43 protein-coding genes (1 of these 43 only partly in view) are annotated in these 57,671 nt (G+C 59.2%); 32 read left to right on the top strand and 11 right to left on the bottom strand.

Annotated features, from left to right (window positions below; translation table 11 throughout):
* The 6 genes from C1719_RS13885 to C1719_RS13860 all read left to right on the top strand — a co-directional run.
* Positions 1-1,824, top strand: partial view of a molybdopterin-containing oxidoreductase family protein gene (locus tag C1719_RS13885; protein ID WP_102375649.1) — the 3' portion only. 450 nt of this gene lie to the left of the window's left edge; only the last 1,824 of its 2,274 coding nucleotides appear in the window; its start codon lies beyond the left edge, outside the window; its stop codon occupies positions 1,822-1,824.
* Positions 1,817-2,167: a 4Fe-4S dicluster domain-containing protein gene (locus C1719_RS13880; protein ID WP_102375648.1), complete on the top strand. Its 351-nt coding sequence runs from the start codon at positions 1,817-1,819 to the stop codon at positions 2,165-2,167. Before C1719_RS13885 ends, C1719_RS13880 begins: the two co-directional genes overlap by 8 nt.
* Positions 2,168-2,169: 2 nt before the next feature.
* Positions 2,170-3,321 (top strand): YkvI family membrane protein, encoded by a 1,152-nt coding sequence (locus C1719_RS13875; RefSeq protein ID WP_102375647.1) that lies wholly within the window; start codon positions 2,170-2,172, stop codon positions 3,319-3,321.
* Positions 3,322-3,407: 86 nt separating this feature from the next.
* Positions 3,408-3,662, top strand: a complete 255-nt coding sequence (locus tag C1719_RS13870) for a hypothetical protein (protein ID WP_102375646.1) — start codon at positions 3,408-3,410, stop codon at positions 3,660-3,662.
* A gap of 201 nt (positions 3,663-3,863) precedes the next feature.
* Positions 3,864-5,363, top strand: a complete 1,500-nt coding sequence (locus C1719_RS13865; RefSeq protein WP_102375645.1) for a helix-turn-helix transcriptional regulator — start codon at positions 3,864-3,866, stop codon at positions 5,361-5,363.
* Between the two features lie 482 nt (positions 5,364-5,845).
* Positions 5,846-6,904, top strand: a complete 1,059-nt coding sequence (locus C1719_RS13860) for a lactonase family protein (protein ID WP_180963628.1) — start codon at positions 5,846-5,848, stop codon at positions 6,902-6,904.
* Positions 6,905-6,971: 67 nt separating this feature from the next.
* Here C1719_RS13860 and C1719_RS13855 read toward each other — a convergent pair whose 3' ends face one another.
* A complete protein-coding gene (locus tag C1719_RS13855) occupies positions 6,972-7,667 on the bottom strand; it encodes a putative ABC transporter permease (RefSeq protein ID WP_102375643.1) in 696 nt (231 codons plus the stop codon).
* A 237-nt stretch (positions 7,668-7,904) separates the two neighbouring features.
* Here C1719_RS13855 and rarD point away from each other — a divergent pair, with 237 nt between their 5' ends.
* From rarD to C1719_RS13805, 10 genes are all read left to right on the top strand, one after another.
* Entirely contained in the window at positions 7,905-8,843 is a 939-nt protein-coding gene (rarD, locus tag C1719_RS13850; protein ID WP_180963627.1) for an EamA family transporter RarD, read from the top strand.
* Between the two features lie 116 nt (positions 8,844-8,959).
* Entirely contained in the window at positions 8,960-10,147 is a 1,188-nt protein-coding gene (locus C1719_RS13845; protein ID WP_245874544.1) for an aldo/keto reductase, read from the top strand.
* 9 nt (positions 10,148-10,156) lie between these two features.
* On the top strand, positions 10,157-10,897 hold the full coding sequence (larE, locus tag C1719_RS13840) for an ATP-dependent sacrificial sulfur transferase LarE (protein WP_245874542.1): 741 nt from the start codon (positions 10,157-10,159) through the stop codon (positions 10,895-10,897).
* A gap of 3 nt (positions 10,898-10,900) precedes the next feature.
* The gene (gene larB, locus C1719_RS13835; RefSeq protein WP_102375640.1) at positions 10,901-11,683 is read left to right on the top strand and encodes a nickel pincer cofactor biosynthesis protein LarB; all 783 of its coding nucleotides are present in this window, start codon (positions 10,901-10,903) and stop codon (positions 11,681-11,683) included.
* A complete protein-coding gene (gene larC, locus C1719_RS13830) occupies positions 11,684-12,235 on the top strand; it encodes a nickel pincer cofactor biosynthesis protein LarC (protein ID WP_102375639.1) in 552 nt (183 codons plus the stop codon).
* Positions 12,236-12,410: 175 nt separating this feature from the next.
* Positions 12,411-13,283, top strand: a complete 873-nt coding sequence (locus tag C1719_RS13825) for a DUF2797 domain-containing protein (RefSeq protein WP_245874583.1) — start codon at positions 12,411-12,413, stop codon at positions 13,281-13,283.
* A gap of 156 nt (positions 13,284-13,439) precedes the next feature.
* Positions 13,440-13,937, top strand: coding sequence for a MarR family winged helix-turn-helix transcriptional regulator (locus C1719_RS13820; protein WP_219717869.1), 498 nt, complete (start codon positions 13,440-13,442; stop codon positions 13,935-13,937).
* Positions 13,930-14,631: a pirin family protein gene (locus C1719_RS13815; RefSeq protein ID WP_102375637.1), complete on the top strand. Its 702-nt coding sequence runs from the start codon at positions 13,930-13,932 to the stop codon at positions 14,629-14,631. Before C1719_RS13820 ends, C1719_RS13815 begins: the two co-directional genes overlap by 8 nt.
* A 447-nt stretch (positions 14,632-15,078) precedes the next feature.
* Positions 15,079-16,875 carry an FAD-binding protein gene (locus C1719_RS13810; RefSeq protein WP_102375636.1) on the top strand — a complete coding sequence of 599 codons (1,797 nt, stop codon included), beginning with the start codon at positions 15,079-15,081 and terminating at the stop codon, positions 16,873-16,875.
* Between the two features lie 84 nt (positions 16,876-16,959).
* Positions 16,960-18,396, top strand: a complete 1,437-nt coding sequence (locus C1719_RS13805; RefSeq protein WP_102375635.1) for a helix-turn-helix transcriptional regulator — start codon at positions 16,960-16,962, stop codon at positions 18,394-18,396.
* A gap of 133 nt (positions 18,397-18,529) precedes the next feature.
* Here C1719_RS13805 and C1719_RS13800 read toward each other — a convergent pair whose 3' ends face one another.
* Positions 18,530-20,053 carry a polysaccharide deacetylase family protein gene (locus C1719_RS13800; protein ID WP_102375634.1) on the bottom strand — a complete coding sequence of 508 codons (1,524 nt, stop codon included), beginning with the start codon at positions 20,051-20,053 and terminating at the stop codon, positions 18,530-18,532.
* Positions 20,054-20,226: 173 nt separating this feature from the next.
* On the opposite strand from C1719_RS13800, the gene C1719_RS13795 reads away from it, so the two are divergent.
* From C1719_RS13795 to C1719_RS13780, 4 genes are all read left to right on the top strand, one after another.
* Complete coding sequence (locus C1719_RS13795) at positions 20,227-21,726, top strand: Mur ligase family protein (protein WP_102375633.1); 1,500 nt, start codon at positions 20,227-20,229, stop codon at positions 21,724-21,726.
* 4 nt (positions 21,727-21,730) lie between these two features.
* Positions 21,731-22,486, top strand: coding sequence for a type 1 glutamine amidotransferase (locus tag C1719_RS13790; RefSeq protein WP_245874541.1), 756 nt, complete (start codon positions 21,731-21,733; stop codon positions 22,484-22,486).
* A 244-nt stretch (positions 22,487-22,730) separates the two neighbouring features.
* Complete coding sequence (locus tag C1719_RS13785; RefSeq protein WP_245874539.1) at positions 22,731-24,299, top strand: LCP family protein; 1,569 nt, start codon at positions 22,731-22,733, stop codon at positions 24,297-24,299.
* A 115-nt stretch (positions 24,300-24,414) separates the two neighbouring features.
* Positions 24,415-25,743 carry an MFS transporter gene (locus C1719_RS13780; RefSeq protein ID WP_102375631.1) on the top strand — a complete coding sequence of 443 codons (1,329 nt, stop codon included), beginning with the start codon at positions 24,415-24,417 and terminating at the stop codon, positions 25,741-25,743.
* On the opposite strand, the gene C1719_RS13775 is transcribed toward C1719_RS13780, so the two are convergent.
* Together C1719_RS13775 and C1719_RS13770 are read right to left on the bottom strand one after the other, a co-directional pair.
* The gene (locus C1719_RS13775) at positions 25,736-28,477 is read right to left on the bottom strand and encodes a winged helix-turn-helix domain-containing protein (RefSeq protein WP_102375630.1); all 2,742 of its coding nucleotides are present in this window, start codon (positions 28,475-28,477) and stop codon (positions 25,736-25,738) included. The two genes, C1719_RS13780 and C1719_RS13775, sit on opposite strands and share 8 nt — an antisense overlap.
* Before the next feature lie 245 nt (positions 28,478-28,722).
* Positions 28,723-30,519: an FAD-dependent oxidoreductase gene (locus C1719_RS13770; protein ID WP_102375629.1), complete on the bottom strand. Its 1,797-nt coding sequence runs from the start codon at positions 30,517-30,519 to the stop codon at positions 28,723-28,725.
* Between the two features lie 287 nt (positions 30,520-30,806).
* Here C1719_RS13770 and C1719_RS13765 point away from each other — a divergent pair, with 287 nt between their 5' ends.
* Both C1719_RS13765 and rlmH read left to right on the top strand, forming a co-directional pair.
* Positions 30,807-32,246, top strand: coding sequence for a helix-turn-helix transcriptional regulator (locus tag C1719_RS13765; RefSeq protein ID WP_102375628.1), 1,440 nt, complete (start codon positions 30,807-30,809; stop codon positions 32,244-32,246).
* Positions 32,246-32,716 carry a 23S rRNA (pseudouridine(1915)-N(3))-methyltransferase RlmH gene (gene rlmH / locus C1719_RS13760; protein WP_102376094.1) on the top strand — a complete coding sequence of 157 codons (471 nt, stop codon included), beginning with the start codon at positions 32,246-32,248 and terminating at the stop codon, positions 32,714-32,716. Before C1719_RS13765 ends, rlmH begins: the two co-directional genes overlap by 1 nt.
* Positions 32,717-33,336: 620 nt before the next feature.
* Here the strand turns inward: rlmH and C1719_RS13755 are convergent.
* Positions 33,337-35,298, bottom strand: a complete 1,962-nt coding sequence (locus C1719_RS13755; RefSeq protein ID WP_102375627.1) for an FAD-dependent oxidoreductase — start codon at positions 35,296-35,298, stop codon at positions 33,337-33,339.
* A gap of 223 nt (positions 35,299-35,521) precedes the next feature.
* Between C1719_RS13755 and C1719_RS13750 the strand changes: the two genes are divergently transcribed.
* Positions 35,522-36,940, top strand: coding sequence for a helix-turn-helix domain-containing protein (locus C1719_RS13750; protein ID WP_180963625.1), 1,419 nt, complete (start codon positions 35,522-35,524; stop codon positions 36,938-36,940).
* A 71-nt stretch (positions 36,941-37,011) separates the two neighbouring features.
* On the opposite strand, the gene C1719_RS13745 is transcribed toward C1719_RS13750, so the two are convergent.
* The 4 genes from C1719_RS13745 to C1719_RS13725 all read right to left on the bottom strand — a co-directional run bounded on the left by C1719_RS13745 (position 37,012) and on the right by C1719_RS13725 (position 43,108).
* The gene (locus C1719_RS13745) at positions 37,012-38,424 is read right to left on the bottom strand and encodes an SLC13 family permease (protein WP_102375625.1); all 1,413 of its coding nucleotides are present in this window, start codon (positions 38,422-38,424) and stop codon (positions 37,012-37,014) included.
* Between the two features lie 375 nt (positions 38,425-38,799).
* Entirely contained in the window at positions 38,800-39,144 is a 345-nt protein-coding gene (locus C1719_RS13735; RefSeq protein WP_102375623.1) for an oxidoreductase, read from the bottom strand.
* A 3-nt stretch (positions 39,145-39,147) separates the two neighbouring features.
* A complete protein-coding gene (locus tag C1719_RS13730) occupies positions 39,148-41,418 on the bottom strand; it encodes a molybdopterin-dependent oxidoreductase (protein WP_102375622.1) in 2,271 nt (756 codons plus the stop codon).
* A gap of 334 nt (positions 41,419-41,752) precedes the next feature.
* Positions 41,753-43,108, bottom strand: a complete 1,356-nt coding sequence (locus tag C1719_RS13725) for a GntP family permease (protein WP_180963624.1) — start codon at positions 43,106-43,108, stop codon at positions 41,753-41,755.
* A gap of 165 nt (positions 43,109-43,273) precedes the next feature.
* Between C1719_RS13725 and C1719_RS13720 the strand changes: the two genes are divergently transcribed.
* Positions 43,274-44,158 carry a LysR family transcriptional regulator gene (locus C1719_RS13720; RefSeq protein WP_180963623.1) on the top strand — a complete coding sequence of 295 codons (885 nt, stop codon included), beginning with the start codon at positions 43,274-43,276 and terminating at the stop codon, positions 44,156-44,158.
* Positions 44,159-44,422: 264 nt separating this feature from the next.
* Here C1719_RS13720 and C1719_RS13715 read toward each other — a convergent pair whose 3' ends face one another.
* Positions 44,423-45,409, bottom strand: coding sequence for a LysR family transcriptional regulator (locus C1719_RS13715; RefSeq protein WP_180963622.1), 987 nt, complete (start codon positions 45,407-45,409; stop codon positions 44,423-44,425).
* Positions 45,410-45,866: 457 nt separating this feature from the next.
* On the opposite strand from C1719_RS13715, the gene C1719_RS13710 reads away from it, so the two are divergent.
* The 8 genes from C1719_RS13710 (at position 45,867) to C1719_RS13675 (ending at position 56,493) form a co-directional block, all read left to right on the top strand.
* Positions 45,867-47,168, top strand: coding sequence for an OFA family MFS transporter (locus C1719_RS13710; RefSeq protein WP_102375618.1), 1,302 nt, complete (start codon positions 45,867-45,869; stop codon positions 47,166-47,168).
* Positions 47,169-47,252: 84 nt separating this feature from the next.
* Complete coding sequence (locus tag C1719_RS15590) at positions 47,253-47,471, top strand: hypothetical protein (protein WP_146007909.1); 219 nt, start codon at positions 47,253-47,255, stop codon at positions 47,469-47,471.
* A gap of 80 nt (positions 47,472-47,551) precedes the next feature.
* Positions 47,552-48,976 (top strand): SLC13 family permease, encoded by a 1,425-nt coding sequence (locus tag C1719_RS13700; RefSeq protein WP_102375616.1) that lies wholly within the window; start codon positions 47,552-47,554, stop codon positions 48,974-48,976.
* Between the two features lie 107 nt (positions 48,977-49,083).
* Positions 49,084-51,519, top strand: coding sequence for a molybdopterin-containing oxidoreductase family protein (locus tag C1719_RS13695; RefSeq protein WP_102375615.1), 2,436 nt, complete (start codon positions 49,084-49,086; stop codon positions 51,517-51,519).
* Between the two features lie 39 nt (positions 51,520-51,558).
* Positions 51,559-51,891, top strand: a complete 333-nt coding sequence (locus C1719_RS13690) for a 4Fe-4S dicluster domain-containing protein (protein ID WP_102375614.1) — start codon at positions 51,559-51,561, stop codon at positions 51,889-51,891.
* A gap of 104 nt (positions 51,892-51,995) precedes the next feature.
* Positions 51,996-52,277, top strand: a complete 282-nt coding sequence (locus C1719_RS13685) for a hypothetical protein (protein ID WP_102375613.1) — start codon at positions 51,996-51,998, stop codon at positions 52,275-52,277.
* Entirely contained in the window at positions 52,274-55,288 is a 3,015-nt protein-coding gene (locus tag C1719_RS13680) for an acyl-CoA dehydratase activase-related protein (RefSeq protein ID WP_102375612.1), read from the top strand. The genes C1719_RS13685 and C1719_RS13680 overlap by 4 nt, the downstream gene beginning before the upstream one ends.
* Positions 55,285-56,493 (top strand): hypothetical protein, encoded by a 1,209-nt coding sequence (locus C1719_RS13675; RefSeq protein WP_102375611.1) that lies wholly within the window; start codon positions 55,285-55,287, stop codon positions 56,491-56,493. Before C1719_RS13680 ends, C1719_RS13675 begins: the two co-directional genes overlap by 4 nt.
* 102 nt (positions 56,494-56,595) lie before the next feature.
* On the opposite strand, the gene C1719_RS13670 is transcribed toward C1719_RS13675, so the two are convergent.
* Positions 56,596-56,991, bottom strand: coding sequence for a molybdenum cofactor biosynthesis protein MoaE (locus C1719_RS13670; RefSeq protein WP_102375610.1), 396 nt, complete (start codon positions 56,989-56,991; stop codon positions 56,596-56,598).
* Between the last annotated feature and the right edge of the window lie 680 nt (positions 56,992-57,671).

Raw genomic sequence — 57,671 nt, 5'->3', positions numbered from 1 at the left:
TTGGCGCCCCTGCACGTCTGTCTGAGCCCCGTCATCATTCCGAATGCGCTTTCTTTCGGCGTGGGGCAGGACACGGGCGCCGATTTGATGGCTCGTTTTAGAAGCGACCCCTTCGCAACGAACTGCTACGTGCTGTGGGGAATATCGCCTCATTGCCTGATCGAGCAGTTTCACGTGATGAGGGAGAACCAGAAGAAGCATGGGGCGAAGATCATATCCATCGACCCGCGTTTCAACGAGCTGTCGAACATTGCCGATATCGTGCTTCGCCCGCGGCCCGGCACCGATGGTGCGTTGGCTATGGCCTTCATGAACGTAATCATACGCGAGGGGCTCTACGATGCCGAATGGATCGAGCATTGGACCTACGGTTTCGATGAGCTGGCGCAGCGGGTGAGCGAATTCACTCCCGAATACGCCGAAAAGATCACAACCGTTCCCGCCGATGACATCGCAGAGGCAGCTCGCACGATGGCAAAGTACGCTCCGTCGCAGTTCTACAACTACCTCGGGCCGAACTGCATGCATTCCAACGCCATTCAGAACGGGCGTGCCATTACCTGTCTGATCGGGCTGCTCGGGCCCGTCGATCAGCCTGGCGGCTATGTGCTCAATCCAGGCATGGGTGTAGCGTCGGAAGTCGAGCTCACGCTGAACCCGTTCGTCGACTTGCTGGCTCCCGAGTCGAAGATGATCGGAGCCGAAGATTATCCGGCGCTCCCGGTGCTCGGCGGAACGCATTGGCCTTACGGAGTATGGAACGCCATCCTGACTGAAAAGCCCTTCCCGGTGAAGATGCTCGTGTTCATCGCGAGCGATGCGCTCATGTGCTACGAGAACCCGCAGAAAATCGAGGAAGCGCTGCTTTCTCCCAATCTGGAACTCTTGGTTGTCAAAGATTTTTACTTTTCAGAGACGGCGAAGCTTGCCGATATCGTCTTGCCCACCTCCACGTGGTCCGAGATCGAGACCACTGAAGACGAGCGGACGGAAGGGTATTTCATTCCCGCACGCGCAGCGGTCGAAGCGCCGGGCGAATGCTGGGACGATTGGGATTTCATCCTGCAATACGGCAAGGGCATCAACCCTGAACAGTGGCCGTGGGAGTCGCATCGCGAGATGCTTCTCTGGAAACTCAAGATCATGTATGGGATTGAGATGACGTGGGATGAGTACATAGCGAGCGATCTGATCGAGATCCGTCCTCATCTTCTTGCTGAAAACCGCGATTACTACAAGCACGAAAAAGGCATGCTCCGCGCCGATGGGCAGCCGGGCTTTGAAACCGCTACGGGTCGTTTCGAGTTCTGGTCGGGCGCCACAGCCGAGTTCGGATACGATCCGCTGCCCGATTATACCGAACCCGCCGAATCGCCGGTAAGCGCACCGGCTCTCTCGCAGCGCTACCCGCTCGTGTTCGATTCCGGCCACCGCCTGTACATGTTCTTCCATTCCGCGTGGACGAACGTCCCCCAGCAACGAGAACTGTATCCCGATCCGTTCGCCGTGGTGCATCCCGACGATGCGAAGGATCGCGGGATCGGGGACGGCGATTGGATCGAAGTGGAGTCTCCCCGCGGTTCGATCACGGTCAGGGCGGTTGTTTCAGACGAGGCGAAGAAGGGCGTTGTGTTCACGCCGCGCCCCGGTTGGAAGATGGATTGCAAGGAGCTCGGCTTGCCGGGGCACGGCTGGAAGGGATCGAACTCGAACATCCTGGTTCCCGCTGAGCCCTGCGATCCGCATTATGGAAATTCGCCCATGCGTTCGACGCTCTGCGATATCAGGAAGAGCTCGGAAAGGAGCGCTGATTGCCGTGGCTGAGAGGATAGGATTTTTTGTCAACACCGACTACTGCAACGGGTGCCAGGCCTGCCAGGTAGCCTGCAGGGAGATCAACCGCGTACCCTTCGGCGAAACGTGGCTCACGGTCATTCGGGACAAGCCGAAGATGAGGGGAAAAGAGAAGCTGCAAATGCGCTTTGCGCATATTCCCGAGTTGGATAAATGCGCGTTGTGTCTCAAGGAAGAGGAGGAGCCGTATTGTCAGGCGATCTGTCCGTCTCGATGCCTTAAAGTAGGCTATTACCGAGATATGGCTCCCGTATTGGCAGATTCGGACGATCGTTGGTCTGTTTCAGTGGCAACAGCCGAAAGCGAGGGGTAAACATGGAAGACGGTACCACTACGAACATCGCTCAGTCCGAAAGCGGTTCCGACCAGGGGACCGGAAAGGTTAAGGGTAAAAACGTATTCAAAATCGCGGGTGCGATCATCGGGTTCATGATCGGCGCCGGGTTCGCAACCGGGCAGGAAACGCTGCAGTATTATACATCGGAAGGATTCTGGGGCTTGGCGGGCGTGCTCGTTGCTTACGGATTCGTATTCTGGCTGTTCTACTGCTTCATGGTTACGGGTTCTCGCACGAAAATGCGCCATTCTCGAGAGGTGTTCCAGTATTACTGCGGAAAATATCTCGGCTGGGTGTACGAGATCCTTGCCATCTCGATGCTGTTCCTTGTAACGGTAACGATGGTTTCGAGCGTCGGGTCGATCGTGTCCCAATACTTCGGGGTAAACGAGATCGTCGGCCGCCTCGTCATGATTGCGCTCGTGCTGGCCTCCGTCCTGCTCGGGCTCAAGAAGCTCCTCGACGTGCTCGGGCCGCTCGGCCCCGTCATCATTGCGGGTTTGATCATCATCGCGGTCGTTGCGATCGCGTCCAACCCCGGCGGCTTGGCGACGGCCCCCGAATTCATTGCCAGCGCCGATCCGCCCATGCTGAAGGCGTCTGGTTTCTGGCTGCTTTCCGGCATCTTGTACGGCATCATGAACATCTATCCGCTGGCCTCGTTCGGGTCGGCCATGGGCGCCGATGCCACCTCTAAGAAGGAGGCTATCATTGCGGCTTTGGTCGGCGCCGTTGCTCTGGCTCTCGGTGCGATCTGCATCACGCTCTCGCAGCTGGCGAACATCGACATCGTGTACAACCAGGAGATTCCGACGCTCGCGCTTGCGGCGCACTATATGCCCGCCGTCGCCGGCGTGTTCTCCATCATCTTGCTGCTGGGCATCTACACGACTGTTACGCCGAACCTCTGGGCGGTTTCGCAGGCGTTCGGCAAGGACGGCTCGAAGAGGTACATAATCGCCACTATTGTGGCGGGCGTGCTCGTTTTCGCGATATCGTTTTTGCCGTACGGCGAGCTGATGAACATGATCTATCCGTTTGCCGGATATGCCGCATATTTGATGATCATCTGCATGGCCGTCAAACATATCAGGTTGTTCGTTGCGAAGCGGCGTGCGGCAAAGGACTAGGACGAAGAGCCGCTTGCAGCCGAAGACCCCCGATTGCGATGGGGCCGGCGCAGGCGGAGATGATCTGAAAGGGAATGCGAGGTGATATGAAAATGCGCTTGGAGATCAATACCTTTGCTCGAAAGGGAGACGTTCTGGATGATGAAAACAGGCTCGTCGAGCGCGTGGGCATTGCCCGGGGCTTATCCGAGAGCAATTCGGCGAGCGAATGGATCGCTTCGCTCGACGAATCGCTGTGTAATGCGGGCTACGCAATCGTTGAGTATCCGGAGGTGGCGTTGCCGCTGACCGTCGAAACGGCCGTCGATCGGTTTGCCATCCAGCTGAAGCCCGTTTCCTAAGGCACGGGATTCGGCAGGGCCTCGTACGAGGATGGATTCGTTCGGGGGACGGCAGGCTAGAAGGCTTCGCGCAATGCGGCGCAGGTGCTCGGTGCGGGCACCTGCGCTTGCCGTTTCGGGCATGCGAGCGAGTGTGGTACGCTTGTCGCGGGGTCTCGCAATGAATGGCAGCACCCGTGCTGCCGCTAGGGGGATAGCATCATGGCTTCGAAGCTCGGATTGCACGTGAAGGGTAAAACGGTGTTTTCGATTCGATGGCTCGGCGCTGCGTTCGCATTTGCTTGGGCGTGGCTTGCCGTGTTCGGCAATCAAAGCGTGTTCTATCCTCCCGGCGCAAAGCTTTCGCTTTTTATCGGGTTCGCTCTGGCTCTGCTGGCGCTGCGCTTTGCGCCGGGTGCCATGCAATCGCTTTCGGACAAGGTGGTCGTACCCCTTGCGTGTTCGGTGCTCACGCTTGTGACGTTCGTGCTGTGCGCTGCAACCGTCTGGTCGTTGATCGATGTCGATTGGATCACGCTGTCTCTCTCCATGGGCTTGGCGGGGTTCTGCCTGGCTTTGATCGTGCGATGCTGGATGGGCCTGTACGCTACGCGCAAAACCGATGCCATGACCATTGCGATTCTCATGGCGCTTATCTTCTCTGCTGTTCTTTACTATGTGCTCTGGATTGTGAAGCCGCTGTATTGGGGCATCGGGTGGATGGCGTTTCCCCCTTGCTGCCTGGTGGCGTTCTACCTTTGCACGCCGCGCGATTCGTGCGAGGTGAGTTCTCGCATCGTGGTGGAGGCGCTCGTTATGCAGAGGCGCGGGCTACGCGCTCGCATCGTGCTGCTTGGGTCGGTGTTTCTGGCCGCGGGCTTTTGCTATGGGGTCCTCGATGCAACTTCGGAGGCGAGCTTCGCCTTCAGCCCGATCGGAATGGGGTTGGTCAACCTGGCCGCGGTTTTCGTTTTGTGGATGATCTTCTCGCGCAAGTCAGGATCGACGATCATCCAGTACGTTTGCTTGGGTTTGCTGGCGATTTTCGCCGTTTTGTTCGTGGTCGGGGGTGCTGGAACCGATATCGCCATGTCCATTATCATGGGGGCGGTGATATCGCTCGCCCTGTTTTTGGCGATGGTTTTGTGCATCGACGTATCGGTGACATTTGGCGCCGATCTGGGGGTCATGTGCGGTAGGGTAGGGCTTTCTTCGGTTGTCTGCCTTGTCGGGGGATGCGGCATCGCCTTTGCGGCCTCGGTTCAATCCGTTGTTTCCCTGCCGCTTTTCGTGCTCGTGTTCATCTTCGTCGTCACGCTGTTCGCTCTCGGTGCGATTCTTCTGTGCTCGCCGACATGGATAGCATACGAACTCTCGGACGGTGCGAGTGACGAACTCGAATCAACGATCATCGAAGATATAAAGCGCGGGTTCTCGGCCAGTATCGAACCAGGCATCGAACAGGATATCCCTGTTGCAGGCGGCGATGAGGTGGATGTGCGGCAGCTGAGCAATCGGGTCGAAGAGATCGCCCGACTTTACGATTTCTCCCCTCGGCAGACAGAGATATTCACATATCTGACGCGTGGCCACAAAGCCGATTTCATAGCCAACAAGCTGTTCATTTCTCCTAATACGGTAAGGACGCATACAGCGAACATTTATCGGAAACTCGAGATTCACACCCACCAAGAGCTGCTGAATTTCTTCTATGGCGAATAGGGCGGCAGGCGTTTCGGATCCGTCGCCGGTAAAACGGATGGCGTCGGGCGACGATGCAGCACGAGGCTTCTGCGGAAGGCGGAACGCTTTGCTGAAAGGAGCGAAATGTGCGTAGTGTGCAACCCGGCATGCGGTAAGTGCAGGCCGATTCGGAGAAGAGCCGTAACGTGCGTCGAATGCGGTACCGTGGCCATGGTCGATGGGAAGTGCGTGCTCGCCGGCCAGGCGACATCATGCCCGAAGTGCAAAGCTTCGCTGCCGATGCCGAATGTGCCGAAGCTTTCGGCAGCAGGGAGACTGGCGATGCCCGAAGCGAATATACGTGGGAATTCGGCGGCCAGATAGGCGCAACACGTTACTTGCAGGTGTCCGAACGGCAAGGGTTTCGAATCGGTTTTCGCTTACGAGCTCGTCACGCGCGTATCCTTTTAAGCCGTAGGCGGATGCGGCGTTGCCGCGGGCGAGCAAAGCGAGGATGCATCATGGAAACGTTCGGCGGGTATCGGTTGTACGTTGGGTCGTATACGGCCCACCCAGGTGATGCGGGCGTCTATCTTGTTGATGTCGATCCCGTGCGCCGCGCGTGCACCGTTGCGCAAACCAACGACGAGACGGAGAACCCTTCGTTTCTGCTGCTGTCGAACGGCCGTCTCTTTGCTGCAAACGAGCAAGGGGATTGCGCTCGATTTTCCTCGTTTGCCATCGAGGGCGGAGGCGCTTTGCGCCTCGTCGATTCGTTTCGGGCCGCTGGAGCCGGCACCTGCCAGATCGCCCTCGATCCGACGGGTGCGCGCATTTACGGAGCGAACTACGAGAGCGGCTCGATAGTCGGATGCCGCGTGCGCGCCGACGGTACGTTCGAGCCGGGCTTTCGGCCTGTTGCGCATAGGGGATCGGGCGTCGTTGCCGAAAGGCAGGACGGGCCTCATGTCCATATGGTCGGTTTCGCTCCGCATGCTTCTTCGTTGCTGGCCGTTGATCTGGGTATCGATGCGCTCGTTTCGTATGCCGTGCTGCCTGACGGGTCGCTTGAAGAAGCCTCTGGCTTCGTGCTGCCCGTTGCCGCAGGCGAAGGACCGCGCATGTTGGCCCATCATCCTGTGCTGCCGCTCACCGTGCTGGTAACAGAGCTCGGCAACCGCGTGGTGCTTTTTCGGCGCGAAGGAGCCGGGCTGCCCTCGTGGCGTTTTCTTGCATCGCATTCGGTCAAGCCGACCGGCTTTTCGGATGGCGAATGCCTTGCGGCCCATGCGCTGTTCTCTCCCGACGGCCGCTACCTTTACGTTTCGGTGCGGGGTCCAAACGAGATCAGGGTTTTTTCCGTCGGGCAACGCGAGGCGCTCGAATTGCGCTCGCGCCACTCGAGCGGGGGGTCTTGGCCGCGTCATATGGCGCTCTCTGACGATGGATCCATGCTTGCCGTTGCCAACGAGCGCAGCGACGAGGTGGTCGTCTTCGCAATCGATCGGGCAAGCGGGGCTCTTGGCAACAAGATTGCCCGATGCCCCATCACGCGGCCTTCGTGCGTGGTGTGGGCCTGAGGGTTCTTGCAGCGCGCTTCGATCGGATCGGATCCGAAGATGCGAGGGGATCGCGAGAGGCGAATCGCTACCGCGGCCGAAGGCCCGATCCGCAGATGCTCATGTTCTCGAAGTGCTCCTGCATCCACGTCGAGGGAAACTGCTGATCGAGAAAATGATCTATCGGAGATGCCGCGGGCAGGTCGTCGGCCCGTGCGCTTTCTCGTGCGAAGGCCTGGATGGTGATGGCGATGTTGACCACCATGAAAACGGCACCCAGGATGCTCGCCGCGCGAACCGCCGTGCTTCTCCAATCGATCCTGCAAGAAGCGCGGGCGATGCGCGGGGTGACGATGCGAGTCCAAATAAGGCCGAGTGCGCCCCACATGAGCGCGAATGCGAGGTTGACCCTTCCGTCGATGTTGCCGAGCGTGCCGCTGTAATCCCATGCGATGGCGCCGAACAGGGCTTCCATCAACCAGCTTGTTGCGAATTCGACGGCCGAGCCGACGAGCGCGGAGATGAGGAACACCGCTATGGCGTTCGAGTTCGAAAATCGGTTGGCAACGATGGTGAGGATGACGGCGCCGGTTCCGTAGATGGGGGAGAACGGTCCCCAGACAAGCCCCGCACGGCTTTCGTATCCGCCGAAGACGATGGCGTGGTATACGGTTTCTACAAGGAGCCCCGCAATCGATCCGATGACGAAAAGCCAGAACAGCAACGGAGCGTTGATCGATGCCGAAGACGTTTCGTTTCGTTGTGTCGTCGCGACGGTTTCCATGGCGGGCTCCTTTTGGCGTGGTTTGTTTTTCGTGCTGCAACCATGATCCGAAATCGAGATTCGGAAATCGTCAAGGCAGTGTTAGGAAATCATTAAGCTTTTCGCGCGCCGCGCGCCGCTGTTCCGATGCGCTCCGAGGCTCGCCTCCGTTCGGCCCTTGCGGCAAGCTCCTCTGCAAGGCGCGGGATTCGCCTCCCTGAAAAACGGGTATCATATTCTTGGACGAAGGGGATTGCTTTGCCAGACGAAGAACAGCACACCGATAAGAAGGGCTTCCTCGAAGCCCTTTTCTGCCATATCATCTGGGGGCTCATGCCCATCTACTGGAAGCTGGTTTCGGGGGTGCCCGCGTTTCAGGTGCTTGCATGGCGCATGGTGTGGGCGGCGGTGTTCGTCATCGCGTTGTGCGTGCTCGTGAAGCGCGTTCGGTTTCTGTATCTCGCACGCGATGCCCGCGCTTTGAGGACGTTTTTCGCATCGGGGCTCATCGTTTCGCTGAACTGGGGAATCTATGTGTGGGCGGTTAACAGCGGGCATGTGCTCGAAACGAGCATTGGCTATTACTTGTGCCCTTTGGCGAACATTTTCTGCGGCATCGTCGTGTTCAAGGAACGCTTGACGCCGGGGCAGAAGCTCGCGACGGCCCTTGCGGCGATAGGCGTTGCGTTTTTCATCGCGGCGCACGGCGGAGCGATATGGATATCGTTTGCTTTGGCGATCACGTTCTCGATATACGGAACGGTGAAGAAGCGCGGCGGGTATCCTGCGCTGCCAGGAATGGCGCTCGAATCGCTTCTCACGGGCGTTATAGGCGTCGCCATCCTGGCGATCGGAGCTGCGTTTCCTGCGATATGGCAGTTCACGCCTGCAATGCCTTCGGCCACGGCGGTTTCCGACCCCGGCCTGCTCGCCGCCCTGCTTGCGGGTGCCGGCGTGTTGACGGCAGTTCCGCTGCTGCTCTTTTCGGCTGCGGCCAACCGCGTTTCGATGACGATCCTCGGGTTCATGCAGTACATCGGTCCAACGCTCGCATTGCTTTCCGCCGTTTTTCTGTTCGGCGAAGAATTCACGTTCGCGCATGCGGTTTGCTTTGCGTTCGTGTGGGCGGGCATCGCCATCGCGAGCATCGAGCCGCTCGTCCGCAGGGCAAGGCGAGATCGCGCGGGAAGCGCGTAGCGCGCGGCAAGGTTGCTGCGGGCGCGCTGGCTGCGTATGGCGTACGGCGTGCCGGAGCCGTCGTTTGTGGGTATTTCGTTGTTGCCGTTGACTTGGAGTGCGCTCCAGGGGTTTCAATGGGTCAAACGAAATCACTGAAGGCGAAAGACGAGGACATGGAAAAACGAGCATTGGGTAGAACCGGCATCGAGGTGAGCGTTGTCGGCATTGGAGGCGAGGGCTTCGAGGGCAAACCCCTCTCTGCGTGCGAGGAGATCATCGATCGGGCGTTTGCCGGCGGTATCAACTTCATCGACGTGTACAATTCGAACCCAATCATGCGCAGCAACGTCGGGCGGGCGCTTTCGCACTATCCGCGCGAAAGCTTCGTCGTCGAAGGGCACATCGGCTCGGCGTGGAAGGACGGGCAATACTTCCGGACGCGCGATATGGACGTGTGCCGCGCGTCGTTTCAAGATCTTCTCGAACGCATGCAGCTCGATTACGTCGATGTCGGCATGATCCACTACGTCGACGAGCGCGAAGACTTCGATGCAGTTTTCAACGGAGATCTGCTCGAGTACGCTCAAGAGCTCAAAGCGTCGGGGGCCATCCGTTGCATCGGCCTTTCAACGCACAACACCGACATCGCGATTGCGGCCGCCCGAACGGGCATTGTCGATGTGATCCTCTTCAGCGTCAACCCTGCCTACGATATGATTCCCGCCACCGATGATGTGAACTCCCTCTTCTCCGAAGAAACGTACGATCGCGATTTCACGGGAATCGATGCCAGGCGCGAAGAGCTGTATCGTCTATGCGAAACCGAGGGGGTGGCGATTACGGTTATGAAAGCGCTCGGCGCAGGCATGTTGCTCGATGAGGCGCGCTCGCCATTCGGCGCGGCTCTGACGCCCGCGCAGTGCATCCACTACTGCCTGACGCGGCCCGCGGTTGCTTCCGTGCCGGTGGGTTTGGCCTCGATCGAGCAGGTTGACGCGGCACTCGCCTATGCGGATGCCACCGATGAGGAGAGGGACTACAGCGAAGTGATCGCGGGCGGACCCCGAAGCTCGATCGAAGGCGATTGCATGTATTGCGGCCATTGCGCGCCGTGCACGAGCGGAATCGATATCGCTCAAGTAAACAAGTTCGTCGACCTCGCTCTTCCGCAGGGCTTCGTTCCCGATACGCTGCGCGATCATTACCTGCTGCTCGACCATCGGGCAAGCGAGTGCGTCGAATGCGGCGCCTGCGAGCCGAATTGTCCGTTTGGCGTGGGCATCATCGATAAGATGCGCGTCGCAGCCGACCTGTTCGAATAGGAGGCGGATATGGAAGGTGCGAACACGGCGCAATCGCTCGCTCAGCGCGCCGCATTGCATCACGGAAGCGACTTCGTAATAATGGCATGCATGGATAACCATCGGACAGAAGCGGGGCCGAGCGCTCTTTCCTTCGATGCGCATGTGCGCTACGGGCTTGCGTTTTCAGGCGGCTGCGATTCGTCGTATCTTCTTGCCGAGATGACGAGGGCGGGAGTCGACGTGAAGGCGTACATGGTCAAAACGGCATTCCAGGCGGCGTTCGAGGTCGATGATGCCCGCCGCGTCGTCGACGAGCTTGGCGCCGATTTCGAGTTGATAGAAGCCGACGTGCTGTCGCGCGATGAGATATGCTCGAATCCGTGGGATCGCTGCTACCGATGCAAGCGTTTCATCTTCGGCACCGTGCTTGACCGCATGGCGCGCGACGGTCGGACGGTGCTTGTCGACGGGACGAATGCGAGCGATGATCCCGCGCGCCGTCCAGGGTTCAGGGCGCTTGAGGAACTCGGCGTGATCTCCCCGCTTCGCGAAGCGGGTTTGACCAAAGACGACATCCGTGCCCGTTCGCGGACGATCGGGCTGTCAACCGCCGACAAGCCGAATTTTTCGTGCTATGCGACCAGGGTTTCCGAAGGCACGCGGATAACGCAGGACGAGCTCGATCGCGTAGCGCTGAAATTGGGACATCGAATGGATTCGGCAGGGCTTGGCGACACCGCAGATTCCCGCGAGAAAGAAGGGCGATAGCTCATGGAGCAAAAAGATTTGAGGCACCTGCTTGCGCAGGTTGCCGAAGGAAGCGTGTCGCCCGACGAGGCGGCTCATGCGCTTAAGGTTGCTCCGGTAACCGAGCTCGGATATGCCGCCGTCGACAATCATCGGGGCATACGGCAGGGCGTTTCCGAAGTCATTTACGGCGAGGGAAAGACGGCCGAGCAGATTGCGGGCATCTGCCAGGCGATGCTCGAAGCGGGCCAGGAGCGGATTCTTATCACGCGCCTCGACGAAGACAAGGCCGTTGCGGTGGCCGACCGCCTGCATTCCCAGGGCGACGATGCCCCCTCGCTCGACTACCGCGCGATCGCCCGAATAGGCATCGTGGGTGCGGCTCCCGAAGCGGATGGGAACGGGACCGTGGTCGTTGCGGCGGCGGGCACGAGCGATTTGTTCGTCGCGGAAGAGGCGGCGATCACGGCGGAGATGCTCGGCAACGATGTTGTGCGTCTCTACGACGTGGGCGTTGCAGGCATCCACCGTCTGCTTTCCCATGCCGACGAGATCGCCGATGCGAACGTCGTCGTGGCGGTTGCCGGCATGGAGGGCGCTCTTGCGAGCGTTGTCGGAGGCATGGCGTCGTGCCCGGTTATCGCCGTTCCGACAAGCGTCGGCTACGGTGCGAGCTTCGGGGGAGTGGCGGCGCTGCTCGCCATGCTCAACTCGTGCGCGAGCGGCGTGTCGGTGGTGAACATCGACAACGGCTTCGGTGCCGGGTACCAGGCGCATATGATCAATCACGTGAAAGCGGGCAAATAGATGGAACAGCTGCATTTCGACTTTACCAAAACAGCGCGCAGGCAGGCGATTCTCGACGAGCTGTTCGCGCTCTTGCCGTCCGATCGCAGGACCGTGATCGCGAAGCGCGCAACGCAGGCGGGCGTTCCCGATCGCCATCATCACGATCTGGGCGAGGTGCTTTCGACGATAGACGCGCTTGCGGTAAGCGAGCGCGTCAAGCGGGATATGCGCGCGATCTACCGGATCCTTGCCGAAGCCGAGGCAACGGCGCACGGTTGCGCCGTCGATGAGACCCATTTCCATGAGGTCGGCAATGGCGAAGCGATAGAGAACGTTCTCGGCATAGCGCTTGCGATCGAAGCGCTCGATCCCGATGAGATCACGGCGACTCCCGTGCAGGTAGGCAGTGGAACGGTGCGGTGCGCCCACGGGGAGCTTGCCATTCCCGCTCCTGCCACGGCGGCGATCATCGCGCGCGGCATTCCCGTGTGCGAGGAAAAGCTCGACGGAGAGCTTTGCACGCCCACTTCGGCGGCCGTGATCTGCCATTTCGTCGATCGGTTCGAGTAGGCGGGAAGCCCGCGATGCAATCTGCGGGGATTTTGTTTCCTTGGCGATTTGCTTTTCGTATGGATGCTTCTCAGGTATCATATGCAGCGAAAAAAAGTAACCCGCATATTACTTAATGCATGCATCGAACAGCGCGACCAGAGCGGCGCGCTGCTGGAAAGGAACCATTGTGGGAATGCAGATGCTTTCGCTGCTCGGTGTGAACTTCGACGGGCCGTACCTCGCAATCGACGATTTAGAGGCGGGGACGCGCACTGTTTTCGCCATCGAGGGGCAGACGTTTACGATCTCGAAGCATCCGGAGCGATATTGCGTGGGAGCCTACGACCTCATGACGCAGGAGCGCACGATGTGCGAAAACCGCCAAGAGCTTCCCTCGGATTACAAGGAAACGTCGTGTCCGGCGTGCGCCGATAAGACCGGCTTCAACCCCTCGTTCTACAACGGGGGAGGAATCTCCGCGCAGCAGCGCGCCTACAACGATACGCCGCACATCGTGTACCTGGCGTATTTTTCGCCTCGGCACCTGAAAGTCGGGATCACTTCCGCTGCGCGCGGCGAGCTCAGATTGCTCGAGCAGGGCGCCCGATCGGCGATGATCCTCAAAGAATGCGAGACCGCTTATGCCGCTCGCGAATGGGAGGCGAAGCTCTGCTCGATTCCCGGCATTTACGAAAGCCTGCGCGCAAGCGAAAAGTACCGGTTGCTCACCTCGGAGGCGCATGATCCCGCCGAGGCGGCGGCGCTCATGAGAAGGACGGTGCGGGAAACGTTTTCCATGGATCCGACGGAGCCGATCAACCTCGATCGCTACTACAGTCGCGATGCGTCGGTGCTCTCCTGCGCGATCAACGAGCCGGACAATCCTTCGGATGCGATGGTTGCAGGCACGTGCGTTGGCATGGTGGGCACGATTGCGCTTATGGAGCAACAAGGAAGGGTGTACGCCGTCTCGCTTAAAGATTACGTGGCGCATCGCATCGATTATCGGCCCGATGAGGTTCTTTACGAGTATTCAGCGCCTCCCGAGCAGGGCTCCCTTTTCTAAACTCCGTTCGCGCACCAGCATATATGTGCTGCCTGTGATGCCTTTATGACGCAAATGCAACGGCATTGGTATCATAATGGACAATTAGTACTAATTAGTGATAAATTAGCAGCAGAGCAAAAGGAAGGTATCGGAAGACACCGGAAGGCGGAATCGATGGAAGAGGCGAAACATCAGCACGGCGCGCCGATGCGGAACCTATCTGCCCGGCGCGAGCGGCTCGACGGCATGTTGGTCATCGCCTTGAGCAGAAGCTACGAGACTGCGCATCGGAAGAGCAAAAGGCTGGTTGCAGAATACGGGCTCACGTTCTCCCAATTCGAGGTTATGGAAGCCCTTCTGCACAAAGGTCCGCTTACCGTGAATGCGATTGTCGAGGCGGTCCTTTCAACGGGGGGAAACATCACGGTTGTGGTGCGAAACCTCGAAAAGCGAGGATACGTTCGGCGCTCGACGAATCCTGAAGACGGAAGATCGTTCATCGTCGATCTTACCGACGAAGGACGTGCGGTCATAGAAGAGCTGTTCCCGCGCCATATGGAGTTGCTCGACGAAGCGCTGGCGGCATTGAGCGATGGCGATATCGAAACGGTCGTAGGCTTGCTCAGAAAAGTCGGGCATGCAGACGACGAAAGGAAGGCACATCATGATTAAGGTGATAGATCATAACAAAATGGGCAAGAGCGAGCGCGGATGGCTGCACAGCTTGTTTCACTTCTCGTTTGCCGAGTACTACAATCCCAACAACATCCAATTCGGCGCACTGCGCGTAGTGAACGACGACGTGTTCGATCCCCAAGGCGGATTTCCGACCCATCCTCACAGCGACATGGAGATTATCAGCTACGTCGTAGACGGGGAACTGACGCACAAAGACAGCCTGGGCAATGGCCGCACGCTGACCAAGGGTCAGGTTCAGTACATGAGCGCAGGCAAGGGCATTCTTCACAGCGAATTCAACTATGCGGAAAAGCCCTCGCGCTTCTTGCAGATATGGATTCTTCCCGATGCAGCAGGATACGAGCCCGCATACGGCGATTACGATTTCAAGTGGGAGGATCGCGAGAATATCTGGCTCCAGATTGCCTCGGGGAAAAAGGGTTCCGCCCCAGTGAAGATCAACCAGGATATGAACGTTTCGGTTATCAGTCTCGATGCCGGGAAGGAAGCTGCGTATGAACTGCCGCCGGGCCGTCAGGCCTACCTCATCCAGATAGAGGGCCTGGGCTCGGTGAGCGGGCATGCGCTTCAGGAGCGAGATGCGGCCGAGATCACCGGAGAGAGCCAGATAGTTCTCTCCGCAACGAGGAACTCGCACTACATCCTGTTCGATATGAAACAGGAATAAGGGCCTCGCCGCTGCCGGCCCCCGAGTCGGCAGCGCGCCACGGCGGCGCAAGCTGGCTGCCCCAAGCCCAGTTTCGCACCGCCATGGCGCGCTCGAAGCGCGCGAGAAGCTTATCCGATCGGCGTCTCTGCTCTTTTGGGTTCTTACGTCACTGTTGCTATCCTCCTCTGTACGGGCGGGCATGGCGCCGATAACGAGGGCCTCGACCCCTATCCGGATCGAGGCCCTATTTCGTTTCCAAACCCTTTAGGAGCCAAATTCCCAGTTCAACGATATCACCGTAAAACGGTGATATTGGATGGGCGATGCCTTTCAGGCGATTGCGGTGATGCTGCGGCGCCTCGTTCTTCCCACAATCGAGCTATCCGAAACGTTTCGGATTTCAGGAGTCGTGCAGGGTGCTGGCATTCTGCACGAGCGGAAGAGATCGACTAGAGGGAGTTGTCAATGAGCAAAGAGGGAATGAGCCGTCGAGGATTCTTACGCGGTGCTGCGCTGACGGGAGCGGGCGTGCTGATGGCGGGCGCTGCGGTTGGTTGCAGCCCGAAGGCGGCAGAATCGGGAGCCGCAAATGCCGAGACGGTGTCGGGAGGCGGTGCTTCTCCCGCCCATCGCTGGCAAAGCGAAGCTGCGGCGGCGTGGCGCACGCCGATCGATCCGATTGCGGACGACCAGATCGCCGACGGCGGAACATTCGATGTCGTGGTCGTCGGCGGCGGCCAGTCGGGCACCTGGTGCGCGCGTTCTGCTTCGATGAACGGTGCAAGCGTTGCGGTGCTCGAAACCCAGTCAGAGGCTGACTTCCTGTACGTTGGCGGGGAGGTCGGCACGGTTAACTGCCAATGGGCGCTCGAGCACGGTGCAACGGAGATCGATAGGGAAGACTTCATGAATGAACTGTTCCGCCGCAATGCGGGACGCTCCAACCAGCGGTTGATCCGCGACTACGTATACCATTCGGGCGAATATCTCGACTGGGCGCTTGAAGACCTCGACGACCCCGACTGGCTTAACGATCCGGCGAACGTCCATGTTTTCAGCGCCGATCATTCCGAGAACATGGTAATGGATCCGTCTGGCTACAAATACTATCTTGGAACCGTCAACTTCAGGCCCGCCGCCGAAACAGGAGCTCCAACATGGAACTGGGGCGAAAAGGTTATGAAGCATCACAGGGACAAGGCGATCGAGGACGGAACCCAGTGGAACTGGGCATACAGGGCTTTGTACCTCGAGAAGGACGATTCGGGCAGGATAGCCGCCGTCATCGCCCAGAAGCTCGATGATGAGACCTACCATCGGTTCACGGCGAACAAAGGCGTTGTTTTGGCTGCCGGCGATTTTTCGGCCGATGAGGACATGCTGCGGGACATCAACGACGAGTACCGCCATCTTGCCGAGTCGTACGGCAGCATCGAAGCGGCGGCTGCGGGCTCGATGTTCGGCGTTCGCAACGGCGATGGCTTGAAGATGGGCGTGTGGGCAGGCGGCCATGTTGAAGTGGGTCCGCGTGCGGGAATGAATACGGGGCAGGTTGGAACCGGCGCTCCGTGGGGCCCCGGTTTTGTTATCTTGAACCAAAGCGGCAGGCGCTTTTGCGACGAATGCGCGGGAGGGGCCGAGGGGGCTGGCTACATGATTCCCCGTCAGCCAAGAGGATACGTCGTGTCCATTGCGGATGCGAATTGGCGCGAGGTCGTAGAGAAGATGCCTCCATGCCACGGCGGCATCGACCAGACAAACGGCGTTTCTTACAACAGCCTCGAGTCGAATGCGGCGAAAATCGATGCAGCGCAGCCGAGCAGCGAAGCTGACGAAAACGGGCTGTTCTGCGCAAACACGCTTGAAGAGCTTCTGGATGCGATCGGGATCTACGATGATGATCAGAAGGCGACGGCGTTGGCCGAACTCGAACGTTTCAACGGGTTCGCCGCAAACGGGAAAGATGAAGACTTCGCCATGGATCCCCGTATTCTCAAGGCGCTCGATACGCCGCCTTTCTACGCGACGGTGGCCGCGTCGGATGCGATCAGCATGGGGTTGTGCCAGACGGCTGGCTTGGATATCAGCTCCGAACACGAGGTTCTTGACGAAATGCTGGCGCCGATGCCCGGCCTCTATTCGATCGGCAATAACTCCGGCAACCGATACATTGTGAACTACGCGACGCCGCTTAGCGGTATGAGCCTGGGTTTTTGCCTAACCGAGGGCATGACGCTTGGAAAGAAGCTTGCCGAGGCCTGATGCCGCTGCAGCGCTTTGCAAGGTTGACGGAAATCGGCGGCGGGACGTTCTCGCCGCCGATCGTTTTACCTGTATAATGGCCGCATGAAACAGATAGCACGGAATATCGGATATTCCTTTATAGCGGCGTGGGTATACATTCTCTTTAACGGGGTGCTGCTTTTCCCAGCGATCGAGCCGACCGCGTTTGTATCGAGCACCCATATCGTCTCAAGCCTTTCAACGGGGCTGGCCGGTCTCGTTTTGGCGTTGCTGTCCGTGAAGCTCTTTTCTCTGGAGCGTCATCGGGAAATCGTTTACCTTGCCGGTATCGTCGGTGCGGCGGGGACGTGCTGCATCGCACTTGCGGGTTCTGGGTTTTTGGCGGCCGAGTGGATGTCGATCGGATATTTGCTTGTCGGCATCGGCATGGCTGGCTTGAAATGCGCGTGGCAGGAAAGACTGATCTGCCAAGGACGGCAGGCGACCGTGTTCAGCCTTGCGGTATTCACCTGTCTCGGCGCCGGGTTGTGCCTCGTCATCAGCGTGTTGCCTTTCGAAATCGCTTTGCCGATCGCTTCCGTTCTTCCCGTTCTTGCGGCTTTCTTTCTGCTGGTGAAGCCCGTGCAGCAAGAAGATGGAGCGCATGGTTCAAGGGGCGTCGAGTCGATGGGGTCCGATGACGCGCAGGTCATAACGATCGGTGATTCGTTTCTTCATGCGCCGGTGAGGCTGTTTGCTGTTATCGCCCTCATGTCGTTTGCCTACGGTTCGGTTCGAACTTTGGGGATTCTCGACGGCGCCCTCGTGCAGTTCGGCAATGATTTTCTGCTCTCAGTGGGTTGTCCGGTGATTGCCACCGTCTCCGCTACGCTCGTTGTTTTCTATGCCCGCAAATTCGATACGGCTGTCGTGTTCTATATCGCGCTGCCCATCATGGCGGCCGTGTCGTTGATTCCGCTTGCGGGCAATCCTGTGCTTGGAGCCGCAGCTCATGGAATCGCGTCGTTCGGATTCGAGCTGATTCTGACGCTTGCGCTGTTCCTTATCATGGACAGCGTTGCAGCCAAGAGAATCCACGCTTTGTTCGGAGTGGGTTTGTTGTGGTTCAGCCATATGATCGGTACAGCATTGGGCCAGATCGTGAGCGAATCGATTTCCGATCAGACGATGATAACCATCCTGACTCTGGTTCTGCTCCTTTTCGCGGCACTCGTCGTCATGGGAGGTGCGCCTCGTTTCACCATCGCGCCGTCTTCTTCGGGGGAGCGCGACCCCGACCGTTCCGGCTCTGCGGGAAGAGCCGGAGACGGGCGGCTGGGAAGCATCGCTCTTTTGGCCGAAAAATACGGATTGTCTGCTCGCGAAACCGAGATCCTCGAACTGTGGGGGACGGGGCATACGAGCGCTTTTATCGAAGAGAAGCTGTTCATCTCGAAGAACACGGTGAAGACGCACTTAAGTCATATTTATGCGAAGGTCGGAGTGTCGAGCAAAGAGGATCTTCTTCAGATGGTTGAAGGCCACGACGAGGATCGGTGAGCGCGCATCGCCGTCCCGTTGACTCGATGCCGCCGACGCGTTCGAATAGTGCGGATGCCGGCGTTTTCCCTGATCGCAGATTTCGAGACGTCGCGATACGCAGCGAATTTTTTCGCACGAAGCCTGTGCGCGCTTACGATTGCATCGGCTTTGCGGGGTATTCCATCATCTCGTCGATCGTGACGAACGTGTAGCCCTGCTCTTTCAAGTAGGGGATCGCCTCTCTGATTGCGGCGATCGTCTGCGAACGGTCGCCGCCTCCATCGTGGCAGAGGATCACGGCTCCGGGCCATGCACCCTCGATCTGCGCGGCGATCGAATCGGCACCGGGCAAGCGCCAATCGCTGCTGTCGATGTTCCACCCGATCTCTGCGGAGATGTAAGGCGCAAGGTTCTTCTGCACATCGGCGTTGAAGTTTCCGCCTGGTGTGCGGATGACCGTGCTCGGCTTTTCGCCGATGGCCGCTTCGATGGCATCGTAGCCTTTGGTAACCTCTTCGATCTGCTGCTCTGCCGACATGAGTCCGAGGTCGACGCCGTTTCCGTCGCCGCTTGCGTGATCGAACGTATGGGTGCATATCTGGTGGCCTTCTTCATGGGCGCGCTTGACGAGGGCCTTGCCGTTGTCGTCGATTCTATTGCCGACGGTGAAGAAGGTGGCTTTCACATCGTTTTCTGCGAGGATGTCGAGCACCTCTCCGGTGGAGTCGGGCCAGGGGCCGTCGTCGAACGTGAGGGCGACCACCTTGTCGTCGCCGGTATCGGGGTAGTATTGGCGGCAGACCGGATTTTGCGGTGCAATATCCTCGACGAAGGTCTTGCCCGAGATATCGCCGATCTTTGTGGTTTTGCTTCCGTCGACGCCCTTCCCCTCGATTACGTGCAAGGGGCCGTTTCCTTCCTGGATCACTTCGTAGGGAACCGTTTCGACGGTGTCTTGCGATGGTTCGACCGCGTTTGCCCCATCGGCGACGATTACCACGTCGCCTGCTTTCAAATTCGTTTTGGGGTCGTTGGTCTTCTTGCTGTTGACGTAGGCGGTGAACGCCTCGCCCTTGCCCGCTTCAAGGACCTCGCCGTCAACGGCGACGAAATCGCCGGTTTTCGGAGAGGCGTAGCCCGCCTCGATGATCGCGGCGATATCCTTGCTTCCGCCCAGCTCGAGCTGCTCTCCGTTGACGATCACCGAGATGGGTCTGCTCTGAACGAAGATGACGATTCCGATTACGATGCAGGCAAGAACGGCGATGCCGATAAGGGCGGGCTTCACGGGAAGCGATGTGCTGCGGTTGGCCTTTTTGAGATACCGATCGTCGTTGGCATAGCGGGCGTTCGCGCGCGGCGCATGCTGCTGGCGCGTCGGCCCCGGCTGGCGCTCGTTTCGTCCGGTGACGCCTGAATGGGCAGGACGGGAAGCCCGATCGGCCTGAACGCGCTTTCTGTATGCATCGGCATCTCTGCCGTAAGGCGTTGCTTCGGGTTGGGGGCGGTATGATCCTGTTTGCCGTGACGCGTGGGCCGAGCGGTCGGCAGCGCTGCCGCTTCTTCGCTCGGGGCGTCCGTCAACGGTGAACCGGGCTGTAGCGGGGGAGCGATACTCCTGCCCGCGCCCTGATGGGGCGTGGCCTTGGGGGCGATTCTGCGGCGTTTCTGGCATCGTTCGGCTCGATCCTGACGAACAGCTCGGCGAGCTTTTCTTTTCCTGCAATAAGTATAGACGATGGTTTCGCATGCATCCACATCAGCCATTCTACCTGAAAATTGTATGAAGGTCGCGAGGGGAACAACGAACCGTTTATACTTGTTGCTTCGAATGAGAAAGGAACCGGTATGGGGTTACAGCTTACGGTCGCGCGTGGAATAAGCGCTTTGAGCACCTGGGGGCTCAAAAACGTGTTCAGGCGACCGGCGGCGAACTTTCCGGGAAAGATCGCTCTCTACGTCGATCCCCATCTTATTGCAGATCTGTCGGGGAAGCTCGGCGAAGGCTCGATCGTCGTCGTTGGAACGAATGGGAAAACGACCGTCACCAATCTGATTGCCGACGCTCTTGAGGCAGCGGGCATGTCGGTGATCTGCAACCGCACGGGCGCCAATCTCGATAGTGGCGTGGCGACGGCGCTGCTGCACGGAAAGCGATCCGATTGGGGCGTTTTCGAGAGCGATGAGCTGTGGCTCGCCAAGGTGCTTCCGCAGCTTCAGGCGAATTACCTGGTGCTTCTGAACCTTTTCCGCGATCAGCTTGATCGCGTTGGCGAAATCGACCGCATTCAAGACAGCATCGTTCAAACGCTGGGCAAATCTCCGAACACCGTGCTCGTGTACAACGCCGACGACCCGTTGTGCGAGGCTATAGCCTTGCAAGCGGCCGCCTTACCGGGGCGCGAGGCAACCGAGCAGATTTCGTTCGGGCTCGTCGAGGACATGGGCCTTCCCCAAAACACCGTCGCCGACGCGCAGATGTGCCAGCAGTGCTCGTCGATGCTCGAATACGGCTATCGGCAATACGGGCAGCTGGGGGCGTATCGGTGCCCTGCCTGCGGATTCGAGCGTCCTGCGCTCGACTATGCGGCAGACGATATCGAGCTGGACGCCGACCGCTTGTCGTTTCGCTTGCGCGGGCCGCTCCTTTCGGGGCCTGGCTTCGCGTCCGAATCAGCCCGTGTATCGGCATCGCGGCAATCCGAATCGGCGCTTGGCGCCCGATCGGACTCTTCGAGCCAGCAGCCATCCGAAGCGGCGTGCGCACGCGAGCGCATAGTGCATGCTCCGCTGAGCGGCGCATACATGGTGTACAACCTTGCGGCGGTTGCGGTGGCAGCCGGGCTTGCCGGCTGTTCCGGCGAAGCGCTTCAACGGGCGATCGATGCGTTCGACCCGCAGAACGGAAGGCTCGAAAGGCTTGGGGCGGGCGGGCGGCCCATCCTTTTGAATCTGGCGAAGAACCCAACCGGCTTCAATCAGAACCTGCGAATCATCGCTCAGGACGAAGGTCCCCGCGCGGTGGCGTTCTTCGTGAACGACAAGGAAGGCGACGGAAGGGACGTCTCGTGGATTTGGGATATCGACTTCGAAGAGCTCGCCGATGCCGATGATCTTGTCGTCTTCGCAGGCGGCATCCGTAAAAACGATTTGCAGGTGCGCCTCAAATACGCGGGAATCGAATCGGAGCTGATTGACGGCCCTGCCGACATGCTCGATCGCACGAAGGGGCTTTCCCGCGAATACAGCTACTATCTGATTGCAAACTATACGGCCCTGCCCGTCGTGCGCGGCGAACTCATGCGCATGATCGAGCAGGATGGCGGCACCGAAGAGAGGAAGGCGTGAGACCGTGGACGCTTTGAGGATCGCGCACCTGTTCCCCGATTTGCTCAATCTGTACGGCGACGGCGGCAACGTGAAGTGCCTGGCAAAGCGTGCCGAGTGGCGGGGTCTGCCCGTCGAGGTCGTCTCGGTCAATCACGGTGAAGAAATCGACTTGGCGACGATCGATATCGTTTTCCTTGGCGGCGGGCCCGATCGCGAACAGCGGCTCGCTTCCAAGCAGCTGCTGCGCATGCGCGATGCGCTCAAACAATACGTCGAAGCAGATGGCGTTTTGCTTGCCATCTGCGGCGGCTACCAGATTCTCGGCAACGAATGGCTTCTCGGCGATGAGAGCGTCGAGGGATTGGGCATCGTCGACATGGTTACGAAACGCGTCGAAGCCGGTCCCGATCGTCTCATCGACAACATCGTGTTGCGCTCGCCGTTGGCTGACCGGCCTGTGGTGGGCTACGAGAACCATGCGGGCAGAACGTTTCTCGGGCAGGGCCTCGCGCCGTTCGGCACGGTTGTCTCCCCGATGGGCCACGGCAACAACGATGCCGACAAGGTCGATGGCGTGCGGTACCGCAATGTCGTGGGCACGTATCTTCACGGCCCTCTGCTGGGCAAGAACCCCGAGGTTGCCGATTGGCTGATCGGCCGGGCGTTCGAAACGAGGGCATCTTGCACGGGGGCGCCCATCGAGCCGCTCGGTGCGCTTGACGATTCGGTGGAGATTGCAGCGAACGAATACATGGCTAAAAGGCTGGGCACGCGATAGGAAACGGCTCGGTTACGGGTTCTGCGCAGGGGTGGATGTTGTGCGCATTTCATGTACCGCTAATGCTTCTGTAAAAGAAGCATTAGATCTTCTCCCAAGCGTGCATCGTTTCTCGTACCTGCTGATGAAAGCCTTGTTTGCAGCAATGTAAACCGCGGTTTCGGTGAAATCATCCTATGGCGTTTTCCTAAAAACGGGCAATTCGTCTTGCGTTGAAAGCGAAGTGTCGGGCACAATGTTTGGCATGATGGATAGAAAAAGCAACGCACGGCGCCGAAGCGCCCCCGTTGATGCTGATCGTCAAAGGAAGGCCCGCCGCGGTGCAAGCGACGGACCGTCCCGCTACGATAGTTTCGACCCCTCTGCTTACGGAAGGCAGCCTTCCTACAGCCACTATTCCCGCACACCCGAAACCGGAGACGGCGACGCAGGCTCTGCCGAAAGCGGTTACAGCCGCCGCGTCTCCCAAGCCGAATATACCCGCCAGCGCAAGAAGCGCAAGCGCCGCAAGATAGTTGCCGTGGTGGCAGCGGTCGTTCTCGTAGTATGCCTGGGGGGAGCGGGCGTTGCGTTCGCCTACCTCCATACGGTGTCCGCGAATCTGAGCGATGGCATCGATGGAGACCTGCGCGCTCAGCTTGTGGAGACCGATCTCGCGAACGAGCCGTTCTACATGTTGCTCATGGGGACCGACGGTTCGGCCGAGCGCGAAGCGTCGGACGAATACGCAAACGATCCAACCCGCTCCGATAGCATCATCCTTGCGCGCATCGACGCGCCCAACCATAAGGTCACCCTCGTTTCGATCCACCGCGATACGCTCATCGACATGGGGGAGTACGGCCAAAACAAGCTCAATGCCGCTTACGCCATCGGCGGGCCGGCCATGGCGGTCGAGACCGTCTCGAAGCTTGCAGGGGTTCCCATCTCCCACTATGCCGAAATCAACTTCGATGGCTTCCGCGATATCGTGAACGCGCTGGGCGGCGTTGAGGTCGAGGTGCCCATGGAGATCGACGACTACGATGCGGGCGGCCATCTGGACCAGGGCCTGCAAACCCTGAACGGCGATCAGGCGCTGATTCTGTGCCGCGCGCGGCACGCCTACGACGATTACGGCGACGGCGATTCGTACAGGGCGGCCAACCAGCGCCTTGTGCTTGGCGCCATCGCGAAGAAGATCCTTGCATCCGATATCGGCACCATGGCCGATACCGTGAGCGCGCTTTCCGAGTACGTGACCACCGACCTCAGCGTATTCGACATCATCGGACTTGCGCAGGCCATGCAGGGCCTCGATCCTTCGACCGATCTCTATTCCGCAATGGAGCCGACGACTTCGGCCTACGTGGATGGCGGTTGGTACGAGTACACGAACATGACGGCGTGGAAGGAAATGATGAGCCGTGTGGATCAGGGCCTTCCTCCGACGACCGAAGATGTGGTCGATGAGCTGTCGGGAACGGTGCTCGCCAGCACGGGCAGCGGGGATACGGGTGCGACCGGCTCGACGGATGGGCAGACCATCACGGAGCCGAAGACCGGCTTCGTGGCCATCAGGAACGGCAACGGCATCGAGGGAGCCGCAAACGAGGCGGCCGAAAAGCTCGAAGATGTCGGCTATACGATAGAAACGGGCAACGCCGACGGCTTCGACTACTCGCAGACCATCGTCATCTACAACTACGCGAACCAGGCTAACGAGGCCAAAGAAATCGCCACGACCATCGGTGTCGGCAAGGCGCAGCTCAACGACGGGACGTATTCGTTCTCAGGCGATTTCCTCGTTGTTTTGGGCGCTGACTGGGGGTAACCGTTCGAGCATAGCGGCCTCACCCGCCTTCCTCACCTGTTCTAGATGAGAGAAATCCCGGGCAATCGACCTATAGTAGCGATCGCATTCTAGGTCGTTCTCAAGGAGGTCCGCCGTGGGGGAAGCAAAGCGGGGCGGCAAGTTTTTTGCCCGTGGATGGTTTATGGTGCTGGTCGTTTTCATCACGGTTATCGTGACGCAAGGGTTCAGCCTTTATTCGTTCAGCATGATCAAGGTTCCCTTGACCGAGATGCTCGGAGCCGATCCGACGCAGGTGGCCATGGGCTTTTCCATGTATGTGCTCGTCGTGGGGTTCGCAAGCCTGATCGTCGGCGACATCATCGACAAGATCGGTCTCAAGCGGACGCTTATCCTTTCGGCCGTCATCTATTCGAGCGGTTACTTCATCATCGGCACGCTCGATTCGCTGTGGATGCTTTACGTCGCGTATTTCATCATGGGCTTCGGGAACGCCCTCGGCGGCATGGTTATCGATTCGGGCATACCTTCGAACTGGTTCGTGAAAAGCCGTGGGCTTGCCGTGGGCATCATCATGAGCGCGATGTTCCCCGGTTCTCTTGTGGCGACCAACCTCGTGTCCTTCTTCGCGTCGAGCGGCAATTGGCAGATGGCGTGCATCGTCATGGGCGTGCTCTCGTTCGTGGTTCTGTTCGTTTCGGCGTTTATCCTCAAATGGCGCCCGCAGGATGTGGGGCTTCTTCCCGACGGCATGACCGAGGAAGAAGCGGCGCAGACCGCCGACCAGGCGGCTGCGGCGAAGCTGATCGGCCTCAACCGCAAGCAGGCGTTCCGCACGGGAACGTTCTGGCTGCTGTTCGCCGCCTTCGCGCTCATCGGCATCGGAGAGCAGGGGCCGTTCCAGAATATGCCGACGTACCTCATGGCCAACGGGCTCGATCTTGCGGCGGCGGGCTCGTTTATGTCGTTCCTTGCATTTGCAGGCGTGTGCGGCAAGCTTACCTCGGGTGTCGTCGTCGATAAGATCGGACCGCGGCTCGCCTACCCCTTCATCAACTTCCTTGCCGCAGCGGGGCTCGTGATCATACTCGTGGGCGGCGGCAACATGGTTGCGCTTTACGTGGGCGGGTTCTGCTTCGGTGCGGCGCTCAGCTCTTCGACCGTGTGCTTTTCGACGGCCACGGCAAAGTACCTCGGACCGAAATTTTACGCGCAGCTCTACGGGATCATCTACATGGGCAAGCCCGTTATGGATGCGGTGGGCGTTCCTCTGGTTGCCAACGTATCGGAAAGCGCCCTGGGCTGGACGGGGGCGTTCGCCATCGCGATCTTCTTCATCGTCGCATCGGCCGTTTGCATGCTGCTGGCCAAGAAGAACAAGCAGCTGGTGGCTATGGAGAGGGAAGCGACGAGGCAGCTTGTCGAAGACAGGGAGGAGACGCGCGAGCCTGCTTCCCTCACGTGAGCAGGAGCTTGCCGGCAGCCTCTACGAGGCCTTTCCGGTTGCTGACGCCGAGTTTGGCGTAGATGCTGCTTCGATGGGTGTGCGCGGTGTTTTCGGATATGCCGAGCGATCGGGCGACTTCCTTGTTGCTGTAGCCTGCGACGAGAAGCTTGCATACATCGGATTCCCTTTCGGTGAGAGGGGAAACCGCTTTGGCCGACAGCCATTGCGGATCGGGGGCTTGCGCGTTTCGTACGCGGTCGGCGATGGTTCGCGCGAGTTCGCGCTCCTGCTCGGGCAGAGCGCTGCTCTTTGGAAAGCGTTCAAGCAAAGGAATGATCGGGGATCCCTCGTCGAGAAACGGTTGAATGATGCGTTCTTCCGAAGCGAGTTCGAGTGCGGTGCGCATGGACGCGAGCGCGCTGTCTTTGCGCCCCGATGCTCCGAGGATCATGGCCCGGTAGACAAGTGCGGAAAGAAGCGTTCCGTTTTTTCGGGTTTCGGAGGAGTCGGCTATCAGGCTGTTCAGATCGGCGAGAGCCTCATCGGTTTTTCCGTACGCATGCTTGACCCGCGCTCGCGCGAGCACCACAAGGTCTGCAAGGGTGCCGTCTTCGTCGTCTGCGGAAACATCGCAGTCGATCATCCACCGGTAAGCGGAGGCCTTCTGCCCCGCATCGAGCTGAATGCGGGCGAGGTATGCGCTGGCAACGAGCACGGAACGCTTCGCCTGCTTTTCTCCGCCGGAGCCGATCGCCTCATGCAAAGTCGCCTGGCTGGCGGTGTACTCGCCGCGCGATCTTTGAACCAGGGCGAGCGCGATAGCTGCATCGATGTAGAATTCGGTCCCTTTGCTGCGCGAAAGGATGCGCCTGCTCTCGTCGAGTACCTCGACGGCGCGGTCGAAATCGCCGCGCTTGTAGAAGATCATGCCGATGATCACGTTGCCGAGCTGCGTTAAGATGTTTTGCTTGGTGTCGAAGGCGCCCCGGTGGGACGCCGCTTTCAGCCCGACCTCTTCGGCAAGCGCAAGGGCGCCGATGTCGATGTAGTGCCGTGCGAGAAAGTAAAGGTTGATCAAGTACGACGTGACGTTGCCGGCGCTCTTTGCAACCGTCACGCATTCCCGCAGTATGGATATGGCTTCGCCGGGGTTTTTCGCACGCGCTGCCGAGGCCCCTGCAGCGGTGTATACCCAGCTCCTGAGAAACCGATCGTCGCCGATGCCCTCTTTCGGCAGCTTGTCGATGATGCTTTTTCCCTCGACCACTTTGCCGCTCTGTCCGGCGCAGGTCGCTTTCAGGGCAAGGCATTCAGCGCGGAGCCGATCGCGGTCCGAATCGCGGTAGGCCGACCCGTTGACGGACAGCAGTCGTTCGGCAACGTGCACGTAATAGAGCGCCTCCTGCGGGCTGTCCGAGCCGATCAGCGCAAAAGCTTGCGCGAGATTGATGCGGGGACTCGAGCTGAAATGAGACCTCGGCAGGTTTTGCAGCGCCTTTGACAGGAGCTTGAATCTGCTCTGGTTCGCGAATGCCATGTAATTCTTCTCGATAAGCCAGGCGACGCGATCCCATTCTTTCGATGCGCAGGCGTGAGCAAGCGCGTCGCCTGGCATGTTGTACCGTTCGAACCAGTTGCTCGCGCGGGCATGGAACCGCTTCTGTTCGGATAGATCGCATCGGGAAAAGGCTTTTCTAAGGGCTTCCGCCCAGGGGGATCGATAGGCGAACCAGCCGTTGCCGCGCGCAAGGGGCTCGAGAACGAGGTTCTCTCTCTGCAGCGCTTCGATTACGGTTTCGCTGTCGGAGCGCTCGAGCACGTAGTCGCACAGCGGCGCGCACATCTTGCGCAAAAACGATGTGCTGACAAGGAAATCCCTGCTCGGCGAAGGCAGCGCTGCAAGCAGGTCGTCTACCAGGAACGCGACCGGAGAGCTGTGGAAGGCGCTGGGATCGGGCAGGATGCCGATCGGGTTTTCGTGGGCTTTGAGAGCTGCCGATGCAAGCCGAACGCCGGCAGGCCATCCGTTGACGGTCTCGTAGAGGCGCTCGAACTCGTCTCTGAACCCGGGCGAGTTTTTCTCCTGATCGCTCGGAGAAAAAAGAAGCTCGGCCTCGTCTTTGTCGAATCGCAGGTCGTTGTGGTCGATCGCGAGGATTTGGCCGCGTGCGATAAGCGATTCGGTGGAGAGGGGCGGGATGGTTCTGCTGCTGATCGCAATGCGCAGGCTGCGAGGCGCGTTGCGCAGGAAGTACTTGAACGAAGCGTGTATCTCGGGGTTGTCGATGACGTGATAGTCATCGATGATCAGCACCCATGAGGCCTCGTTCGCTTTGCGATGTGCGGCTGCGAGGCCGTTTATTATCGCATCGACGAAGTAGTCGTCACCCTTGTCGGCGTTCGAAGAGAGCGCATTTGCCGTAAGGCTCCTGAAGCCGGGGGCGAAAGGTTCGAGGGCGGCAACGAGATAGTTCCAGAAGCGGGCGGGGTCGTTGTCTATCTCGTCGAGGGTCAGCCAGGATACGCTCGGTTGGCCGGCTTGCGATTCGATGATTGATTTCCACGATGAAAGCAGCGTTGTTTTCCCGAATCCGCTCGGAGCGATCGCCATGATGGCCTTTTTGTCCGCGTAATCGGACAATCGCTCGATCAGGGAGGTGCGAGCAACCAGGTCGCTCGGAACCGGTGGAGCCTCGAATTTGGTTGCAGCCAATGTGCGACCGTCGATGATGGTTGTATTCGCGCAGCCCATGGCGGCCTTCTCCCTGCTTTCAAGAAAACAGCACGCTCGTTTCGTATGGGAACCATACTACCACGATCGCCTGTCGGGTGAATGCAGCGAAGGGCTTGCCCGGCGGAGGCCGCGAGGGCAAACGGAAAGCTCCGGCGCAACCCGATCGGCGATCGGCGCCGGAGCTTCGAGGGAGAGCCGAAGCCTCAGATATCGGCTTCGGCTCTTGCGTTTTCGGATTGCGATCCGAAGCGTGCCAGCGGGCTTTACGCCTGGGTGGTCGCTTCGATGTCCTTTCCGGCGGCGTTCATGCCGGCAAGGCGTCCGAAGGAAAGCGCGGTGCCGAGCGAGATGCCCGCAACGGTGACGGGATACTCGACGAGGTAGCGGCCGCCCTGGACGTTGCCGGTTGCGTAGAGGCCCTCGATCGGCTCGCCCGCGTCGTTGAGGGGCTGGAGCTTCTTGTTGACTTCGAGGCCGCCCATGAGCACGAGCATGCCGGCGCTGCCAAACGGATACGCGAAAAACGGCGGCTCGGATATGGGGAACAGGCGACGGGGATCCTTGCCGAAATCGCTGTCATGGCCTGCGGCGCACATCTCGTTGTAGCGGTCGATGGAGGCTTGCACCGTTGCAACGTCGAGGCCCATCTGGCTTGCCAGGTCTTCGATCGTATCGGCCTTGATCAGCCCCTGGGTTCCTTCGACCATTTCCTTGGTGGTGTATCCCAGCCCGAAGCCCGCGAGCACGGTCTGATACTGGTCGATCTGATCTTCGGGGATGAAGTGGTTCACGTAGCCGTGGCCGTCGGGCATGTGGGCGATCTCATCGGGCCACTTGCTGTCGAAGATCTGCCAGGAGCGCAGGTCTTCTTGCCCGGTGAGCGGGTTGGTGCCCACGGGAACGCGCGAAAGCTGATCGGCGATGTTCTGCCCCGGGATATCTTCGTTCATGAAGCGGTTGCCGTTGATGTCGAGTTGCAGGTAGCCGTCGACGCCGAGGGGGCCGCCCATGTGGTGCGTCATCGGAGCGTGGGGACCGAGCTCCATGTGGCTTCCGGCCCACAGACCCATCAGGTGACCGTCGCCGGTGTTGCCGATGGTGCCCGCGGCGTCCATCGTGGTGTAGAAGCTCACGAACTCGTTGGCCCAGGGAATGAAATAATCGCGCATATCCTGGTTGTTGCCCCAGTCGCCCGTGGCAAGCACGACGGATTTGGCGTTGATCTGCGTGTAGTTGCCATCCTTGTCGTGCACGTAGGCGCCGGTGACCTTGCCGTTGTCCACGATAAGCTGTTCTCCCCAGGTCGAGTAGATCAGCTCGGCGCCCAGCTCTTCGGCTTTCGCGGCTGCGGCGTCAAGCGTCCACTGCATGTTCGGGTTCGTGGTGATGGTGCCGTGGAAATAGGGATAGTACTCGGTCGTGTAGTCGTAGCCTTCGAGCGCGGGGAAGCACTTCGGGCGGATGTAGTTGGGCTTGTCGGTCTGCTGATCGGCTGCCGTGCTCGTGAGCACCTCGAAATCAGCTCCTTCGATGAGCCAGTCGAAGTCCTCGCCGGAGTGATCGTACCAGTAGCCGAGGAAATCGGGGGTCGGGCGATAGCACATGTCTTTCATGAGCTGGTTGACGATGACGTCTTTGCCTGCCCATTCGATGCCGAGGTCCTTCTGAATCTGCGAACCGACGACTCCGAAGTCGCCGGCCATGGAAACGGCGGAAAGCTCGGCGGCCTTCTCGACGGCGATGACTTTAGCGCCCTCTTCGGCGGCAGCCTTTGCGGCGGCGCAACCCGAGAGGCCGAGTCCGATGACGAGCACGTCGCAGTCTTTCGTTTCCTTGATGTCGGTCGGAACGCTCGGCGCCGACATGAAGTTCGGCGTGAAATCCGCCGGCTTGCCGGACGCGGCGCCGCCTTGCGCGGTTCCGTCAGCGGCAGCGTCGGTCTTGCCGGATTCGGCGTTCGATGCGGGGGCGCACCCTACGAGGCCTGCGGCACCGGCGGCAACGGCCGCGGTGGCGCCCAGTCCGAGAAACGCGCGTCGACTTAGTTTAGCGTTGTCCATAATTCTCCCTCCAGATACATTATGGGTCGTGGAAGCTCACTTTTTGGCTTCCGGATGAGGTGCACATTACGGATGTGCGAGTGCTTTTTCATCACTAGTTCGCTGGTGATTTTTCCGAAAAACGTTAAAACGCATCCCACCTGATTCTGGTGAGGCGATTAAAAATGAGCTTCTGAACTGGTAAAATGTAGGGTATCTCTAGATGATACCCGATAACTCGTTGACAGGTTGCAACGTGCGGAGGCGCGGCAAACCGATATACTATGCGGATGGGAGAAGGGAGCCGAATGGGATACGTGGTCGATATCGCCAGGAGCCTGCGTCTGCGCGACGTGGTTTTCTTCGGCGGGTATGCGCTCTATCTCGTTTTCAGTTTCATGGCGTTTCATTCGGCAACGGTGCTTTCTTCGGCTGGTTCGCTTGGATACGACGTTGGGGTTTTGTTCTCGATGGGTGCAATGGCGGCGCGCATCGTCGTGTATCTTGCATGCGCATTGCTCGCCCGTCGGTTCCTGCGTTTGTCGAGTGCGGTGTCCTCTCTGGTGACGATCGGCGTCGGAATCGTCGGCTTCATCGTGGCGGCGATGGTGTTTCAGTTCTCCTCCGCGGTTTCGGTCGACATGTTCGCCCCCTGGCTTCTTCTGGGCGGCGTGTTCCTTGGGGCGGGGGATGCTCTCATCACGCTCATGTGGGCGCGATTCTCTTCAACGCTGACGCTGCGTGCGGTGTATCTTTTTGTCGTGCTGTGCAATGCGGTGAGCTTGGTTTTCTACTTTGCGGTCACGTTCGTGCCCGCTCCCGTCGTCTTGCCCCTTGCGACGATTCTCTTCGTCGTTTCGGCTGCGTTCGCGAAAAAGTCGCTCGATGCGCGGCCGCCTGTAGAGGCCGAGTATTCGCGCCCGGTGTTCGGCGGCGCGATCAGGGGGCTCTGGCATCCCGTGCTCGGGACGGTCATCCTGTGTTTCATGAGCGGCCTTATGCTTCAAATTTCGGGGCAGAACGAAATTCCACTCGAATCGTTTCAGCAGACCTCTTTGTTTACCAGCGCCATTGCCGTGCTGTGCTTGCTGCTTCCCGCTCTGCTTATAAAAAAGCCGCTCAACGTCGGCAGGATCTACGCGTTCGCCCTGCCGCTCTCCGCAGCGGGCTTTCTGCTGCTGCCGCTTATATGGAATGCGGCGGGCGGTATCGTGAACGCGTTCGCTCAGCTGGGGGCTATGGTGGCGGGCATCATTCTCTGGTGCATGCTCGCCGATTCGGCCCACGATACCAAGCTCCCGTCGACGCTTTTGTTCGGCCTTGCCCTTGCGTGCACGAACATCGCACAGCTTGCCGGCACGATCGTCGGCTTCGTCAACGCCGAAACCCTCAAGCAAGGGGATCTCGTGCTGACCACCGTTGCACTCGTGTCGGTATATCTGTTGCTGATGGCCGCGCTGGTACTGTTCAAGGACAAGAAACTTGCCAGCAGGGAAGAGGATCCCGCGGTGCAGCTCACTCCCGAAGAGGCGCTCGCTTCTCGCTGCGATGAAATCGCCGCGGCGCATCAGTTTACGCCACGCGAAACCGAGATATTCAAGCTGCTTGCCCAGGGTTACACCATGCCGGTCATCTCCGAAAAGCTGTTCGTATCGGAGAACACGGTGAAATCCCATGTCAAGAGCATATATCAGAAGCTCGGCATCCATGTTCGCGCCGAGTTGATCGATTTGGTGAACCAGTCATGATCAGGATCACCGTTGTTGCGGTAGGAAAGCTCAAAGAGCGCTTCTGGGCCGATGCGTGCAGCGAATACCTCAAACGGCTGAAGGCGTATGCGAAGGTCGAGATTCGCGAGATCTCCGATATCGATCCTGCTAAGGCGGGGGGAGTGGACGCTTCCCGCGAGAGGGAAGGGGCGGCGATTCTTGTTGCGGTTCCCGAAGGGAGCCATGCGATTCTGCTCGCCATTGAGGGCAAAGAGCGCTCGAGCGAGGGTTTCGCCCGCCGATTGGATGATCTGGCGCTTTCGGGCAAAAGCGACATCGCGTTCATCATCGGCGGCTCCGATGGGGTGAGCGACGCCGTGCGAGCGCGCGCAAACGAGCAGATGTCGTTCGGCCCGATCACATTGCCTCATAACCTGGCCCGCGTGGTCTTGCTCGAGCAGGTGTATCGCGCCTTCAAGATATCGCGCGGGGAGCCGTATCATAAGTAGAGCACCTCGCGCCGCTTGCCGCGCGGGTGCGAATGCGGCGAGCGCGGGCGCGGACGTCGTGCGAGGGGCGCAGGCGCGCGACCGTGCGAGATGTTAAATAGCTACGGGCTTCCGTCGAAAAAACCATGCCAAAACTCACTTTTGTGCCAGGGATCGGGGTGCGATATTCCTCTTGAACCTATCTTCAAGATTCCTGCCGCACCTCTGGTCGGAGGCCAGAATGCACACTTTTCCCCGATCTGTTACGTTTGAGGCTTATCTTGCGGGTCTTTCCGTCGCGCTGTTTTTAGCGATCTGGGAAAACTTTCGTAGCTTAGCTGCGAAAGAAGCCCGAAGTTGCTTCTGGTTGCTTCGAGCGCAACAGATCGGGGAAAAGTGTGCATATTAAGGCCTTCCCTTTTTCTGTGATGGCTTGTTAGCGTTGCCCCCGCTGCTGCAGTATCGGCGGATCGAGGATCGGTCTCGGGCCGCTGGATGGAGCCGTGACCGGCATTGAGCTGCTGGGCAGGTGACGGCGCGGAGCTGGCCTGCCCAGCGGCTTGGGAGTTTGCGTCGGGCGGGGACGCGCTCCAGGGATCCGGTTTCGGAGTGCAGCCCCGCCCCGAAACCGGATGTGCGGTTTAGCCGAACAGGGCCTGGGCGATGGCGTACCCTTCGCCCTGCACGCCGATGCCGCAGCTTCCGAGGGTGGTCTCGCCGATGGCGTGGAGGCCTTCGATGCGGTTGCCGGCTTCGTCGAGCACCGTGTAGTCGGTGGTCGAATCGACGAGCAGGCCGCCCACTGTGATGTGCATGGCCCAGGTGCGCGGCGATGCGTAGAACGGCGGGTTCTCGATGGGGCTGTGCTCGGTGAAGTTCGTGCGCCCGAAATCGAGGTCTTCGCCTGTGCGGGCGTACTCGTTGTAGCGCTCGATCTCTTCGGTGAACGTTTGCGCGTCGACGCCCATGAGCCCCGCGAGTTCCTCAAGCGTGTCGGCGCGATAAAGCTGGCCCTGGTTGATAAGGTTCTCGACGTTGCGTCCGTAGCGGTTGACCTCGCCGTCGATCCAGCAAGTGTCTTTGTCGCTGATCATGAACATCATCTGATCGGGTTGGGCCATGATGTGCTCGGTCATCGTGAAGCGGTCGAGCACCTCGTTCATGAATCGCTTGCCTTCCTTGTTGATGATCGGGCAGTCGATATCGTCGCCGACGGTCGTCTCGTCGGTCGAGTTCTTGCAATCCGCGAAGGGGAAGGGCATCTGCGTGTCCATGGCAGCCGTTGTGCCGCCGACGGCGAGCGCCATCTTGATACCGTCTCCGGTATGGCCGAACGCGTTGGTGGTGGGGATGATTTGCTTAGGATCCCAATCCCAGCGCGTGTTGTACTCGCGCAGCATCTCGGGGCTGCCCGAGAATCCGCCGGTGGCGAGGATGACGCCTTTCTCTCCGGTAACGCGATAGGTGGTGCCGTCCGCTCCCTGGGCGACAACGCCGGTGATTGCGCCGTTTTCCGAAATCAGCTCTTGGGCGGGCGTGTTGAGGTAGATCTCGACGGGGTAGTCGTTCTCTTCGATCATGGAGGTGTAGAACTCGAAATAGCCCTGGCCGCAAGTGCCGTTGACCGATGATGTCCAGCGGGGCCACGAGTAACCGACGATGCCGACGAGCGGCTTGAACTGGAACCCGCTTTCTGCGAGCCAATCGTCGAGCTCGGCGATGTGCTGGCCGGAAATCAACATGTCGGCGTAGGCTCCTTCGCCTTGGATGGCGTACTGGAGAGCATGAAGTTCGACCGAGTCGAATACCTTGGTCGAGCCGGATGCCTTCCATGCTTCGATGTCGGCTTTGAGTTTTTCAAGATCGGCTGCGGGCATGATTTCGGCTGCAGCGGCAACGTTCGATTCGAGCTCGGCGGTGTAGTTGGCGGTCATTTCCTCGCGGAGATCTTCGGGGGCGTGCACGTATTCGAGGTATCCGCCGCTGACGAGCGCGTTGCCGCCGACATTGCAGCTTTTTTCGAGAACGATGACCTTCTTCGCGCCTAGCCGTGCCGCGTTTACGGCAGCAACTGTTCCGCTGGCACCCGCGCCGACGATGACGATGTCGGCCTCGAGCTCGACTACCTCGGTGGAGGGTGCGGGGGCCTCGTAGTTCGATTTCAGCTTGCTTGCGCTGCCGCCCGCCTGCTTGACGCAGTCTTCGCATGCCGCGATGATCGCGGTGCTCGTCAGTGTGGCTCCGGCGATAGCGTCGATGCCAAGCGACTGATGTTCGACGATGGCGGCCGGGATGGTTTCGAGCGCGGTGTCCGATATGTACTTGGTTTCTTCGTGGTCGACGACGGTGACGCTTTCGATGCTCGTTTCGGTGAAAGTCGTCTCTACGGTGATGGGCGCGAACTTGCCTTGGCCGACGCCCGTGTACGTACCCGCCTTGAACGTCCCGTTTTCGCCGCCTGCGGATGCACTCGGCGCGCAGCCCGACAGCCCGAACAGAGCGATGTTCACGCCTGCGATAGCCGCGCCTGCAACGAATCCGCGTCGCGTGATGCCGTGCGGCCTCGATGCTTTCGTGTTGGTGGTTTTCTCGTTCATCCTCATTTCGATCCTTTCCCTCGTGGTCTCGGATGCTGCCGAGTATGCCGCGCTGGCAGCATTTGCGAATCTCCCTCAGGCTCAAATTACGGGGTAACTTTGTAACCCGATTTGTAACCCGAGTGCGCTTTCGCTGGTCAAAGCTCTATTCGCTGAGTTGAGACAAAGGTGTCTCGCCGAGCGGTTCAGTTGCTATAATGAGCCGATGATCGAAGGGGGCACATATAACTTGGGTGCTGGGCGCTCGGGCGCAGGCGAATCCGCTTCGGCCGATGGCCCTCGGCTCGGCTTCGGCGCATGGTCGTTTTGCTTTTTCGGATTCGCGTTTGCCCGCGCGTGGCTGGAGATCGTCACCTATCGCTCGACGTTTCTGTTCCCCTACGATGCCTGGGTTGGCGAGGACCTGTTCACTGCGGCCATGGTGATTGCGTTCATTCCCTTTGCGCTGTTCGCTCGGAAGTTCGCGCCGTTGTACAGCAAGCGCCATGCGGCGACGACCTGCACGGTTTCGATGATCGTCTCGGGTCTTGCTTTCATGGCGGCGAGCATCTTCCCGCAAGCCGCTGTGCCTCTGGGCCTGCTCGCCGTCGTCGGGGGAGGCGTCGGCTCGGCACTCTCGATCCTTTTATGGGCCGAGCTTCATAGCTGCTTCGAGCCGCTGCGGGTCGTTCTCTACATCGCGGGCGCGTTTCTGCTGGGCAGTTTCATCGCATGGGTGCTGCTCGACCTTGATCTCGTGAGGCTGGCGATCGTGCTTGCGCTGCTTCCTGTGCTGTCGCAGGTGACGCTGCGGGCCTCGTTCAGTCTCGTTCCGAAAGCCGATCTGCCGAAAAATACGTGGGGCAAGCTCCATTTTCCCTGGCGCCTGCTCGTAGTTTTGGGCATCTACCAGTTCGTGTACGGCGCGAAGAGCGAATCGAGCATGCCTTCTGGCGAGCTGTTCTTGCTGGGGACCATAGCCGTATCGCTCATCGTTCTCGTCATCGCGCGGCTCGTGTCGAAACGGTTCGACTTCACGCTTTTGTATCGCACGCCGTTCGTGCTCATGATGTGCGGGCTTGTGATGACGTTTCTCTCTTTTTCGGGAACGAATTCTGTGGCGGGGTTTTTCATCGCCGCCGGTTATTCGCTTATGTTTTTGGTGCTGACCATCCTTTTGTGCGACCTGTCTCATACCTACGGGGTTTCGGTGCTTGTGCTCTGCGGCATACAAAACGTTACGTTAATCGCCATCCCTGCAGGCCATATGGTTTCGCGTATGTTCATGGGGGAGCGTGCGATGGTTGCCGTCGATTCGACGGCGGTCACGGCGGTGCTTACGATTCTCGTGGTGATCGCAACGGTTGCGCTCTTTTCGGAGAAGGGCGGTTTCGGTTCGTGGGGTGCGGCATTCTTCGGTGCGGGCGATATTGCCGAAGAGGATGCGCGGGCGAAGCTGCTTGCGCGCTGCCGCGAGATTGCCGAGACGTTCGGGCTGAGCCCGCGCGAGGCCGAAGTGCTCGAGATGATCGCAGTCGGGAAGAACTCGGCGGTGATCGAGCGGGAGCTCTGCATAGCGAATGGAACGCTCAAATCGCATACGCGCCGCATCTACCAGAAGCTCGGCGTGCACAGCCGCGAAGAGCTGCGTAATTTGCTTTCGGCGTAAAACGGCTCGCACAGACGGCGAGGGCTTTGTCGTCTGCGCGAGCAGATTTTGAAGGCGTGGGACGGGCGCCGTTAGTAGATTCCGAAAATTCCTCCCATCGCATACGACCAAGCCACTGCGATAGCAACGAATGCAATGGAGGTGATCCAGCCTGCTTTGGCGGTATCCGAAAACTTATACCATCCGGTATCGAACGTCATGTTCAGCGCCGGGCAAAGCGGTACCAGGTAACTTCCTGCGATCAGACATACGATCAGGAAGGTAGGAAGGAACGGCGGTATTCCTACCACGGTTGCGTAGGTTATCATGGGAGGTAGGAAGATCGCCACCCATGAAGGCGATGTCGGGCAGAAGGTGTGCAGCAGATAGAGGAACGCCCCGATGATGAGCAGTGCGGCGAACACGGGCATGGCAGTGATCCCCGATTGCAGAAACAGCGTTGCGATGAAGTCGGCAGCGCCTGTCGATGCGATGGCTGCCCCGATGCTCAATACGCCGCCGAAGAACATGAACAGATTCCATGAGGTTGCCCGTTCAAACTCTGACCAGGTGACGATGTTGATTCCCGGGAAGAACAAAAGCAGCATGCCAGCGAGGGCGACGGTAGTCGCGTTGAACAGCGGTATCCAGTTGCCAAGAATCCACAGGGTCGGCAAGATGACGAGCAAAGCGAGGCACTTCTTGTCGAGTGCGTCCATCGGTCCCGTTTCGAATTTGGAACCCAGTACCTTCTGGACCGCTTCCTCTGTGATGGGTTCGGGAGGAAATGCTTTTATCAGGGCGAGCCAAGCGATGGGAAGAATCGCAGCGCAGATAGGTACGCCGTAACTCATCCAAGACAAGAAATTGATTTGCAGCCCCGTTGCTTGGGTGTATATACCTGCCGCCAGCACATTCAGGCTGTGTCCGATGGGCGTGGTGAATCCGCCGAAAAGCGCCCCGAATGAAACGCCCAGCAAAAGGCATCGCCCCAGATTCGACGACCCCTTCTTTGCGCCTAGGGTGTCGAGCAGCGGGAGCGCGAAGCTCATCATCAGGGCAACTGCGCCGGTGTCGGTCATGAATGACGAGATGGCTGCAGCGGCTACCATAAGCATCAAGACGAGCTTCTTCGAATTCCCTTTTGCCAAGGCGATGAATCGTTTGGTCAACCTCAGGCCCAAGGTGCTTTTCTGCATAAGAAGCGTCATGCAGAAAACGCCGAGGACGAACCATGTCGTCGTGGTGATAAAACCCGAGAACGCATCGCCGAACGAGGGAACGACCCCTAAAACCAACAGTAGAAAACAGGCGAGAACCCCCGTCATGCCTGTAGACATGCTGCCGCAAAACCACATGAATATCGCGCCGGCTAGGATTGCCAGAGCCAAGATGCCTTCGTGGCTGAGCATGTCGCTGCCAGGAATCATCGCTCCCGCAACGACGCAAACGAACATAGCGACGAAACCGAACACCTGCTTTGCATGCATTGTGACCCCACTCATGCACTACCCCCTTAACCTACTCGGTTATTTCGTCCCAGGGGGCTTCCTCTGTACGGGAAGTCCCCTGGGACGCTTCAGAAAGAGATGCGTCTGCCGGTTGCTCCTTATGCTCCGGGAGCTTTGGGTGCCCTGGGCGCCCCAGGTGCTTTGGGTGCCCCAGGGGCACCGGGAGCGTTAGGCGCGCCTGGTGCCCCTGGCATTGCGGGTTCGGTAGGCAGCGCGGTTCCGCATTGCGAGCAAACTACGTCGGTTGCGTTCGCAACGGCTCCGCATAGCGGACAAGTTTTGTCTGCGCTTAAGGATGCGGGTCTGAAACACATGGGAAATCCTTTCGTTCAAAAGAAGCCGGATGCATCGATTGGGAAACCCAAGACTCTATTCCTTCGTCTTGAGGGCGTACAGAACCTGTTTCGGTTTTGCTGCAAGGTCTTTTGCCAGCTCTTCGACATTGCCGATCTTCAAGACGTTTGCTTGACAGTGGTGTACGCACATGGGCGCGCCGTCGTGTGCAGCCGTGCCCTTTTCGCACAGGTCGCATACGTCGGTGAATACCGGAAGGTAGGTGTCTTGCCATACATCCTCGGTTATTTCCCAGGCTCCCTCGTGGTGGACTACGACGCCTGCTCGGTTATTGGGCAGGTCATGGGATACGGCGCATGCGATTTCGCAGGTGTGGCATCCCGTGCAGAACTCGTAATCGATCAAAATTCCCTGTACCATTGCTTACTCCTCAACCTTGTCGATCGTGACCAGCATGTTTTTGTAATCGCAGCCGAATCCAGCTTTGCCCTGATCGAACTGGAACAGGGTGTTGCAGTTGTACTCGAGCGCTCCGAACAGACCGTCTTCTTCGGAGCGCCCTTCGCTTTCGGGGAACCACCAGCCATGATCGGTGCTGGCGATTCCGGGAGCCATGGTCTGATCGATGACCACCTTGCGCTTGCACGATCCGAACTGGTTGCGCAGAACGACCCATTCGCCGTCTGCGAGGTCGAATTTCTCGGCGATATCGGTGGGGACGAGTACCGTAGGATCGGGATGCAACGCGCGCATGCGTGGAATCTGCCGATGTTCGCTGTGGAAGAGGCTCCAGTTGCGCGATCCGGTGGTCAATACGACAGGAAACTGCTCGTATTCTTCGGGCGTGCGGTAGGGGCTATGGGTGGGCTCTTCGTAAACCGGCAGCGGATCGAGTCCGTAGCCGTTGTACAGCGTGCACCACAGTTCGATTCGTCCAGTACGGGTGTTGAACCCTACCTGCCCATCGGGGCGTAGCTTTCCCGTCTTGTACTTATGGTACTCGAAAGGCAGGTAGACGGGCGCTTGTTCGCGGACTTCTTCGAATCTCATGCCGGTTTCCGCGAAGATGCTCGAGAACATATCTTCCTCATTGTCCCACGGATACGCTTCGGGATTGAACCGCTTGCCCAGCTCGCGGTTCACCTGCATATCGCTGCGTACATCGATGCCCTCGTTGCGGCGGTCGACTGCGCGATTGATCGTCTCGGCGCGCTGTACGCCGTCGCCGATTCGTATGCCCTGTCGCTCGGGGAACGATGCAGCGGGAAGCACTACGTCGGCCAATTCCATGATGGTCGGCGTCATGAACAGGTCGATTGCGGCTACGAACTCTAGCTTATGGAACGCTTCGATGAGGTACTCGGGGTCAGGTGCGGTATTCACCAGGAAATTTGTGGTTTGGATCCAGGCGCCCTTCATGGGGTGGTCTTCGCCCTTCTCGTTCTTGCCCGTCATGATGGCTCTGTACACTTCGTCGGCATCTGCTTTAGAATAGGCATCTGCCACCATGGGGAATTTGGAATCGCCGATGCGGTTCTTTCTCTTTTCGGGGTCGAGCAGCTCGCGACCCCAGCCGCTGAAGTACATGAGTATGTAGTCGGGGCAAATCATACCGCCGGGATTGTCGACGTTGCCGGTGATCGCCTGAATGCAGGTTATGGCATGCCCCGCAGCCACGGCGTTCTTCTGCATGTCGACGGCAACGCCCCACTGGAACACGCATCCATCTGCTGCGGCGATGATGCGCGCGGCTTGCCTTATCTTATCGGCGGGCACCCAGGTTACCTCTTCGGCCTTTTCGGGCGTCCACTCCTGAACATGGGCGGAGAGCTCTTCGAAGCCGTACGTCCAGGCATCGACGAACTCATGGTCGTACAGGTCTTCGTTGATGATGACGTTGAGCATAGTCATAGCCATGGCTGCATCGGTGCCGGGCCTGATCGGCAGATGCACCTCCGCTTTGTTTGCGAGCCAAATGCGCTGGGGGTCTATGGTGATGATCTTCGACCCGCGTTTCATGCAGTCGACGACCCAATGACCGTACAAGCCGTCGGAGTTCGATTTGAGCGGGTTGTTGCCCCATACTACGATTACCTCGGGCACCTTCCAGTTGGGATCGTCGTAGCGGTCGACGAACTGCTGGGAATAGTCACCTACCCAGAATGATCCCGTTACGCACATGGCACCGGCGACGCGCGGACCGTAGCAGGAGTTGCCAGACATGCCGAACACGTTGTTCGGGCTGCCGAATGACCATGCGAAACGGGTGATCCACGGTGCGATGTCGCGTCCTGTTCCCTGGAAAAAGGCAACGCTTTCGGCACCGTATTTCTCACGGAATCCATTGAACTTCTCGTAGATGAGATCGTACGCCTCATCCCAGGTAATGGGAGTCCAAACGTCTTTCCCCCTATCTTTCGGATCTCTTTTCATGGGTGTGGTCAGGCGATCTTTGTGGTAGACAGCTTCCATGGCATCGAGGCAGCGTACGCACAGGCGCCCCTTGTTGAACGGGTTTTCGGGATCGCCTTCGATCTTGACGAGCTTCCCGTTTTCGTCGGTGTAAAGCAGGATGCCGCACCCGAGATGGCATCCAGGGCCCGACCACGCGCTTCCGCGGGTGACGGTCAGGCCGTCTTCGGTAACGTATCTCCATGGTTTTTCATGCTCTATGGTTTGAAACTTTTTCTCCATCGTTTTCCCTCTCGCTTCTTCTTCGTCTTGCAGGTTGATCTAGTCGGGCAAATGTGGTGGCGATTGCGTTTGGTTTGCCGTATCGGTTGCCAGTATGTATCCTGGCGGCTTGGGGAGAGGCATGCCGCAGGCTTCGCAGGCAAAGGCGTCAGGGGGGTTGAGATGCCGACACTGAGGGCATACGCCTTCTGGAATGGGTTCGCGCACCTCCCCTGTGCATTTTTCGCAATTGCAGCAGCAGTAGCACATGGGCTTACCTCCATTTGCTCGGACTCTTGTCGCTTGCCGGAGCCGCTTTAGCGATATCCGGCAAGCGTATTGGCGATTGAGCTTGCTAGAAAACTATCCCCACTGAAGCCAGGCCTGCGCAGATGGCGCACAGTACAATGGCGGGAATGGCGCATGCTACGAATTGCTGCGGCCAGATGTGCTTCATCTTGCAGCCGGTCACATCCAGGTTTACGAACAGGCCGCCTGAATAGGGAACCGTGGAACAGCCTGCGGCGCCGATCGATACGATTCGGGTTAGGGCATCGGCGTTCACGCCGGGGATGGCGAGCCACTGGGCGCCGAACGTGTTGCAGACAGCCGTTGAGGTTGCACCTGCCGAGCCGCAGATGATACCAAGCAGCTGAGTTGCGATGAATCCTTGGAAGTACGGGTTTCCGGCAGAGCCCATTGCGATATCCACGAGAGCCTGGAATGCAGGTGTTGCGGAGAGCACTGAGGCGAACGCGACCATGCAGAACATCGCGGATGCCGGGCTGAGCCCGCTCATGATGCCGTCGAACACGCTCTTCTTCATACCTTCGCCGACCGAAAGTCCGCTCTCCTTGTTCTCGTAGTACTTGAAGTTCAAAGCGAGGCAGATGATCGTGGCGATGACGTTTGCCGTGACGACGGCAGTTGTGGCGCTCATCTTCGGAATCGGACCGAAGCCATTGCCCAGGATGACGAAGAGGGCGAGCAGAACGACGATTGGGACGACCGAGCGCACCATGCTCGGACAGGTTTCGATCGCTCGCGGTTTGATGGGAAGGCCGACGCCTTCTTCGAAGGCATGGCCGCGCTTCGTTGCCCAGCGATCAAGCCAATAGATAAACCAGACATCGAATGCGAACCACAGAACGGTGGCGATGATGCCCCAGCCCGGAGCTGCCGTTACGGACGTCCCTAGGATCTGCGCTGCGGCGACGTTGCCGGTTTGCGGGGATCCTGGCATAGCCATGTTCGCTCCGCCCAGAAGGCCCATGTACATGATGGTCAGGAAGATGTAGCGGGGTTTGTTCATCGCACGGGCGATGGGCATGGCGAGTGGCCAGAATACGAAGACGATGACCAGGGCGTTGATTCCTCCATACGTGAGAATCATGCAGATTAGAATGAGAACCGGATAAATGAATTTCTCGCCAGCCTTGTCCAGAACCCATTGTGCGATGCGGTCGGCTGCACCGCTGTCGCCTATCACCTTCGCATACATGGCCGAAGTGAGGAACATGAGAATGAAGGTGGTAACCCAGTTGCCTGCTGCCGGTAGAAAGTAATCGGTGAGGGTTCCCCAAACGCCGAATCCGTTGAAGACGCCGATGATCAATGTGGCGATCAGCGCGCATACGATGGCGTTCCAGCGTCGCCATGCTAAAACGACGAGGGCGGCGATTGCCAGAAGAATACCTAAAACGCCTAACACAAGCATCACCCCTAACTGAACTAAATGAACGTGTTTAGATGCCGTCGAAGCGATTCTGCGAGCTCTACAGAATCCTTCGGGAAAAATATAGAGCGCGTGGTGGCGGAATGGTATTGTATGCTCTGCATGGCTTATGCAGTTTTTGCACGAGGCGATAGGGGAGCAATGCAAATCGAGTATCTGAAGGAATTCCTTCTCCTTGCGAGCAACATGAGTTTCACGAAGACATCCGCCGAAACCTATCAAACCCAATCGACGCTCAGCCGACATATTGCAGCCATCGAGGAGGAAATCGGAGCCAAGCTTTTCATCCGAGATACCCATCATGTTCGCCTGACCGAAATAGGCAAAGCGTTTTACGAAGATTCCCAAATTACCGTCGAAGATTTCGACCGTTCGATTCGACATGTTGAGAGCCTGAAGAAGCAGGGGGAGATTTTACGCATCGGGTATCTCTATGATGCTGCTCGGGATCGGCTGCCCCTTATCAGCGAAGCGATTCTGAGATCGAACAGCAATATAGTCCCGGAATACCAGGCGCTCGAATACGGTGATCTGATGCAAAAGCTTCGCCAGCGCCAAATCGATCTGTGCGTAACTTTGGATATCGATTCCGATCTAGGCGATTCGTTCTGCCGGGTCTATATAGGCAGCGATACGTATTACGCCACGATGCCGAAAGGCCATGTACTTGCGAGCAGGGAGTTCGTCACTCTCGAGGACTTGTCGAGGCAGCCGATGATATTCCCCGACCCAAAGGCAATGGGCGCTATCAACGCGTATTATCGCCGTGCGCTCAAAGCCGATGTGTACGGCATCAACGCGTCGGCATATTACAAGGATATTCCCTCGCTGGCGTACCAAGTTGAATGCGGTATGGGCTTGGCTCTCGTTTTCGGTCATCATCGGGAGCGTTACGGCGATCGCATAGCGTTTGTTCCCATTGCTGATTTGGCGCAGTCATGCCAGGTCTGCATTATGTGGGACAAAAGAATCGAAAGCGTTATCCAGGGATCTTGGACTCAAGAACTGAAGGCTTTGGGGCAATAGGGGATCGACGTTATCTTCAGTCAGCCTCGGCGTGCACGGCCGCGAAGCCTCGTCGAGGGAGCTGAGCGGCAGATGCGCACTGTTCTGCACAGTTTTTGCCAGATTCATACATTCTCGGCGCCGAAAATCCCCCGAATCCTGCCTGCGAAGACGGGAATGAGCGTTTTCGCAGGTCACGATGGTGCAGATATCGGCACAAAAGCGGGGATACGGAGATCGTGTATGAATCTGGCAAAAACTGTGCATATTGGAGCGATTTCGCCGCTAAATGGCCTGGGTGTCGACATCGTCTCGCGTGCAATGGACGTCGGGATCCACCCTGAAGCATCCGATCTTGCTGTTGGCGGTGAAGAAGCATCGGATCAGCTCGAGCGCTTCCTCCTTCTCAGCCGAACAGCTCTGCCCGCTTGCCTCTATGATGCCTATCTTGGTTATCATCGTGTCTTTGATGTCGCGCAGGCAGATGCCTTCGGGAAGGCGCTTGAGCCGTGCGATGCTGGGGATGAACGTGACCGCATCGTTCGAGGCGACTCTGCGAAAGACAACCGAGGAATCGTTTCCGACATACGAGAACGACCTCCTGTCGATGTGCAGTTCGAGGAAGTCGAGCAGTGCCCGATCGGCGTAGCAGGCGACGGGCATGCTCTTCAGTTCCTGCAGTGAAAGGGACGGCCTCGAAGCCAAAAGCGAGCTGTTGGAAAGCGCGACCATGAGATCGGTTTCGGCGAGCGGCTGGAACCGGAGGCTGCCTTTCTCGATCATGCTTGCGAGCAGCGTGCAGTAGTAGTCGGTCTTCGGGAACGAGATGATGCAGAAATGGTGGCTCGGCATGTCGCGCAGCATCATCTTCTCGGCCCCGATCAGCGATACTTCGCGAAACGCGTATTTCTCGGCGGCGCCTGCGCCGAATATCGAATCGAAATGCGGCGAGAGGTACTTCGAGATGAAGGGCGTGATGTATATCGTCAGCCGCTCTTGCTCGGGGATCCTCATCGCGTGGTTTTTGGCATGTCCCGCGATTTCGTTGGTGATGTCGATGAGCTTGTAGAAATGGGGGATCATCTCCTTCGCGGCGTCGGTGAGGGCGAGCCGTTTGCCGCTGCGGATGAGCAGCGCAACGCCCAGCTCTTCCTCGAGGGATCGGATCGCCTTGCTCAGCCCCTGCGGAGTGAGGTAGAGCCGTTCGGCGCTTTCGGTGATGGATAAGCTCTCGGAGACATCGATAAAGTATTCAACGTAACGTTCGTTCATAACGTCAGCCTCCCCCTGAATCGGTCCTTCGTCGCGCATTCGCTCAAAAGACTTCCGCCCACAGTAACATATAATTTGTTACCATGATCTGATCATCGGGTAATATCCGTCTTATTGGTGTGGGGCCAATCAGTACCCGAAAGCATTCTTCCGTCATGTCCGCACGGCGTATCTTTTTCTGCCCCCATCTTTATGACGTGGTAAAACGCAGCTGATTACTCATTGTAAACACGATTTTGGGTTCGATTCCCATCCGTCTGTTTCGGTTGCGAAACAGACGGATGATGGCGCAACGAGCACCTCCCCTGAAATAATGGCGCGACGAGGGGCATGGACGTTTCTGCTTGAACGGCAGTATCGAACGATCCTGACGGGGGTGATAAATCAACAGTGAAAAGAGCGTTTCTGTGAGTTGATTTACGTAAGGGGAGCGGTTTCGATCGAGGAAGGAAGATTGATGACCGAATCGGAAAAGCAGATTAAGTACGGAAACCGATGGGGCTATCTGGTAAAGGGCTTCATCATGACGATGTTTCTGGGCATCCTGTATGCCTGGTCGATTTTTATTGCACCGCTCGAGGAGGCTTTCGGTTGGGTCCGAACGGAGACGACCATCACCTACTCGATCATGATGGTTACCTTCGCGCTCGGGCAGCTTACCGCAGGATTCTGGTCCCGTATGCTCAAGAGCCAATCGCGGGCGTTGACGCTGTTCAGCTTCCTGCTCGCGCTGGGATTCTTCTTGACCTCGTTTACCGAATCGCTGCCGTGGCTGTACTTCTGGTACGGCGGATTCTGCGGCTACACGCTGGGCGTCGCGAACAACTGCATCATCTCGGCGGCCCCCAAGTGGTTCCCGGATAAGGCCGGCCTTGCCATGGGCATTATCGTTTTGGGCTTCGGCCTCGCATCGCTGGTCTTGGGGCAGCTCGCAACGTTTCTCATCGGAAGCTACGGCTACGTTATCGCCATGCGCGTGCTGGCCGTGGTCTGCTTCGTGATGGTGACCTGCGTATCGCTCCTGTTCAAGGTGCCGCCTTTGGGGTACACGCCTCCTGGCTATGTGGCATCGAAGAACGAGTCGGACGACATCGCGACGGGCTACTCGCCCAGGCAGGTTCTGCGCACTCGGCAGTTCTGGATGATCTACCTATGGGACTTCTGCAATCATTTCGCAGGGTTCATGATCATCTCGCTCATCGTCCCGCATGGCGTGCAGATGGGAATGCCCGTGGCCATGGCCGCGCTCGTTATGGGCATATTCGGAGTCTGCAACGCGTTCGGCAGGCCGCTATTCGGCGCCTTCGGCGACAGGGTCGGCAGGAAGACGGCCTTCATCGTGGTGAACGCGCTGATGGTTGTAGGTCTTTTGGCCATTGCGTTCTTGCCGAGCATGATGGAGCCGCTGACGGGTTTGGTGGTCGGCGCTGTGATCATGGGCCTGTCGTTCGGCGGCTCGATCAGCCTCAAATGCTCTTCGATGCGCACCTACTTCGGCAACAAGTACGTTACCGCCAACATTGGCCTCATCGCGTCTGACGATGCGCCGACCGGCATTCTCGGCCCCATGGTGGCTGCTGCCATCTTTGTTGCGACGGGCGCTTACTTCTACGCGTTCCTCGTTGCGGCAGTTGTGTCCGCCATCGGAATCCTGTTCCCGTTCTTCGTCGGAAAGCCCGTCTCGGTAGCTGAGCGCTTCCCGAACGAGGTTGACGGAAAGCCCGTCCCGAAGCCCGAGCGGCTGGCGGGCGAGGCGTAAGGATCGCATGTCCAAATGCTCAAACCGGCCCCTCGAAACCTGGTTTGATGTACGACGAATACTTATGAAGAGAAGGAGAAAACTATGTGTTTTAGGCCACCAGATGTAACCCAAGGGCCGCTTGTCTGCCCCGAGTGCGGCAAGAAGATCGTGTCGCCGAACTTCACGCCCGTCACCTGCCCGTTCTGCAGCGCCGCGTTACCGGGGGCTCCAGAGGCGCCGGCATCGGCCGCGCCGAAGGCTCCGGGCTCGGCTCCAAGCGCTCCGAGTGCTCCGGGCGCGCCCAAGCCTCCCGTGGCATAAGTCGGGTTTTCCAAGCGTAGGGAGCAGCAACTCGTTCGAACAAGGTCGGGGAAAGATGTGACGGGGGTGGCTTACGTATCATGGTGCTATTGAAAAGAATCACCGAGGGGAAAGACGCCAAGCAGCTCATCGGGCTTGTGGTAGGTCTTTTGATAATGGGAGTCTCGTACTTTTTGCCTGCAAGTCCGGATTTGTCTCACGAAGCTACGATGTCGTTGGGCGTTTTGCTGGGGACCGTGGTGATGTGGCTGTGCGGAACCATGGCGACCGGCGCCGCCGGCATGCTGGGCGTGCTTGCCTTGGTGGTGCTCGGCGTCATGCCGTCTTTGCCCGAGGCAATGTCGGGCTTCATCGCGCCGACCACGTGGTTTGTGCTCGGGGTGTTCTGCATGACGGCGCTGATGCAGAAAAGCACCCTGGGCATCAGGCTCACGAAGCGATTCATCATGTGGGCTGGCGCCGATTCGAGGAAGCTCGTCTTGGCGATCATGGGAGTGACGACGCTGTGCTCGGCGATCATGACCGATACCGGCGCAGTTGCCCTGAGCATGAGCTTCGCCCTTCCCCTTCTGGGGCTTATCGGGGCGAAGGCGGGTTCGTCCAACCTGGGAAGATGTTTGATGATCGGCATTTCGTTCGGCGCTTGTTTCGGAGGCTTCACCACGCCGATCGGGCATTCTCTCAACGTGTTGGCTCTCGGCCTCATGGAGCAGCAGGCGGGAATAACCGTCGGGTTTCTCGAGTGGATGACCTACGGCGTGCCGATCGCGCTCATCATCCTGCCCTTGGCGTGGCTGTTCATAACCAAGGCGTTTCCCCCCGAGGCCATCAGCGAAGACGACATCAAGACATTGATGGACAACCAGTTCAACGTGGGGAAGATGACGGCGCACGATGTGAAGAGCCTCGTGCTGCTCATCGCGATCCCCGTCCTGTGGATTTTGGGCAACTGGATTCCGTTCCTCAACGCGACGACCGTTGCGCTGTTCGGAATGCTCATGCTGTTCGTTCCGGGTATGAACATCCTTACCTGGAAAGAATTCGAGAGCATGACGAGCTGGAACCTGATCTTGTTCTTCGGAACGGTTCTGAGCCTCGGGGGCGCGGTGACGGCGACGGGTGCAGCCGATTGGATCGCGGCTTTGTTCTTGAATTCGGGCATTCTGGATCTGCCGCTGTTTGTTTCGCTGTTGATGATCGGGATCGTTCTGTACCTGGTCAACAGCGTAGTTCCGATTGCCCTTACCTGGACGACGATTTTTACGCTGCCTTTGGTGTACTTTGCGCAGGCAGTGGGGATCGCGCCCGTGGCACCGGTTTTCTTGATGGTGTGCTTGACTGCGGGAAGCTTCATCATCCCGCTCTGCCCATCGATGAATATGACCCTCGATACCGGCTACTACACGTTCGGGGAGGCGCTGAAATCGGGATGGGAGACATCGATTGCGATCGTGCTGGTTGCCGCGATCTGGGTGTTCTTCATCGCCGGCGTGCTCGGCCTGTAGCGGGGCGGTTGAGCTTTCCGTGATGGCGGCTGCTGCGAGGCTGGCGTCTGCACCGAAAGCGATTGCAGGACGATCTGCAAAACGAAGATGAAAAATGGAGGAGAATCATGGAAAAGAAAGTCAGAACAGTTTGTTTCGATTGCCATTCGAAATGCGGCGTCATCCTTACGGTCGACGACAACAACGACATCGTTCGCGTCGAAGGCGATCCGGATTGCCCGGTCAACGACGGCATCCTGTGCGTGAAGGCGTTCTCCGCTCAGGAGATCCACGCGCATCCCGATCGCCTGAAGTACCCCGTGCGCCGCAAGAGCTGGAGCGTCGACAACCCGCACACCGAGCTTCGCGGCAAAGACGAATGGGAGCGCATCACCTGGGATGAGGCCATTAACGATATCGAAGCGAAAATTCGCCAGACCATCGACCAGTACGGTCCTCAGTCGGTCATCATCTCCCAAGGAACGGGCCGTGGCTCGAACCACTTCCTGGATCGCTTGAACAACACGTGGAACGGCGGCGGCAAGGTGTGGCCGACGCACGTCTGCCTGCTTCCCAACCTTGCGCAGACGCACGTGACCTACGGGCGCATGTTCCACCCGCACGAGGCGTGCGACTATCGCAACGCCGGCTCGATCGTCATGTGGGGCACGAACCCCATCCGTTCGCGTCAGTACAGCGGCCTGCGCATCATGGATGCGAAGCGCAACGGCGCGCATGTCGTCGTGGTCGATCCGGTGTTCCGCGACATCGCCGCGAAGGCCGACCTCTGGGTGCCCATCCGACCCGGCACCGACGGCGCTTTGGCGCTCGGCCTCACCAACCTCATGTTCCAAAGCGGCAAGTTCGAAGCTGCCGACGAAATGCTCTCCACCTGGACGAACGCCCCCTTCCTGATCGACAGCGAGGCTCGCATGATGCTGCGCGAGGCCGACATCGTCGAAGGAGGCTCCGACGAGCACTACGTGGTGTGGGACAAGGTGAGCGGTGGCATCGCGATATGGCGCCCCGAGACCGAGGATTTCGACCGCAAGGGCGTGAAGCCGTCGCTTATGGGCGCATACGAAGTGACGCTGAAAGACGGCAGCAAAAAGCTGTGCAAGACCGGTCTGGAAACCTATAAGGACGAAGTCGCCGTGTGGACTCCCGAAAAGGTATCGGCGGTAACGTGGGCGCCGGTCGAGAAGATCTTGAAGATGTTCGAGATCATCACCAACCCGACCGACGACAAGCCCTCGCTTCTGACCGCGTACCTGGGCGCCTGCATGATGACGTCGAACGCGTTGCAGTCGGGCCGTGCCATCACGATCCTGCAGCTGCTGCTCAATCCTCCGCTCGACGACAAGGGCGGCATTCTCTTCAACACGTTCTGGGAGTTCATGCTCGACCCCAAGATCACGGCATACGACCGCGTTCCCCCGAAACTGCGTTTGGGCTACGACAAGCACCCGATGTACACGCAGGTGTACGGCAACGCCAACATTCCCAACGACGTGTGGGATGCGATGCTGACCGGCGAGCCGTGGCCTGTTAAGGTGATGGTTTCGGTCGCGAACGATCCGCTCGGCTGCTTCGAGAACGCCACGAAGATCCACGACGCGCTGTGCAACGACATCCTCGAGCTCAATGTGAACATGGATTACTTCATGACGCCCGGTGCCGAGATCGCCGACATCGTGCTCCCCGCGCGCCACTGGTCCGAGCGCGTGGGCAACTTCGACGAAGAGCTCTATCCCGAGCCCTGCCCGTTCATCATTCCCCAGATTGCCGTTCAGGCGCCAGGCGAGGCGTGGGACGACTGGGACTTCATGCGAGCGTTGGGTAAGCGCTTCGATCCCGAGCTTTGGCCGTGGGACAGTTCCGAGGAGATGCAGCTGTGGAGGCTCAACGAGTTCCACCTCATCCCCAACGGCCTCGAGCCCATTCACGATTACGAGAAGGCTGCGGAAATCGGCTACTTCGTCGAATACGGCGGCGAGAAGCGCACGACGAAGCAGCATGAGAAGGGCCTCGTCAAGTTCATGACGCCTACCATGCGAATCGAAGTGTACTCAGAGCAGATGCCCTCGTACGGATACGATTCGCCGCTGCCGAGCTACAGCGAGCCGTTCGAGAGCCCGTATTCGACTCCCGAGCTCTACAAAGAGTACGACATGTGCCTGACGACGGGCGCTCGCGACTACGCCTTCTACCATTCGGCGTGGACGAACATCGCCCATCAGCGCATCCTGGAGCCGTGGCCCTATATCGAGCTCAACGACGAGGACGCGAAGGAGCGCCAGATCTCCGAAGGCGAGTGGCTCTGGGTCGAGAGCCTGCGCGGCAGGATCAAGGCGAAGGCCCGTATTTCCAAGGGCGTGATCAAGGGCGCCGTGAGCATGTGCCGCCCGAACTACAAGCATGCGTGCGAGGAGCTCAACCTTCCCGGCTTCAGCTGGGATCAGGCTAACCCGAACGTGCTGACGACCGCAGACGGTTCCGATCCGGGCTTCGGTGCGGCTCCGATGCGAAGCAGCTTGTGCAAGGTGAGCAAGTTCACCGAATAGGTTGAAAATACGCTTCTCGTTGATGATGGAGGAAGAATCATGGCTAAAAAAGTTGGTGTGCTCGTCGAGCTCGATTATTGCGTGGGCTGCTCTGCCTGTCAGCTCTCGTGCCAAGGCTACTACGATCTGCCCGTGACCGAAACCTACATGCGCGTCTTTCTCGGCAAGCCCGACGTGGTCGATGGGCACCACGAGATGTTCATGTCGCCGTACGCTTATCGTCTCGATAAATGCGCGTACTGCTTGGAGAAGGAGGAGGGCAACGCGCCGTGTGCGGCCATTTGCATATCGCGTGCGCTGCACGTTGGCGAGCTTGAGGAGATGAAGCAGCTCGCCGCCAAGACGGAAGGCCGCTTGGCTTTGTACAGCTAGCCGATAGCTTGCGTTCGGGGTGCCGTATGCCGACTGGCGTGCGGCACTCCGGTTTTGAAGGCCGGGCGGAGACATCGTGCAACGTCCGGGACGGTTGGAGGCCCATGATGACGTTTGCTTGTACGGATTGTTCGCGATGTGGGAAATGCTACGAAAAGAAATCGACTTGCGCAGCATGCGGGGGTGAGATCAACCTTCTCGATGCCTGCTGCCCGTCGTGCGGCGAGCCCATCACCGATGAGATGAGGGCTCGTGCCAAGCGGGCCTACATGGACAAGAAGAAGATAGAGCATGACGAGATCGTGGCGCTCGCTGCTGCGGCCAAGGTGCGACGTGAACGCGAACAGGCGAAAATCACCGTCGTCTACCCCTGGGAAGAGTCATGATGGCATCGGATCCCGAACGCGGGGCATTGCGCCTCGGCATCGATTTGGGATCGAAAACCGTGAAGCTCGCCGTGCTCGATGAAGCCGGGCGCCTTCTGCATTCTTCGTATGAAAGACACCTCTCGAACGTCCAGGAAACGTTGCGCTACACGATAAGCAACGCGATCCCTCATTTTCCCGATGCGGAGATGACCGTTGCCGTTTCAGGATCGGCGGGTATGCAGCTTGCCGAGATCCTCGGCCTGCCGTTCGTGCAGGAGGTGATCGCCGCCCGCGCCGCCGTGCGCAGGCGCATTCCCGAGGCCGACGTTGCCATTGAGATCGGCGGGGAGGATTCGAAGATACTGTTTTTGTCCGGCAGCGAAGAGCTGAGGATGAACAACACATGCGCCGGCGGTACGGGAGGATTCATCGATACGATCGCGGGTATGCTGGATGTGAACGCGGAGGCGCTCAACGTGCTTGCGCACGGATGCAAGAAGATCTACCCCATAGCCTCGCGATGCGCGGTCTTTGCGCAGATGGATGTTCGACCGCTCTTGAACGCGGGGGCATCGAAGGAAGACATCGCGGGTTCGGTGTTCGATGCGGTCGCCACCCAGTGCATCGTCGGGCTTGCGTGCGGCCGGCCGATAGTCGGAAGGGTCGCGCTGCTCGGCGGGCCGCTGCATTTCTTGTCAGCGCTCAGGGATCGTTTCAAGGCCAAACTGGGGCTTGGCGACGATGACGTTGTCGTTCCGAGCGACGGCCACCTGTTCGTTGCGGAGGGCGCCGCGCTTTGCGGAGGCGGCGAGACGACGGTCACCTTGGGCGGTTTGAGGGACAGGCTGGACGATGTGTCACTTCGGCAAGGGTATTCCCTGGAACGGCTCGACCCGTTGTTCGCATCGGAAGAGGAGCGCGCCGAGTTCGTGCAGCGGCACAGCCGATGCACGGCTCCGCGCAGCGATCTTCGCAGCGCGAGCGGCAGGGTGTTTCTGGGGATCGATTCGGGCTCCGAGGCGATCAAGTACGTTTTGATCGACGAGCAGGGCCGCATCCTGCGATCGTATTACAAGCGCTCTGCGGGCGATGTGGTCGAGGCGGCCCGCGAGATGCTCATCGACCTGTGGCGCAGCATTCCGCGCAAGCACGACGGGACGCCTACCGTGCGCATCGCGCATGCGACGGTGACAGGGTACGGCGAAGCGTTGCTCAAGAGGGCTTTCGCGCTGGATTCCGGAGAAGTCGAGACGGTCGCGCATGTGCGCGCGGCGCAAGAGCTTGCGTTTGACGTCGACTTCATCCTGGACATCGGCGGGCAAGACATCAAATGCGTCTGGCTTCGAGACGGCGCCATATCCGATCTGGTTTTGAACGAGGCTTGCTCGAGCGGGTGCGGCGCCCTTATCAGCGGGATGGCCTGGTCGATGAACGTGCGCATGGAGCGTTTCCTGGAAGAGGCCATGCGTGCCGAGCATCCGGTCGATCTCGGAACACGCTGCACGGTGTTCATGACTTCGCGCGTGCGGCATGCGCAGAAGGAGGGCGCAAGCGTGGGGGAGATCGCCGCCGGGCTTGCCTATTCCGTGGTAAAAAACGCGGTCTACAAGGTGATTCGGGTGCAGGATGCCTCGATGCTCGGGCGGCGTATCGTCGTTCAGGGAGGAACCTTCGCAAACGATGCCGTGCTGCGCGCATTCGAGAAGGTCTACGGCGCCGATGTTTGCCGCCCCGATATCGCGGCGTACATGGGCGCATACGGCGCTGCGCTGATCGCCCGCGAGCGTGCAGGCGAAGACGGCGCATCCACGCTGCTCGACCAATCGAGAGTCAGGCGGCTGGAGTGCGCTAAAGCGAGGAAGCGGTGCGAGATCTGCGGCAACGCCTGCCCGTTGACCGTAGTCGAGTTTGCTGATGGAGACGCGGTGCGGAGGTTCATCGTCGGCAATCGCTGCGAGCGGCCTTTGGGAGAGCCGTCGGCGAAGAGCCTCTATCCCGAACTGTTTTCGTCGCAGGTACAGCGGCTCTTCTCGTACGGATCCCTCTCGAAGTCGAAGGCGCGTCGTGGCGAGGTCGGGCTCGTGCGTGCGCTCGGCATGTACGATCTGTACCCGTTCTGGTTTACGTTTTTCACCAGCTTGGGATTTCGGGTCGAGCCTTCCGACCTTGCGGCATCGTCGCGCACGGGCCGGTGGCTCGAATCGATTCCGTCGGAGTCGCTCTGCCATCCGGCGAAGCTCATGCATGCGCATACGGCCGATCTGGTCGACCGTGGCGTGCGAACCGTTTTTCTGCCCTACATCGATGCGGTTCATGAGGGGAAGCGGAACTGTCCGATCGTAGCCGGCTATCCGCTGGTTTTGAGCACGAACATGGATTGCATCGCCGGGAAGGGCGTTCGCCTGATCAGCCCGCATCTGCCTGCACTGCTCGATGGAGGCGGGGCCGACGGACGGCTTGCGCCGTTGTTGGCGGATGCGTTCGACATCCCGGTGGGCGAAGTGGAGCAGGCGCTCGGGGCGGCGAAGAGGGAGCTGCTGCGCTATCGTGTTGACATTGCGGCGTTGGGCGACGAGACCTTGCGCTATATGGGCAAGAGCGGCAAGCCCGCGGTCTTGCTCGCCGGCCGGCCCTACCATTGCGACCCTGTTGTGAATCACGGGATTCCCGAGCTGATCCGATCGTTCGGGTTCGCTGTCCTGACGGTTGACTCCGTGGCGCACCTCGACGGGCGGGCGGCGCGCGGTGACGGGGCGTTGGGTGGCAGCTGGGAGTATCCGGAAGCGATCGTTGCGGCGGCGAGGTTCGCTGCGGCGCGCGAGGATATCGAGTTCGTGCTGCTTTACTCGTTTGGTTGCGGACTGGATGCCGCGATGGTAGACGAAATCGGTGCGATCATGCGAGAGCGCGGGCGCACCCTGACGGCGTTGAAGGTGGACGAGATGGTCGACCTTGCTGCGGTACGCATCCGCATTCGCTCGATGATCGCCGCGCGCAACGGGCTGTTCTCGGGAGGCGCACGGCAATGATCGTCATTCCCTTCTTGTCGAGTCACCATGCTCCGCTCATTCGCTCTGCTCTCGCGGGCATCGGATTGGATTGCCTTGTCGTAGACGATTCGGGCGGTCAAGTGATCGCCCGCGGGATGGAGTCGGTCAACAACGATGCGTGCTACGCGTCGATACTGAGCGTGGGGCAGCTTCTATCGGTTGCGGATGGCTTATACGATGGGGAACGCGCAGGTTGCGGTGCAAACACGCAGTGCGGGGGAGGTGCGATGGCGGCGGATGCCGTCTCCTCCGATCGCATCGACGTGATAGTGTCGCAACTGTGCCCGCATTGCCGCGCAGGCGATCTGTCTGAGCAGATCAAACGTGCCTTCGAAAGCGCGTCTCCTGCACTCGGGTGCGTGCGGGGCATTGCAGAAGCGGCCTCGATGCTGCCTGCGGGCTCTCTTCGACGGCTCTCCGAGGCTCTCGTCCTCGGGGACGCTTTGTTGCAGGTCGAGCTCGCCGTGCGCCCTCATTTGCCCGATGGCAAGCGCGCGGCGTTCGAGCGGTTGATCGCCCGATGGCGCGATACGATGCGCTTCTGGCTGGCTCAAGGATCCTCAACCTCGTTTTCTTCGCTGCTCGAAGCGTTCGACCGCGCCGTGCGCCCGTTTTTTTCGTGCGAGCGCTTCGGGCGTCCCCTGATCGGCGTGATCGGGGCGCCGGGTGCCGTGTTCAACGTCGGCATAAACAACGATCTGGTGCGATGCCTTGAGCGAGAGGGCTGCGAGGCGGCGGTTCCGTACCTTGCTCCGATCGCCGCCCGCGCGCTCGCCCTGCAAAAGGGAGGCGAGCGTTTTGCCGAGCATGTTGAGGCATGCTGCGAGACCGCGGCGAAGACGATGACCTGCGTACGGTTTCCCTGCCCGAGCGTTTCCGAATTGAGACGGCGAGGCACCGAGGTGGTGCCGGAGTGGGTGGACTGCGGCATGGGGTGGGCACTTGCGGGTCAAGCGCTGCTGTTTGCCGAGGGAGGCGTTGACGGCATCGCCTATGCGCGGACGTTCGGGTGTCTGTCGGGCCACGTGTGCGGCCAGGGGATCATGAAGCGCCTGCGCGAGATCGGGAACGGAAGAGGCTCGCCGGTCGCTTACGCGACGATCGAATACGATCCGGGAACGAGCGCCCTCAACCAGGCGAACCGCATCAAGCTGCTTGCCGCCATCGCCCGAGGAGGCTCATAGGGCGAAGGCGATCGGGGCCGGGCGGCTTGTGTTCGTGCCAATGAAAAAGCCCCCGACTCGTTCGAGGGCTTTTTCATTGGTTCGCATGGACGGGATTCTCGCTTACGCGTAGATTTCCTTTTCCACCACGAGGTCGTTCTTGATCTTGCCGACGAGCTTTTGCAGCGCATCGATGGCGTTGGGGCGAATGTCTGCGCCGATCAACACGTACATGATCGAATCGCCCACGTTGAGGACGCCTTCGTTGAGCCACACGCGCACGTAGTACACGCCCGGCCACGTGAGCGCTTCGGCAACGGCGGCGTCAACGCCTGCGGCATCGTAGGAGAACTCGACCTGCGCCACGTCGCCGAGTCCTTCGACGCCCTCGCGAACCTGCGCTTTCGGGGTTACGCGAACGGTGCCGTTGTGGGTGAGGAACATGCCGCACTGGTCGGCCTTCGGATCGGCTTTCGCTTCTTTGAGCCACTGATCGATTGACGGTTCTGCTTTTGCCATGATGCCCCTCGTTTCGTTTTCCCATCCGATTGCTCGGAAATCCTAGTATATCAATGGGGTTAAGTATACCGCATCAAAGCGGTTATCCTCCGAGAAGGAGAGATTTTTGGCTGGCTAGTGGCTCCTTTGCCGGCTTTCGGGTTGTTTGGCCGATTTGCGGGGTCTTGCCATCCGCTCTTGCCGGATTCGGATTCGGCAAGAGCGGATGGCACGCGAGCGCCGTCGCACCCCGCTTCGTCCGGCCTCTCGGGGCGGGCGAAGCGGGGTGCCGAGAGGCCATTGGCGCGGCCTCGAGAAGCGTCCGACGTCGATGGCGGGATTCGGGTTGGCGGGCCGAGCATGCCGATGGCGGGATTCGGGCTGGCGAGCGGATCGCCTCGATCTGCTAGATTTTTGCCAGATTCATACATATATGCCGCAAAAAGTCTTCCAGGAGACTCGCTTTCAGAAGCGGGTCCTTTGTTTTCCCAGATGGGAGGCCGTACCGTCGGCGGGGTCGGCATCGGCGCGAGCGAACATGTATGAATCTGGCAAAAACTGTGCAGTTCGGCCGGAAACTGTGATTCAGGCAAGAACACGTTGGCGCTGGCTTAACCGCGGATGACGGGAGGGCGGTGGGCGGCGCTTTCGGACGCGGGTCCGGGTGCGGCGAGCTCGGGCGCAAGTTCAGATGTTGAGTC

It is taken from the genome of Raoultibacter massiliensis (assembly GCF_900199545.1).
GTDB lineage: Bacteria > Actinomycetota > Coriobacteriia > Coriobacteriales > Eggerthellaceae > Raoultibacter > Raoultibacter massiliensis.
This window is presented reverse-complemented; position numbering and strand designations above follow the sequence as displayed.

Bases quoted from the DNA above. Each gene is read 5' to 3' on its own strand.
- C1719_RS13775 (WP_102375630.1), bottom strand. From the start codon at position 28,477: ATGGGCTGCGCGAATACAACCATCATCGACGGTCGCACATTGGCTGCA.
- C1719_RS13825 (WP_245874583.1), top strand. From the start codon at position 12,411: ATGCAGATGCTTTCGCTGCTCGGTGTGAACTTCGACGGGCCGTACCTC.
- C1719_RS13795 (WP_102375633.1), top strand. From the start codon at position 20,227: ATGGGGTTACAGCTTACGGTCGCGCGTGGAATAAGCGCTTTGAGCACC.
- C1719_RS13800 (WP_102375634.1), bottom strand. From the start codon at position 20,053: ATGCCAGAAACGCCGCAGAATCGCCCCCAAGGCCACGCCCCATCAGGG.
- C1719_RS13820 (WP_219717869.1), top strand. From the start codon at position 13,440: ATGGAAGAGGCGAAACATCAGCACGGCGCGCCGATGCGGAACCTATCT.
- larC (WP_102375639.1), top strand. From the start codon at position 11,684: ATGGAACAGCTGCATTTCGACTTTACCAAAACAGCGCGCAGGCAGGCG.
- C1719_RS13690 (WP_102375614.1), top strand. From the start codon at position 51,559: ATGGCTAAAAAAGTTGGTGTGCTCGTCGAGCTCGATTATTGCGTGGGC.
- C1719_RS13810 (WP_102375636.1), top strand. From the start codon at position 15,079: ATGAGCAAAGAGGGAATGAGCCGTCGAGGATTCTTACGCGGTGCTGCG.
- C1719_RS13715 (WP_180963622.1), bottom strand. From the start codon at position 45,409: ATGAACGAACGTTACGTTGAATACTTTATCGATGTCTCCGAGAGCTTA.
- C1719_RS13805 (WP_102375635.1), top strand. From the start codon at position 16,960: ATGAAACAGATAGCACGGAATATCGGATATTCCTTTATAGCGGCGTGG.
- C1719_RS13710 (WP_102375618.1), top strand. From the start codon at position 45,867: ATGACCGAATCGGAAAAGCAGATTAAGTACGGAAACCGATGGGGCTAT.
- C1719_RS13720 (WP_180963623.1), top strand. From the start codon at position 43,274: ATGCAAATCGAGTATCTGAAGGAATTCCTTCTCCTTGCGAGCAACATG.
- C1719_RS13685 (WP_102375613.1), top strand. From the start codon at position 51,996: ATGATGACGTTTGCTTGTACGGATTGTTCGCGATGTGGGAAATGCTAC.
- C1719_RS13855 (WP_102375643.1), bottom strand. From the start codon at position 7,667: ATGGAAACCGTCGCGACGACACAACGAAACGAAACGTCTTCGGCATCG.
- C1719_RS13675 (WP_102375611.1), top strand. From the start codon at position 55,285: ATGATCGTCATTCCCTTCTTGTCGAGTCACCATGCTCCGCTCATTCGC.
- C1719_RS13875 (WP_102375647.1), top strand. From the start codon at position 2,170: ATGGAAGACGGTACCACTACGAACATCGCTCAGTCCGAAAGCGGTTCC.
- larB (WP_102375640.1), top strand. From the start codon at position 10,901: ATGGAGCAAAAAGATTTGAGGCACCTGCTTGCGCAGGTTGCCGAAGGA.
- C1719_RS13730 (WP_102375622.1), bottom strand. From the start codon at position 41,418: ATGGAGAAAAAGTTTCAAACCATAGAGCATGAAAAACCATGGAGATAC.
- C1719_RS13870 (WP_102375646.1), top strand. From the start codon at position 3,408: ATGAAAATGCGCTTGGAGATCAATACCTTTGCTCGAAAGGGAGACGTT.
- C1719_RS13860 (WP_180963628.1), top strand. From the start codon at position 5,846: ATGGAAACGTTCGGCGGGTATCGGTTGTACGTTGGGTCGTATACGGCC.
- C1719_RS13770 (WP_102375629.1), bottom strand. From the start codon at position 30,519: ATGGACAACGCTAAACTAAGTCGACGCGCGTTTCTCGGACTGGGCGCC.
- C1719_RS13865 (WP_102375645.1), top strand. From the start codon at position 3,864: ATGGCTTCGAAGCTCGGATTGCACGTGAAGGGTAAAACGGTGTTTTCG.
- C1719_RS13695 (WP_102375615.1), top strand. From the start codon at position 49,084: ATGGAAAAGAAAGTCAGAACAGTTTGTTTCGATTGCCATTCGAAATGC.
- C1719_RS15590 (WP_146007909.1), top strand. From the start codon at position 47,253: ATGTGTTTTAGGCCACCAGATGTAACCCAAGGGCCGCTTGTCTGCCCC.
- C1719_RS13755 (WP_102375627.1), bottom strand. From the start codon at position 35,298: ATGAGGATGAACGAGAAAACCACCAACACGAAAGCATCGAGGCCGCAC.
- C1719_RS13670 (WP_102375610.1), bottom strand. From the start codon at position 56,991: ATGGCAAAAGCAGAACCGTCAATCGATCAGTGGCTCAAAGAAGCGAAA.
- C1719_RS13745 (WP_102375625.1), bottom strand. From the start codon at position 38,424: ATGAGTGGGGTCACAATGCATGCAAAGCAGGTGTTCGGTTTCGTCGCT.
- C1719_RS13700 (WP_102375616.1), top strand. From the start codon at position 47,552: ATGGTGCTATTGAAAAGAATCACCGAGGGGAAAGACGCCAAGCAGCTC.
- C1719_RS13680 (WP_102375612.1), top strand. From the start codon at position 52,274: ATGATGGCATCGGATCCCGAACGCGGGGCATTGCGCCTCGGCATCGAT.
- C1719_RS13845 (WP_245874544.1), top strand. From the start codon at position 8,960: ATGGGTCAAACGAAATCACTGAAGGCGAAAGACGAGGACATGGAAAAA.
- C1719_RS13815 (WP_102375637.1), top strand. From the start codon at position 13,930: ATGATTAAGGTGATAGATCATAACAAAATGGGCAAGAGCGAGCGCGGA.
- larE (WP_245874542.1), top strand. From the start codon at position 10,157: ATGGAAGGTGCGAACACGGCGCAATCGCTCGCTCAGCGCGCCGCATTG.
- C1719_RS13765 (WP_102375628.1), top strand. From the start codon at position 30,807: ATGGGATACGTGGTCGATATCGCCAGGAGCCTGCGTCTGCGCGACGTG.
- C1719_RS13785 (WP_245874539.1), top strand. From the start codon at position 22,731: ATGATGGATAGAAAAAGCAACGCACGGCGCCGAAGCGCCCCCGTTGAT.
- C1719_RS13735 (WP_102375623.1), bottom strand. From the start codon at position 39,144: ATGGTACAGGGAATTTTGATCGATTACGAGTTCTGCACGGGATGCCAC.